54 protein-coding genes and 1 pseudogene (2 of these 55 only partly in view) are annotated in these 55,324 nt (G+C 63.8%); 25 read left to right on the top strand and 30 right to left on the bottom strand.

Annotated features, from left to right (window positions below; genetic code table 11):
- The 8 genes and pseudogenes from DCO45_RS23380 to DCO45_RS18280 form a co-directional block, all read right to left on the bottom strand.
- Nucleotides 1–389: the 5' portion of an ATP-binding protein gene (locus DCO45_RS23380; RefSeq protein ID WP_347707650.1), read on the bottom strand. Its footprint begins 247 nt before the window's first position; the window shows 389 of its 636 coding nt (coding positions 1–389); it begins with the start codon at nucleotides 387–389; its stop codon lies off the left edge, out of view.
- Between the two features lie 150 nt (nucleotides 390–539).
- Nucleotides 540–1,847: pseudogene (locus DCO45_RS23270) on the bottom strand (histidine kinase dimerization/phospho-acceptor domain-containing protein); the annotation flags it as partial.
- A gap of 151 nt (nucleotides 1,848–1,998) precedes the next feature.
- A complete protein-coding gene (locus DCO45_RS18260) occupies nucleotides 1,999–2,835 on the bottom strand; it encodes a response regulator (protein WP_116927157.1) in 837 nt (278 codons plus the stop codon).
- Between the two features lie 502 nt (nucleotides 2,836–3,337).
- Nucleotides 3,338–3,502, bottom strand: coding sequence for a hypothetical protein (locus tag DCO45_RS23035; protein WP_165841228.1), 165 nt, complete (start codon nucleotides 3,500–3,502; stop codon nucleotides 3,338–3,340).
- 61 nt (nucleotides 3,503–3,563) lie between these two features.
- Nucleotides 3,564–4,769 (bottom strand): low temperature requirement protein A, encoded by a 1,206-nt coding sequence (locus DCO45_RS18265; RefSeq protein WP_116927158.1) that lies wholly within the window; start codon nucleotides 4,767–4,769, stop codon nucleotides 3,564–3,566.
- A 27-nt stretch (nucleotides 4,770–4,796) separates the two neighbouring features.
- Nucleotides 4,797–5,066: a hypothetical protein gene (locus tag DCO45_RS18270; protein ID WP_116927159.1), complete on the bottom strand. Its 270-nt coding sequence runs from the start codon at nucleotides 5,064–5,066 to the stop codon at nucleotides 4,797–4,799.
- 238 nt (nucleotides 5,067–5,304) lie between these two features.
- Nucleotides 5,305–6,081 carry an SDR family oxidoreductase gene (locus tag DCO45_RS18275; protein WP_116927160.1) on the bottom strand — a complete coding sequence of 259 codons (777 nt, stop codon included), beginning with the start codon at nucleotides 6,079–6,081 and terminating at the stop codon, nucleotides 5,305–5,307.
- A gap of 201 nt (nucleotides 6,082–6,282) precedes the next feature.
- Entirely contained in the window at nucleotides 6,283–7,206 is a 924-nt protein-coding gene (locus tag DCO45_RS18280; protein WP_116927161.1) for a LysR family transcriptional regulator, read from the bottom strand.
- A gap of 65 nt (nucleotides 7,207–7,271) precedes the next feature.
- Between DCO45_RS18280 and DCO45_RS18285 the strand changes: the two genes are divergently transcribed.
- Nucleotides 7,272–7,889, top strand: a complete 618-nt coding sequence (locus DCO45_RS18285; protein ID WP_116927162.1) for a LysE family translocator — start codon at nucleotides 7,272–7,274, stop codon at nucleotides 7,887–7,889.
- 16 nt (nucleotides 7,890–7,905) lie between these two features.
- Here DCO45_RS18285 and DCO45_RS18290 read toward each other — a convergent pair whose 3' ends face one another.
- Both DCO45_RS18290 and DCO45_RS18295 read right to left on the bottom strand, forming a co-directional pair.
- Entirely contained in the window at nucleotides 7,906–9,387 is a 1,482-nt protein-coding gene (locus tag DCO45_RS18290) for an IPTL-CTERM sorting domain-containing protein (protein ID WP_165841229.1), read from the bottom strand.
- 278 nt (nucleotides 9,388–9,665) lie between these two features.
- Complete coding sequence (locus tag DCO45_RS18295; protein ID WP_116927164.1) at nucleotides 9,666–9,986, bottom strand: FHA domain-containing protein; 321 nt, start codon at nucleotides 9,984–9,986, stop codon at nucleotides 9,666–9,668.
- 320 nt (nucleotides 9,987–10,306) lie between these two features.
- Between DCO45_RS18295 and DCO45_RS23040 the strand changes: the two genes are divergently transcribed.
- Nucleotides 10,307–10,447 carry a hypothetical protein gene (locus DCO45_RS23040; protein WP_165841230.1) on the top strand — a complete coding sequence of 47 codons (141 nt, stop codon included), beginning with the start codon at nucleotides 10,307–10,309 and terminating at the stop codon, nucleotides 10,445–10,447.
- A 341-nt stretch (nucleotides 10,448–10,788) separates the two neighbouring features.
- Here the strand turns inward: DCO45_RS23040 and DCO45_RS18300 are convergent, their stop codons facing one another.
- The 5 genes from DCO45_RS18300 to DCO45_RS18320 form a co-directional block, all read right to left on the bottom strand.
- A complete protein-coding gene (locus DCO45_RS18300; RefSeq protein ID WP_116927165.1) occupies nucleotides 10,789–11,658 on the bottom strand; it encodes an anti-sigma factor in 870 nt (289 codons plus the stop codon).
- A 2-nt stretch (nucleotides 11,659–11,660) separates the two neighbouring features.
- Nucleotides 11,661–12,203, bottom strand: coding sequence for an RNA polymerase sigma factor (locus DCO45_RS18305; protein WP_116927166.1), 543 nt, complete (start codon nucleotides 12,201–12,203; stop codon nucleotides 11,661–11,663).
- 49 nt (nucleotides 12,204–12,252) lie between these two features.
- Nucleotides 12,253–12,627 (bottom strand): hypothetical protein, encoded by a 375-nt coding sequence (locus DCO45_RS18310; protein ID WP_116927223.1) that lies wholly within the window; start codon nucleotides 12,625–12,627, stop codon nucleotides 12,253–12,255.
- 153 nt (nucleotides 12,628–12,780) lie between these two features.
- Nucleotides 12,781–14,328: an IPTL-CTERM sorting domain-containing protein gene (locus DCO45_RS18315; RefSeq protein WP_165841231.1), complete on the bottom strand. Its 1,548-nt coding sequence runs from the start codon at nucleotides 14,326–14,328 to the stop codon at nucleotides 12,781–12,783.
- Between the two features lie 86 nt (nucleotides 14,329–14,414).
- The gene (locus tag DCO45_RS18320) at nucleotides 14,415–16,283 is read right to left on the bottom strand and encodes an IPTL-CTERM sorting domain-containing protein (protein WP_116927168.1); all 1,869 of its coding nucleotides are present in this window, start codon (nucleotides 16,281–16,283) and stop codon (nucleotides 14,415–14,417) included.
- 237 nt (nucleotides 16,284–16,520) lie between these two features.
- Between DCO45_RS18320 and DCO45_RS18325 the strand changes: the two genes are divergently transcribed.
- The 5 genes from DCO45_RS18325 to greB all read left to right on the top strand — a co-directional run bounded on the left by DCO45_RS18325 (nucleotide 16,521) and on the right by greB (nucleotide 20,614).
- Nucleotides 16,521–16,718 carry a hypothetical protein gene (locus tag DCO45_RS18325; protein ID WP_116927169.1) on the top strand — a complete coding sequence of 66 codons (198 nt, stop codon included), beginning with the start codon at nucleotides 16,521–16,523 and terminating at the stop codon, nucleotides 16,716–16,718.
- Between the two features lie 179 nt (nucleotides 16,719–16,897).
- Complete coding sequence (locus DCO45_RS18330; RefSeq protein WP_116927170.1) at nucleotides 16,898–17,497, top strand: TetR/AcrR family transcriptional regulator; 600 nt, start codon at nucleotides 16,898–16,900, stop codon at nucleotides 17,495–17,497.
- The gene (locus tag DCO45_RS18335) at nucleotides 17,494–18,447 is read left to right on the top strand and encodes a tripartite tricarboxylate transporter substrate binding protein (protein WP_243419415.1); all 954 of its coding nucleotides are present in this window, start codon (nucleotides 17,494–17,496) and stop codon (nucleotides 18,445–18,447) included. Before DCO45_RS18330 ends, DCO45_RS18335 begins: the two co-directional genes overlap by 4 nt.
- The gene (locus DCO45_RS18340) at nucleotides 18,444–19,955 is read left to right on the top strand and encodes an amidase (RefSeq protein WP_116927171.1); all 1,512 of its coding nucleotides are present in this window, start codon (nucleotides 18,444–18,446) and stop codon (nucleotides 19,953–19,955) included. The genes DCO45_RS18335 and DCO45_RS18340 overlap by 4 nt, the downstream gene beginning before the upstream one ends.
- Nucleotides 19,956–20,053: 98 nt before the next feature.
- Entirely contained in the window at nucleotides 20,054–20,614 is a 561-nt protein-coding gene (greB, locus tag DCO45_RS18345; RefSeq protein ID WP_116927172.1) for a transcription elongation factor GreB, read from the top strand.
- 81 nt (nucleotides 20,615–20,695) lie between these two features.
- Here the strand turns inward: greB and DCO45_RS18350 are convergent, their stop codons facing one another.
- The 4 genes from DCO45_RS18350 to DCO45_RS18365 all read right to left on the bottom strand — a co-directional run bounded on the left by DCO45_RS18350 (nucleotide 20,696) and on the right by DCO45_RS18365 (nucleotide 24,810).
- The gene (locus tag DCO45_RS18350) at nucleotides 20,696–22,873 is read right to left on the bottom strand and encodes a bifunctional (p)ppGpp synthetase/guanosine-3',5'-bis(diphosphate) 3'-pyrophosphohydrolase (RefSeq protein ID WP_116927225.1); all 2,178 of its coding nucleotides are present in this window, start codon (nucleotides 22,871–22,873) and stop codon (nucleotides 20,696–20,698) included.
- A 166-nt stretch (nucleotides 22,874–23,039) separates the two neighbouring features.
- Nucleotides 23,040–23,243, bottom strand: coding sequence for a DNA-directed RNA polymerase subunit omega (gene rpoZ / locus DCO45_RS18355; RefSeq protein WP_021026333.1), 204 nt, complete (start codon nucleotides 23,241–23,243; stop codon nucleotides 23,040–23,042).
- A complete protein-coding gene (gene gmk, locus DCO45_RS18360; protein ID WP_116927173.1) occupies nucleotides 23,243–23,881 on the bottom strand; it encodes a guanylate kinase in 639 nt (212 codons plus the stop codon). Before gmk ends, rpoZ begins: the two co-directional genes overlap by 1 nt.
- Nucleotides 23,882–23,898: 17 nt before the next feature.
- Nucleotides 23,899–24,810 (bottom strand): YicC/YloC family endoribonuclease, encoded by a 912-nt coding sequence (locus DCO45_RS18365; protein WP_116927174.1) that lies wholly within the window; start codon nucleotides 24,808–24,810, stop codon nucleotides 23,899–23,901.
- Between the two features lie 72 nt (nucleotides 24,811–24,882).
- Between DCO45_RS18365 and DCO45_RS18370 the strand changes: the two genes are divergently transcribed.
- The 5 genes from DCO45_RS18370 (at nucleotide 24,883) to DCO45_RS18390 (ending at nucleotide 30,166) form a co-directional block, all read left to right on the top strand.
- Nucleotides 24,883–25,875, top strand: a complete 993-nt coding sequence (locus tag DCO45_RS18370; protein WP_021026330.1) for a serine/threonine-protein kinase — start codon at nucleotides 24,883–24,885, stop codon at nucleotides 25,873–25,875.
- Complete coding sequence (locus tag DCO45_RS18375) at nucleotides 25,872–26,711, top strand: PP2C family serine/threonine-protein phosphatase (protein WP_116927175.1); 840 nt, start codon at nucleotides 25,872–25,874, stop codon at nucleotides 26,709–26,711. The genes DCO45_RS18370 and DCO45_RS18375 overlap by 4 nt, the downstream gene beginning before the upstream one ends.
- Nucleotides 26,712–26,856: 145 nt before the next feature.
- Entirely contained in the window at nucleotides 26,857–27,492 is a 636-nt protein-coding gene (locus DCO45_RS18380; RefSeq protein WP_116927176.1) for a non-canonical purine NTP pyrophosphatase, read from the top strand.
- A 1-nt stretch (nucleotide 27,493) separates the two neighbouring features.
- Nucleotides 27,494–28,735 (top strand): radical SAM family heme chaperone HemW, encoded by a 1,242-nt coding sequence (gene hemW / locus DCO45_RS18385; protein ID WP_116927177.1) that lies wholly within the window; start codon nucleotides 27,494–27,496, stop codon nucleotides 28,733–28,735.
- Nucleotides 28,736–28,912: 177 nt separating this feature from the next.
- Nucleotides 28,913–30,166, top strand: coding sequence for an MFS transporter (locus DCO45_RS18390; protein ID WP_116927178.1), 1,254 nt, complete (start codon nucleotides 28,913–28,915; stop codon nucleotides 30,164–30,166).
- Nucleotides 30,167–30,196: 30 nt separating this feature from the next.
- Here the strand turns inward: DCO45_RS18390 and DCO45_RS18395 are convergent, their stop codons facing one another.
- From DCO45_RS18395 to DCO45_RS18425, 7 genes are all read right to left on the bottom strand, one after another.
- Nucleotides 30,197–32,542: a CHASE2 domain-containing protein gene (locus tag DCO45_RS18395; protein ID WP_116927179.1), complete on the bottom strand. Its 2,346-nt coding sequence runs from the start codon at nucleotides 32,540–32,542 to the stop codon at nucleotides 30,197–30,199.
- A 62-nt stretch (nucleotides 32,543–32,604) separates the two neighbouring features.
- Nucleotides 32,605–34,308 (bottom strand): FecR domain-containing protein, encoded by a 1,704-nt coding sequence (locus tag DCO45_RS18400; RefSeq protein WP_116927180.1) that lies wholly within the window; start codon nucleotides 34,306–34,308, stop codon nucleotides 32,605–32,607.
- Nucleotides 34,309–34,428: 120 nt separating this feature from the next.
- Entirely contained in the window at nucleotides 34,429–35,136 is a 708-nt protein-coding gene (locus DCO45_RS18405) for a response regulator transcription factor (RefSeq protein WP_116927181.1), read from the bottom strand.
- Nucleotides 35,137–35,293: 157 nt separating this feature from the next.
- Nucleotides 35,294–36,586 carry a tryptophan--tRNA ligase gene (locus DCO45_RS18410; protein ID WP_116927182.1) on the bottom strand — a complete coding sequence of 431 codons (1,293 nt, stop codon included), beginning with the start codon at nucleotides 36,584–36,586 and terminating at the stop codon, nucleotides 35,294–35,296.
- A 51-nt stretch (nucleotides 36,587–36,637) separates the two neighbouring features.
- On the bottom strand, nucleotides 36,638–37,291 hold the full coding sequence (locus DCO45_RS18415; RefSeq protein ID WP_043339503.1) for a site-2 protease family protein: 654 nt from the start codon (nucleotides 37,289–37,291) through the stop codon (nucleotides 36,638–36,640).
- 173 nt (nucleotides 37,292–37,464) lie between these two features.
- Nucleotides 37,465–38,100 carry an L-threonylcarbamoyladenylate synthase gene (locus DCO45_RS18420; RefSeq protein ID WP_116927183.1) on the bottom strand — a complete coding sequence of 212 codons (636 nt, stop codon included), beginning with the start codon at nucleotides 38,098–38,100 and terminating at the stop codon, nucleotides 37,465–37,467.
- Nucleotides 38,101–38,157: 57 nt separating this feature from the next.
- Nucleotides 38,158–39,045, bottom strand: coding sequence for a 3',5'-nucleoside bisphosphate phosphatase (locus tag DCO45_RS18425; RefSeq protein WP_116927184.1), 888 nt, complete (start codon nucleotides 39,043–39,045; stop codon nucleotides 38,158–38,160).
- Between the two features lie 275 nt (nucleotides 39,046–39,320).
- On the opposite strand from DCO45_RS18425, the gene DCO45_RS18430 reads away from it, so the two are divergent.
- The 5 genes from DCO45_RS18430 to DCO45_RS18450 all read left to right on the top strand — a co-directional run bounded on the left by DCO45_RS18430 (nucleotide 39,321) and on the right by DCO45_RS18450 (nucleotide 42,876).
- The gene (locus tag DCO45_RS18430) at nucleotides 39,321–40,160 is read left to right on the top strand and encodes a transporter substrate-binding domain-containing protein (protein ID WP_243419416.1); all 840 of its coding nucleotides are present in this window, start codon (nucleotides 39,321–39,323) and stop codon (nucleotides 40,158–40,160) included.
- 94 nt (nucleotides 40,161–40,254) lie between these two features.
- On the top strand, nucleotides 40,255–40,923 hold the full coding sequence (locus DCO45_RS18435) for an amino acid ABC transporter permease (RefSeq protein ID WP_116927185.1): 669 nt from the start codon (nucleotides 40,255–40,257) through the stop codon (nucleotides 40,921–40,923).
- 1 nt (nucleotide 40,924) lies between these two features.
- Entirely contained in the window at nucleotides 40,925–41,698 is a 774-nt protein-coding gene (locus DCO45_RS18440; protein WP_116927186.1) for an amino acid ABC transporter ATP-binding protein, read from the top strand.
- 18 nt (nucleotides 41,699–41,716) lie between these two features.
- Nucleotides 41,717–42,187, top strand: coding sequence for an Lrp/AsnC family transcriptional regulator (locus DCO45_RS18445; protein WP_021026316.1), 471 nt, complete (start codon nucleotides 41,717–41,719; stop codon nucleotides 42,185–42,187).
- Nucleotides 42,188–42,195: 8 nt separating this feature from the next.
- Nucleotides 42,196–42,876 (top strand): aspartate/glutamate racemase family protein, encoded by a 681-nt coding sequence (locus DCO45_RS18450; RefSeq protein WP_116927187.1) that lies wholly within the window; start codon nucleotides 42,196–42,198, stop codon nucleotides 42,874–42,876.
- A gap of 57 nt (nucleotides 42,877–42,933) precedes the next feature.
- On the opposite strand, the gene DCO45_RS18455 is transcribed toward DCO45_RS18450, so the two are convergent.
- From DCO45_RS18455 to DCO45_RS18465, 3 genes are all read right to left on the bottom strand, one after another.
- The gene (locus DCO45_RS18455) at nucleotides 42,934–44,193 is read right to left on the bottom strand and encodes an FAD-dependent oxidoreductase (protein ID WP_116927188.1); all 1,260 of its coding nucleotides are present in this window, start codon (nucleotides 44,191–44,193) and stop codon (nucleotides 42,934–42,936) included.
- A 294-nt stretch (nucleotides 44,194–44,487) separates the two neighbouring features.
- Nucleotides 44,488–46,203 (bottom strand): single-stranded-DNA-specific exonuclease RecJ, encoded by a 1,716-nt coding sequence (gene recJ, locus DCO45_RS18460; protein WP_116927189.1) that lies wholly within the window; start codon nucleotides 46,201–46,203, stop codon nucleotides 44,488–44,490.
- Nucleotides 46,200–47,120 (bottom strand): phosphoglycerate mutase, encoded by a 921-nt coding sequence (locus tag DCO45_RS18465; protein WP_116927190.1) that lies wholly within the window; start codon nucleotides 47,118–47,120, stop codon nucleotides 46,200–46,202. Before DCO45_RS18465 ends, recJ begins: the two co-directional genes overlap by 4 nt.
- A 100-nt stretch (nucleotides 47,121–47,220) precedes the next feature.
- On the opposite strand from DCO45_RS18465, the gene DCO45_RS18470 reads away from it, so the two are divergent.
- The 4 genes from DCO45_RS18470 to DCO45_RS18485 are packed head-to-tail and all read left to right on the top strand — an operon-like array spanning nucleotide 47,221 to nucleotide 50,543.
- A complete protein-coding gene (locus DCO45_RS18470) occupies nucleotides 47,221–48,477 on the top strand; it encodes a lipoprotein-releasing ABC transporter permease subunit (RefSeq protein ID WP_116927191.1) in 1,257 nt (418 codons plus the stop codon).
- On the top strand, nucleotides 48,470–49,153 hold the full coding sequence (gene lolD, locus DCO45_RS18475; RefSeq protein WP_116927192.1) for a lipoprotein-releasing ABC transporter ATP-binding protein LolD: 684 nt from the start codon (nucleotides 48,470–48,472) through the stop codon (nucleotides 49,151–49,153). The genes DCO45_RS18470 and lolD overlap by 8 nt, the downstream gene beginning before the upstream one ends.
- 18 nt (nucleotides 49,154–49,171) lie before the next feature.
- Nucleotides 49,172–50,044 (top strand): TatD family hydrolase, encoded by an 873-nt coding sequence (locus DCO45_RS18480; protein ID WP_116927193.1) that lies wholly within the window; start codon nucleotides 49,172–49,174, stop codon nucleotides 50,042–50,044.
- Entirely contained in the window at nucleotides 50,037–50,543 is a 507-nt protein-coding gene (locus DCO45_RS18485; RefSeq protein ID WP_243419417.1) for a DNA-deoxyinosine glycosylase, read from the top strand. Before DCO45_RS18480 ends, DCO45_RS18485 begins: the two co-directional genes overlap by 8 nt.
- Here the strand turns inward: DCO45_RS18485 and DCO45_RS18490 are convergent.
- Nucleotides 50,522–50,815: a DUF2798 domain-containing protein gene (locus DCO45_RS18490; protein WP_116927195.1), complete on the bottom strand. Its 294-nt coding sequence runs from the start codon at nucleotides 50,813–50,815 to the stop codon at nucleotides 50,522–50,524. The genes DCO45_RS18485 and DCO45_RS18490 overlap by 22 nt on opposite strands.
- Nucleotides 50,816–51,041: 226 nt before the next feature.
- On the opposite strand from DCO45_RS18490, the gene DCO45_RS18495 reads away from it, so the two are divergent.
- From DCO45_RS18495 to DCO45_RS18510, 4 genes are all read left to right on the top strand, one after another.
- Nucleotides 51,042–51,827, top strand: a complete 786-nt coding sequence (locus DCO45_RS18495) for a spermidine synthase (RefSeq protein ID WP_116927196.1) — start codon at nucleotides 51,042–51,044, stop codon at nucleotides 51,825–51,827.
- A 344-nt stretch (nucleotides 51,828–52,171) separates the two neighbouring features.
- Complete coding sequence (locus DCO45_RS18500; protein WP_116927227.1) at nucleotides 52,172–53,935, top strand: GspE/PulE family protein; 1,764 nt, start codon at nucleotides 52,172–52,174, stop codon at nucleotides 53,933–53,935.
- A 255-nt stretch (nucleotides 53,936–54,190) separates the two neighbouring features.
- Nucleotides 54,191–54,679, top strand: coding sequence for a tripartite tricarboxylate transporter TctB family protein (locus DCO45_RS18505; protein WP_116927197.1), 489 nt, complete (start codon nucleotides 54,191–54,193; stop codon nucleotides 54,677–54,679).
- A gap of 14 nt (nucleotides 54,680–54,693) precedes the next feature.
- On the top strand, nucleotides 54,694–55,324 hold the start of the coding sequence (locus DCO45_RS18510) for a tripartite tricarboxylate transporter permease (protein WP_116927198.1). The gene runs 884 nt beyond the window's last position; 631 of the gene's 1,515 nt are visible here — the first part of the coding sequence; the start codon lies at nucleotides 54,694–54,696; its stop codon lies off the right edge, out of view.

A 55,324-nucleotide genomic window follows, 5' to 3' on the forward strand; every position in this document is an offset into this window, starting at 1 on the left:
GCCGGCTGCCCCGGCTGCGCCGTGGCCGCTGCGCCGCCGCCGTCGATGATCGGCACGGACAGCTCAAAGGAAAAAGTGGTGCCCTGGCCGGCGGCGCTGCTCACCTCCAGGCTGCCGCCCATCGCCATCAGAATGCGCTGCGAGATGAACAGGCCCAGGCCCGTGCTGCCGCCCTCGGCCTGGATTTGCTGGAAGGCGTCAAAGATATCGGGCTTTTGGGCCAGATCGATGCCGATGCCGGTGTCGGCCACGGCCACATGGAGCACGCAGAACTCGCCCTCCTGGCGGGCGTTGACCGACAAGGTCACGACGCCATCGCGGGTGAACTTGGCGGCGTTGGACACCAGGTTCAGCAGCACCTGCTGCAGGCGCTTGCCGTCCATCGCCATGCGCCGGGGCAGGGCGCCGCTGACATGGCTGTGGAAGTGGTTGTTCTGCTGCGAGCACAGTGAGACGGCGTAGTCGGAGATGTCGTCCAACAGCGCCTGCAAATCGAGGGGCGCGGGGCGCACGGCCAGCGGTTGCAGCTCGGACTTGGCATATTCCAGCAGCTCGTCGATCAGGTCCAACTGGTACTTGACACTGCGCTGGATGGTCTTGACCAGGCCCTGCTGCTTGTCCGGGGCCTCTGTCAGTAGCAGATCCGAATAGCCCTTGATCGTTGCGAGCGGCGCGCGCAGGTCATGGCCGATATAGCCCAGCACTTCCACCTTCTGGCGCTCCTTGGTTTGGGCATCGCTCAGCGCCGTGCTCAGGTCGGCATTCAGGGCCGACGTGACCATGGCCGCGTACTTCTCATCCTGGCGGCGCACCACCATCTGGCCCAGGATATGGCAGGACAGCAGGATCAATACCGTACCGACAGCGGCGACCAAAATGGCGGTCCACAGGTGCTGCTCGCGGATGGCCGCCAGGGGCTCCAGCGACGCCAGGGTCAGCAGCTGGTATTGCCGGTTGTTCAGCGGCTGGCGCTTCATCACATAAGGCGTGCCGTCGATCAGCCATTGACCCTCCATGCCTTTGGCCGCGATGGGCTGGATGTCCATGGCATCACCGAGTTCTTCGCCGTCCTCATCGTCCGAGGGGTGCAGCACGCCGGCGGGCAGCATGGCCGCCACATTGCGCAGCATGAAGGGCTCGGACGAGCTGGTGGTCACGCGCCCCTGGCGGTTGACGATCAGCGCAATATGCCGGCCGGTCAGGTAGTGCGCCATATCGGGCGCATCGAACTTGACGGTGACGGAGCCCTGCACGACATCCTGGGCATCGTCGATGCGGCTGGCGACAAAGTAGGATGGGGTCTTGTTGATGCGCGCAATACCAAAGGAATGGCCGCTGCCATCGCGCAAGGCATTGTTCAGGTAGATGCGGCCCGAGTAGATCATGCCGACGATGCTGTCGGGTGCAGCCCAGTTGCTGGCCGTGATCGTGTCGTCGGACAGGTTGTTCTGGTAGATGCGGGCATAGCGCAGGTCGGCCCCCAGCGCGTCCATGAAGTCGCCTACCTTGCGCACCAGCGGGTCGGTGGTGAACTGGGCCGCGCGCTGCTGGCGGGTCAGCGCTTCGAGGCCTGGCGGGTCCTCGCGGTAGCGCGTGGCCAGCTCAATCACCTGGCTTTGGCTGGCCACCATATTGGCCACGCTCACCATCTGGGTAAAAAGCCGGTCGACCACGCGCGCCGTGGTCTCGGCTTCGTAGGCGGCGCTGGAGGCCTGGCTCTGGGTCCACTGCGTGGCCACGCGCTGCGATAGCCACCAGCCCAGACCTGCCACCAGGCAGAGCCAGAAAAGCACGAGCGCAACGGTGGCGCGGCGCACCAGGGGCAGCATCTCCCGGCCGCGTTTCATCGCAGCGGGTGGATTGCTGGCAGCAGCGCTGCTTGGGTCAGCGAATGGCGAAGGCGGGGCAGGTATGTCCATGGTTTTGATGATGCGCAGAGTCAGGTAGCACAGGCCACGGGTGCAGGTCACCGATGCCGAGGTGGGTAGGGCGCAGGCCTCAACGGAACTTGGAAGCGACCAGGTTTTGCAGCACCTGGGGATCGGCCTGGCATTCGCTGCGCAATTGGGTGGGCGATTTTTGCCAGAACTTCTTGAACTCGGTGGAGAAGTTGGCCGAGTTCAGATAGCCCACTTCCAGCGCCACATCGGCAATGCTCAAGGTGCTTTGGGCCAGCATCAGCGCAGCTCGGCGCATGCGCTCCTGGCGGATGAATTCAAAGGCCGACAGGCCGTCGCTGGACTCGAACACCATGTTCAGGCGCCGCATGGACAGGCCCAGGCTGGCGGCGACGTCCGAGCTTTTCAACTCGGGGTTCTGGATATTGCCCAAAATGTATTCGGTCGCCACCTGCTTGAGCGTGAGGTTGGCCGGAGACTGGCTTGGCGGCGCGGCGGCTCCGTCTGCCTGCCCGTCCGGCCCATCCTGGCCTGGCGGCAGGTTGTGCCGGGCCAGCATCAGGTGGATGCGCACGCGCTCCTGGATCTCTTCGACGAAAAAGGGCTTGGTGATGTAGTCCACGCCACCGGCGCGCAGGCCCGAGAGCCGGTCGTCCTGCTCGATGAGGGCCGACAGAAAAATGATCGGAATGTGCTGGGTCGCCGGGTTGGTCTTGAGCAGGCGCGCGATCGTGATGCCGTTGCGCCCAGGCATGCGCACATCGAGCAAGATCAAATCGGGCAGCAGCACCGCAGCCCGCGCATAGCCTTGGTCGCCATTGAGCGCGACGCTGACCCGGTAGGAGGTATTGCGCAATGCGGCGACCAGCAAACGTAGCTGGTCTGGATCATCGTCCACGATCAACACATGTGGAGACTGGATATCTGCATTGCTCATAGCTTCTGTAGAACCTTGATACACCTTTAACGGTTGTCAATTGTCACACATGGGGTCTGGTGTCTTGCTTGTTTGTTTTAAATCAATGTTAACTCCAGCATCCATGATAGGAGCTTCACAACGCCTGCGAAAACGGGGTTTGGCTCTATGAGTACAGCTGTTTTGGTCGCTTTTCGCTGGTTTTTTTTAAATGTCTTTGGTATGTTTTAAATTTCTTGAGCTTTATAGATCAATTGGATAACAAAAAATGTTACCTATTTCCAGTCCTGAGGGGGCCGTGCCGATCTCAGCGCTGGCCGAGGCGCGGGTGGGCTGCTTGCAACGGGGCAGACGCTGCAAAACCGCTGACGAGCAGTTGGGCACGGGGCCGCATCCCACCCCCAACGCATCCTTTGCTGGCGAGCCTGTGTGCTTGGCCCAGCGAGGGCTTGCACGATCGGGCGCATGCCACTGTCGCCCGCTCCCGTGCCCAGGTCAATGCGGGGGCTTTTGCACAGGGCCCCTAGTGGTGGCCATGCTCGGCGACCGTACCAAGGCGCTGGCGACGCTTGGCCGCATGGGTGTCCCACAGCGCCACGCCCAGGATGAGCAGTGTCGTCAGCCAGCCCAGCACCAACAGATTGCAGACCTGGCCTAGAGTCACCAGCACCAGCACCAGCAGCATCAAGGCGCCCCCCAGTGCGACGCGGGGGGCGCGCTATAGACCGTCTTCTTATAGATGGCACTGCCTAGTGGTGGCCATGCTCGGTGACCGTACCAAGGCGCTGGCGACGCTTGGCCGCATGGGTGTCCCACAGCGCCACACCCAGGATGAGCAGGGTCGTCAACCAGCCCAGCACTAACAGATTGCAGACCTGGCCCAGAGGCACCAGCACCAGCAGCATCAATGCGCCCAGCCAGTGCGATGCGGGCAGCGCGCCATAGACCGTCTTCTTGTAGATCGCACTGCCCAGCAAGTAGATGGCGGGACCGGCGAGCAAGATGGCGATCTGCGGCGCCGCAGCGAGCGCATGGGGGTGTGCCAGCACCAGGTCGTTGCCCACCGCAGAGGCAATCACCCCGGCGATCAAAATGGCGTGCACATAGTGGAAGTAGGCGCCAATGCGGCCCGGATCAGCGGCGCGGGTGATGGCCTCGGTGGCATCCTGGCTGGAGGTGCCAAAGTACAGCCACCACATCGCCAAGGTGCCGATAAAGGTGGCGCCCAGCGCCATCAGCACATCCCACTGCCAGGTCTTGGTATCGGCCAGCGTGGCGCCGCTGGCCAGCAGCGTCTCGCCCAGTGCCACGATCACGAACAGCTGGCAGCGCTCGGCCATGTGGCCGCCCTCGATGGTCCAGTCCTGCGTCTGGCTGCGGCCCAGGCCCGGCAGCGCAAAGCCGAACATCGGTGACACATACTCGCACAGTACGGCCACCAACCACAAAAGCAGGCGCAGTTGCGGGTCCGCCAGCCCTCCCGCAATCCAGAACACGGCAGAAATACAGACCCAGCCGAGCATGCGGCTGAAGTTGTGTGCCAGCGGGTGCCAGGCCGGCAGCTGCGACCAGATGAACGCGGTGCGTCCCACCTGCATGGCCACATAGGCCAGCGCAAAGACCAGCCCGCGCTCGGCAAAGGCTTCGGGAATGCTGGAGGCCATCAGCAAGCCCAGCAGCATGGTGGAGAACAGCATGCCGCGGATGCGGGTTTTCTGCGGGTCGAACCAGTTGGTGACCCAGCAGGTGTACTGCCAGCCCAGCCAGACGGCAAACCAGAGCACCAAGGTCTGTGCCACGCCCATGAAGCTCAGATGGTGCAGCAGCTCATGGCTCAGCTGGGTGACGGCAAACACATAGACCAGGTCAAAGAAGAGCTCTTCATAGGTCACGCGGGCGTGGTGACCGTCACGCTGGCGCAGCAAGGGATGGGAAAAGGCGGGAGTTATCGGCATGGCAGATCTGCAGTGGCTGGCAGGCCCTCAGGCCTGCGAGAGGATGCGGGTGACAAAGGCGGCCAGCAGCACTGGCACCATCAGCACGATGAGCAGGATCAGCGCTTCGTCGCGTACGCTGTAGCCCGCCTGGGTGACGCCGACCCACATATTGGTGCAGGCAATGAGCAGCCACACCGGCATGAACAGCTTGGCCGCCACCACCATGCCTGCCGTGCTGGCCGACCACAGCCAGCCAAACAGCACAAACACGGCGAGCAGCAGCAGGCCCCCGCCCGTGACCATCAGTACATGCATATAGAAGCTCTCAAAGATTTAGGAATCATGGCGGCGCTGGTGCACAGCAAGACTGGCGCTGCAAACCCATTGCCCGTGGAGGTACAGGGATAGGCATCAGCGACACCGCGTTTTGTGGCGGGCCATAGCCCTAGCCTCAGCCCCGCAAGACCAAGCCCGCGTTGCGACCCAGGCCGGCGCCAGCGCTGCTCCCGGGCGCCTGCCATGCAGCGCGCGGCAGGCACCCAGCCAGCATCTTTTACTTCGTGGTGTAGCCGCCGTTGATCAGGATCGTCTGGCCGGTGATCCACCAGCCATCGGTGACCAGATGGCGGATAAAGGGCACGACATCCTCGATATCGGTGAGGCCCGTATTGCTGAAGCCCGACAGCGCAGCGGCTGTCTTGTGGTAGGCCACCGCATCGGCCCCTTCTGCGGGGTAGAAGAAGTTGGTGTCCATGGGGCCGGGGCCGACGGCAGTGACCGAGATCCCGCGTGCGCCAAACTCCTTGGCCGCTGCACGGGTGTAGTGCTCGACAGGTGCCTTGGTGCCGGCATAGGACGAGTAGAACGGGGTGAAGGCCCCCAGCAGCGAGGTCACCAGCGTGACGATCTTGCCGTTGTCATTGAGGTGCAGGCCCGCTTCCTTCAAAAAGAAAAACGCCGCCTTGCTGTTGGCATTGGACATCTCGTCGAACTCGGCCTCGGAGATATCGACCATCGGCTTTTTGAGCACCTTGCCGACGGTGTTGATGGCGATATCGGGGCGGCCCAGTGCCGCCACCGTGTCTGCAAACAGCTTTTGTACGGCAGCTGCACTGTTCAGGTTGCCTTGCAGTGCGATGGCCTTGGCGCCCAGCTTCTCCACCGCTGCCACGGTGGCCAGTGCTTCATCACGGCTGGCGGCGCTGTTGTAGTGGATGGCTACAGCTTTGGCGCCTTGGCCGGCCAGATCGCGGGCAATCAGGCCACCGAGGTTTTTGCCTCCCCCTGCAATCAGAACGACTTTGTCTTTGACGGTGTGGGCTTTGCGCATGCTGCATCTCCAAATGAGTGATGGGAATCGATGGGTATCACAGTGGAGATTTTTATTGCCTTATTCAATCGTCTGAATTTGCAAAACGGATGAAGCTTTTGCTAAAACAGCGATTGGTCATTGATTTTTTGTATGCAAGGACCATGGCGTTCATCCGGGGCTTGCCGGCAATGCGCGCTGGATGGCCATGGCCCGAACGGGCTAGGCCATGGATCGCAGCCACGCCAGCAGGTGGTGCTGCACACTGCCTGGCAGCAAGGCATGGGGCGAGAGCAGGCAATACTGCGAGCCGTCCTCGACAAAGCCCAGCGGGGCGACGAGCAGACCGTGGTTAATGTCGTCCTGCACCAGATGCCAGGGGCCAATGGCGACCCCGACCCCGGCAATGGCCGCTTGCAGGCTGAAGTAGAAATGCTCCAAGCTTTGCCCAGTGGCTGCGGGCAGCGGCCGGCCCGTGGCTGCGCACCAGTCCCGCCAGGCGCCAGGGCGTGTGCGGGTATGCAAGGGCACGGCCTTGGCCTGGAGTGCCGCGCTGCGCGGGCCCGTACGGAACCAGGCCGCTTGCTTGTCCGGGCGGCAAACCGGGCCGATACGTTCTGCAAACAGGGGCTCGGCATGGCAGCCTGGGGGCCAGGCAAAGTCATCCCGGCGAATAGCGAGGTCGATACCGCTGGCAAAGGAGAAGGGGCCGCCACCGGCGACCAGGTGCAGCTCCAGCCTGGGATGGCGCGCCTGGAAATCCGGCCAGCGCGGAATCAGCCAGCGCATCAGCAAGGTGGGCTCGCAGGACAGCACCCAGCGCCGCTGCTGGCGCGCGCGGGCGCGCAGACCGGCAATGCCCTGGCGCATCAGATCCAGCCCCTGGCTCACGGCCTGGGCCAGTGCCCGGCCCTCCGCCGTGAGAAAGACGCGCCGGCTGCGCCGCTCGAACAGCGCCAGGCCCAGGTCGTCTTCGAGCAGCCGCACGGCGCGGCTGACGGCGCCATGGGTGAGGTGCAGCTCGTCTGCAGCGCGGCTGAAGTTCTCCAGCCGGGCGGCGGCTTCAAAGCAGCGCAGCGCCAGCAAGGAGGGCAGGCGGCTGTCAGTGAATGGTGAGTCTGGCTCACCATGGCTGTCAGAAATCATCGTTTTTCATGGCGCAGTATTGCAGGCACCATGCGTGTAGTTGTTACTGTTGCACAGGATACGCGATGACCGAATTGTTAGCTGTTATCACCATCACCTTGCTCGCTGTCATCAGCCCGGGGCCCGATTTTGCGATGATCACGCGCAACAGCCTGCTGCTGTCGCGCCGCGCCGGCGTGCTGACCGCTGTGGGCATTGGCTTGGGCGTGCTGGTCCATGTGGCCTACACCTTGCTGGGTCTGGGCCTGCTGATCCAGCAGTCGCTGTGGCTCTTCAACGCGATCAAGCTGCTTGGCGCGGCCTATCTGGTCTACCTGGGGCTAAAGATGCTGCGCAGCCAGCCCGTAGGGGATGCACCGGAGGTGGCTGTAGCACCGCTGTCCGATGCGCAGGCGCTGCGCACCGGCTTTCTGACCAATGCGCTCAATCCCAAGACCACCGTTTTCATGGTGAGCCTGTTTTTGCAGGTGGTGCAGCCCCGGACGCCACTGGCGCTGCAGCTGGGCTATGGCCTCTTTATTTCGGTCGCGCACATGACCTGGTTCAGCCTGGTGGCGCTGTGCTTCTCGGCGGGCGCTGTGCGCAGCCGCCTATTGGCGGCGCGCCACTGGATCGACCGCGCGTTTGGTGGTTTGCTGGTCGGCTTTGGCGTGTTGCTGGCGCTGTCGCGCGGCACGCGCTGAGCGCGCGACCTTGCCATCAACGCGTGTAGCGGAGGCGGCGCTGGCGTATTCCAAACCATCCCAGCAGTACTGCCAGCAATGAGAGACTGTATGCGCCCAGCGTCGGTACTGGTGTGGGCGTTGCCGCCACGGCATTGGGCTGTGGCGCGGACACGCGCACGGTGGCCGTCGCGCAGACCGCCTGGTTGGGCGCTGCCAGGCAGATGTTGTACTGGTAGCTCACCGGGCTGGTCAGCCCACCCGCAGGCGGCACATAGGTGCAAACGCCCGCCGTGCAGCTGACGGTGCCCGTCGTGGGTGGCGTGACGAGGGTGACGGAGGCCGGGTCCACCACCCCACCGGTGCTGCTGTCGTTGGTGGCCACCGGCGTTGCAGCGCTGGCGGTGTTGCTGGTCAAGGTCACCCCATCGTCCTGCGCTGTGATGGTAGGGGGGACCAGCGAGAGATCCGCCGTGTTGTTGGTGCTGATCGGATCGGCAGGGCTGCCTGCTTGGGGCTGTGCGGTCACGGTATGCGTGCTGGCTGCCGTGATGCCCGGGCCAGTCCAGGTCACGGTATAGACGGCAGTCTCGCCAGAATTCAAAGCTTGAACCACGGCGCTGATGGGACCACTGCCCGAAGCGGTGGTGCAAGGCGCGCCAGAAGGCTGCAATGTGCAGGACCAGTTCGCGGTTGCGCCATTGGCCGTCGTTGGCAAGGGGTCCGACACGACGGCGCGGGTCGCGTCGGGGCCGTTGTTGTAGACGTTGAAGCTGTAGCTGTAGTTGTTCTGGGCGCCCGCGGGCACGGCGGCGACGGCGCTGGCACTGACGATGATTTCCGCCAAGGTCTGGCGGCTCATCGTGAACAAGGTGTCGTCCCAGGATGCGCGCCCATCGGTATTGGTTGCCGTGCGGTACAGGTAAAAGCGCAAGGCGTAGGGGGTGCCAGGTTGCAGCGTGATGCCGGAGCCAGGGCCGTCCGGGGGGCGGACCAGTTGGAAATCACCACCGGACACCGTGCTGACATCGTCTATCTGCTGCACCAGCGTGCCGACCGGACTGCCGCCAGCGTCGACGACGTAAGCGGCATAGCCAAAGGCGCGCGGGTGCGCGTTGTTGTTCAGGTTCCAGCGCTTGGCCGTGACGACCGTATTGACATAAAACAACGCCGCCGATGCTGTCGCATCCGCATACTGCATCGTGCCGGTGGTGAACGGGAACTCGATGTACTGCTGGGCGGCTATTGCCGCAGCGGCCGTATTGTTCGCAAGGCCGGAGATGACCTGAAAATCGGGGTAGATGGGGTCGGGGCTGGCGCTCAAGCCTGCGCCAAAGCGCTGCGGGCCCGTGCTCGACAGGAATGTGCTGTCATGCGTGGGGCCCGAAACCGGCGTGGCGCCCGTACTGCCTTCTGCCGAACCTGGATACCAGTCCTGGGTCAGCGTGCCTGGCGGGCGATTGCTCGTCCAGCCTGCGTCCCAGCTGTCGATGCCGGAATCGGTACTGGGGGCAAACACATACTGCTGCGCTAAGCAGGGGCCCGCTGCGCTGGCAAGCCATAAGGCGCCGATGCACGATACAGACTGGTTTTTTGCACGAGCAAACAGAGATGGCATGGTCGGATCCTTGGGGCAGCAGGGACCCTCGTTGATTTCTCAGCCTGTCGTGGAAAAATAGAACATGTGGATGGTGTTGAGAAAGGCTGCTGACCACCTGCGTTGAATCTGCCAGGCGGTGGCCTGTGCCTGCGCTGGACCCAGCCCCGTTGGCCAGTAGCAGCAATCGCTGGCGGCGATCATGCGGCATCAGGGGGCGGAGCCGCCGATCCCTTCTGGATGTAGATCTCGATCGGCCCCACTGTCACCCGGTCGCCTGTGTAGAGCACCTGGCGCTTGACCTTGGTGCCGTTGACGAAGATGCCATTGGTGCTGTCGTGGTCCTCCACCACCAATACCCCGATGTAGTAGCTGAATGCGCCATGGTCCCTGCTGACACCCTGGTCATTCAGGCGCAAACCACAGCCCTGACCACGGCCAATCAGGGTCTGACCTTTGCCCAGTCTGAGCTGGCTGGGCGATGAAGATTGGGGTGATCGAACCTGGATAAGCGCTGGCATGGAAAACCTCCCACCGTGGAAGGCCAACCTGGGAATACAGACCCTGGTGGCTATCTTGAGACCAGGGATTCTGTATGAAATTATTGAAATGGATTGTCAGCAATCTCTAACCTGGGCCGCTGCAGATCGGTGTGGCCAGTCCGTGGAATTTCTGCGTTTTGTTTGCAATTAATTACAACCATGACGGCGCCGAACCGGGCCGGTGGCTTGACTTTGCGCAAGCAAGGCTTACATTCTTAAATCATTGACTGAATCGATTGAAAAGTCTTATGTGAAAGGAGTTGGGTATGCAAAACCAGCCATCATTTCCGATGCTGACCATGCCGACTCGTCCGCTGGTGGCCCATCGCGGCGAGAAAGCGAAGCGCTATGTGCCTTCGGTCTCCACCGACATCAGCAAGACTTTCGAGAAGTACCGCCGGCTGGCTGCGATGCAGCATCCCAAGCCCCTGGGGGATTGATTCGGTTTCCAGCCGCGCGCATGTGGCTCACTCCCAGTCCCACAGACGTATTGCATGCGCCGCCTGCAAAGGCAGCGGCTTTATTACAGCAAAACGCCCCAGCCTGATCGCCCGTTGGCAGCATCACTGGCGGCGGGCTCTGAGCGCAGCATCTGCAGGCTGTGTCACTGCGCGGGCGGCAGATTTCTGCCCGCCTTATCGGCACAAAAATGGGCTGCCCAGCGGGCGACTGCGGCTCGTGCCCAAAGGCCGGGGGGGCGTGCGCATGGTTCTCGCCCTGGCGATGCAAAGGCCGGAGGCTATTTGGATGGTGTCGCAGTTGGCAGCGATGGTGCGGCCATTCAGTCCTGCTGCAGATGCTGGTAGACCGCCTGCGAAACACGCATCAGCTCGGCCCGGTCGGCATCTGACGCTAAGGCGTAACCCAGGTGGTTCTCCACCCAGTAGAAGACGTTGACAGGGCCGTCCTGGCCAAACTTGAACTGCGCATCGCTCTGGCTGCTCACCTCGCGGGTCACATACAGGGTCAGGCGCAAGCCCGCCTCGGTCTCGTACATGAATTGCGCCACCGGCCCGCTGTCGCCGGGCAGCAGGCGGCCGCCCATCAGGCGGTAGCCCAGCGCATTGAGTGGCGGTGGGCGCACCTGGGTGCCCATGCGCTTGGTCAGCCAGGTGACCAGCGCCTGCTCCTGCTCGGCGCCAACCTCCACCGGGCGCCGCACATCGGGGCTGTAGACCACATGGGCAATCGCGGCGCGCTGGGCAAAACCGCTCAGGGCGCTGCCGCTGGCAGGTGGCAGCGGGGGCTGGGCGGGTCGCGGGCTGTGGGCTGCGGGCTTGCCCGCCATCGCGAGCTGGACGGCCCTGGCATCGACTGCGCCGCGGATCGACCAGGCGGCACCGGCGCTGATGACCGCCACCAGCACGCCGGCGGCCAGGCTGCGCCAGGGCAGGCTGCTGTGTGTGGGGCGCAGCGGCAGGCCCATCGGCAAGGGCTCGTCCATCACGGGGGCCAGCATCTCGCGCAGCCGCGCATTCTGCTGCAGCCAATCCTGCACCCGGGCGCGCTCTTCCGGGTGCTCGTGCAGGTAGTGCTCGACCTGAAGGTGGCGCGCGCTGGGCAATTGCCGGTCCACATAGGCATGCAGATCGGCTTCGGTCACCGGCGGCATGGGACTGGCGTCCAGGGCTTGGAGGTTGGGCTGGTCCATGGTCACTTCACCCGTTGAATTCTTTGCGCTGCATGGCTGACTTTGTCCTGCTCCTTGCGCTGGCTGGGGCTGGCCATCTCGTCGCGCAGCCGTGCGCGCGCCCGCGACAGCCGCGACATCACCGTGCCCAGCGGCACGCCGGTGATCTGTGCCACCTCCTGGTAGCTCAGCGCCTCAACGCTGACCAGCAGCAGCACCTCGCGCTGCTCGGGCGGCAGGCGCTGCAGCAGCCGGTCGAGGTCACGCACTTCCAATGCATCGGTCTGCTGGGCCCGCTGGGGCAGCTCAGGCAGCTCGTCGCCTGCGCTGTCTTCGGGCCGGCTGCGCTGGGCGCGCAGCCGGTCGATGAAATGGTTGTGCATGATGCCGAACATCCAGGCGCGCAGCTCATTGCGCTTTTGCCACATCGACAAGCGCGACCAGGCGCGCTCCAGCGTGTCCTGCACCAGGTCATCGGCGCGGTCCGGGTCACTGACCAGCCCGCGCGCATAACGCCGCAGGCTGGGGATGCAGGCCACAATCTCCGCTTCGTCCTGTGCGCGCATGGGGGCAGTGGGGTCCGGGGTGAGGAGGGGAATCAGCAGCAGCCAGCGCTTACTTGACGACGTGCCAGACGTCCTTGAAGTTGTCGCCCGTGGCGTCGCCAGCCTTCTTGTCTGCAGTATAGGTATAGAGCGGCTTGCCCTGGTAGGCCCACTGCTTGCTGCCGTCGTCGCGGGTGACGATGCTGTAGTCGCCTTCGGGCTTGGCATCGGCCGCCGCAGCATGGGCAGGCCACAGTGCGATGCAAGGGCCGTTGCACATGCTCTTGTTGCTGCCGGCCACATCCTTGTCAAAGGTGTAGAGCGTCATCCCGCTGGCATTGACCAGCATGCCATGGGCCATCTTGGCCGCCGGCTCGGCCTGGGCCAACGGGGCCAGCAGCGCGGCCAGAGACAGAGCGATCAGGGATGCATAAGGGGTTTTCATGGTGACCATCTTTCAAGGTTGGGTGGAGGAGCACCTCTGTAGACGGATGGCCTGCCGGGATTATTCCCGGCATGCTGAGAATTTTGATGGCGCGCAGTTTGCGCTGGTCTGGAGCGCTGAGGCGACGCCCAATCTTCAGACCTTATGGACCGCTTATAGCGACCAGGCCTTGAACCGACCACGGCCCCGCGCCATGCCCAGCAGTGCCAGCAAGGCCGACAGCGCCAGAAGACCCCAGGTGCCCAGGCCAGGAACAGGCGTCGGCGTTGACGCCACGGGCGCTGCCGTGATGGTAATGCTGAAGCTCTGCGTTGCGGTATGGACAGCCGCCGCCTTATCAAAGGACTGTTGCGCGCTTACGCTGTCCGTGACCGTGATGCTGAACTCTTCCGTCTGCACCGTAGTGGGCGTTCCGCTGATCACGCCGGTATTGGTGTTGAGACTGAGGCCTGCAGGCAGGTTACCGCTGAGTGCAAAGCTGTAGGGGAGCAAGCCACCACTGACTTGTATCGGTGCGTTGTAGTTCTGGCCTATGGCGCCTTGGGGCAAAGTAATGGTGGGACCGGCGCCAGAAAAGAGCAAATCTGCGCTGGGGATGACGGCAACGCTTGCAGCTGAGGCGGCGCTGCCGCCGCCCGGATTCTTGGCCACCACCGTAAAGGTGTAGGGGGTGCCGTTGGTCAGACCGGTGATCAGGCAGCTTGTCGACACCGATGTGCAGCTGCCCTGGGGCAGACCCGTCACAACATATTCCGTGATGGCCGAACCATTGTCTGCAGGTACGGACCAGCTCAGCTCTACCTCTGCATTGCCTGCAACGGCCGAAGTGATGGTCGGGGCATCAGGAACCGGCGCTGCTGCAACAAGCGTATTGTTGGATGTGCCGACGATGCCGGGGACGACTGTATCTGTAGCTACGATAGTTTGTGTACCTGTGGTGAGGAATGTTGCCGAGAATGTGCTCTGGCCATTCACCAGTGTTGCACTGGCGGGCAGCGTCGCAGCTGCATCCGAGCTGGAAAATTGCACCGTACCGGTATAGCTCGGCACTTGGTAACCTGCGGCATCGACGGCGGTCACGCTGAAATCGAGCGCCGTGCCTTGGGTTGCGGTGGCAGGTGTTTTGACGGCAAGGCGGCTGGCGGGGCCCACGACTTCGTAGTGGATGGCACCGTTCCAGACCCGAGGTTGGTATACCGCTCCCGTGTTGTTGGTAAAGGGGTATTCCATACCGCCTCCCTCGAAAAATGACAACACACTGTCTGAAGCAAAAAGCGCTCCCACATTGCTGCCATCGCTGTAGTTCAAGCTGACTTCGGTTGATGTGGAGGTGATATAGAACGCATATGTCTGATTGGCAAGCAGGCTTAAAGGGGTGTCCAGTGCTACCGGTACACCTGTACCTGACACATTTGCCGATACCGGTCCTGTTTGCAGCAAGGTCCAGTCAGCAGGCGAATTGGCATGGCCTACCCAGGTGCCGATCCTGTAGTAGATTTCATAATCCGTATTTCCCATCGGCGACATATCAAACTGCGTAATGGCAATGGCCTGGTTGGCCATGACATCGAACATATTGCCTCGATGGTTATTGCCTGCGTTATACGTGGTCGTCAGTGTGGCTGCATGGGCAAGCGCAGTACATAAAAGTGCGATGAGAAAAAGCGATGCGCGCCGCAATATGTGAAGGGATGTGTGCATGGCAAGGGCCTGGTCAAAATGGTCGGTGGTGGTCGAAGTGGTGAAGAGATGGCAGCAAGCCACCCCGTTGGGGTGGCTTGCTGCGCTTATGCGCCAGGGCGTCTGCGAACTGCAGTGAGTCCGACAAGTGCCAGAAGGGCGGACAAACTGAGTGCGGCCCATGCGGATAGCGTAGGCACCGCCGTGGGCACTGCTGCCACAACGGATTGGACAAAGGCTTCGCTCTGGAGTGCGGGGTAGTTGGCATCGCCGCTGTAACTGGCAACGAGGCTGTGCGCTCCCGCAGTAGCAGGCAGTACGGCAGTGATGGTGGCCGTGCCATTGACGAGTGCAGCACTCCCCAGCGATGTGGAGCCGTCCAGGATCTCGACCGTTCCCGTGGGCACTGGCGCTGCTTTTGCCTGCAGAGCAGCGGTCTTGTTGGGATCAAACGTCACCGATACGGTGAACGTCACGCTCTGACCTGGCTGTGAAGGGTTTTGGCTGGAGCTGATGCTGATGCCCGATCCACCTTGAGCGACAGCGACCGTCTGTTGCACCTGGGGAGCGTCGCTGTAGTTGGCGTTGCCCAGTTGGTTCGCTTTGATGCTGCAGTTGCCGGCGCCATTGAAGGAGACCAGGTTGCCGCTGATGCTGCAGACTGACAGGCTGCCGCTGTCGATCGAGAAGCTAACGGCGTTGCCAGAGGCGCCACCATCGGCTGAAACGGTATAGCTGCCGCCTACCTTGGCATTGGCGGGGATGAACGAGCTGAAGCTGATGGTCTGCGCTGCCTTGTCAATGGTGACGTTCTGAGACTGGGACGGCGCAGCTTTGTAGTTCACATCTCCAGCTTGTTGTGCGACGAGTGTGCAGATGCCGCCACTGTTGATGAAGACATTGGTGCCTGCCACCGTACAGACCGCTGGCGTGCTGCTGTCATAGTTCACGGGCAGGAAGGAGCTTGCACTTGCCTGAGGATTGATCGAGAAGCTGCCCCCGGGTGTGTACAGCTGGCTGGCAGGGCTTTGCGATGGGAAGCTGATGGATTGCAATCCCTGTTCCACAGAGATGGAATAGGGCTGGGCTCCCGAACAACCGCTCGCATCGTTCGCCGTGACCGTGAAGTTGGCGGCTCCGGAGGCTGTGGGGGTGCCGGAAATGGCGCCGCTGCTCGACAACGTCAAACCTGGTGGCAGTGCCCCCGAGGTGACGGCGAAGTTTGGAGCGCCCAGCGCGCCACTCTGGCTGAGTGTGGCGCTGTAGCTTTGGCCCACGCTGCCTCCAGCAAGGGCGCCCGCAGGCGTCAGCACGACAGAAGGGCATACATAGGGCGTATAGCTCACAGTGTCGATGCCGATGTAGTCAGAGTTCGTTCCGGACAAACCGCCACTGGTGACGAAATAACGGAAGGCCATGCGTGAGGACGTGGGGGCTGGCAGGCCCGAAACGGTGACGGAGTACTGCGTCCAGGTGGTTGGATAGACCCCCAAGGTGAGGCCAGGGTTGACACTCATCAGCAGCGTCGTGAAATCACCTACGCCAGTGCCGCTGCCGACATTTGTGCTGGCCCCATTCGTGCTGAGGCGCACTTCCAGGCGATCGGCGTAGGTGTCCGGGGAGGGCTTTCTTGTATAAAAAGTCAGCACATCGCCGTTGCGTATGGTTCGATCAGGCATGAGCAGCCAATTGCTGATCGTTCCGACACTGCCAGTGTTGTTGTAATTGGCCCCGATGTACGCATTGGCCGCGCCGCTTTGTGCGTCAAAAGGACCACCTGCAGTGGGCGGATTGCCTTGAAACCAGCCGGTGGACCCGACACCCACGCTGGCATTGCTCATTACCCATCCGCCACTAGCCAGGGTGTTGATGTCGTTAAAAGCTTCTGTAAACGCCTGAGCATGTGCACTGTGGTGCACCCCTATGGAAACCAATGCTGCAAACGCTCCCGCACTTAAAAACTGGTTCACGGCCATTTAGTACACCTTTATAAGCTTTTTACATATGTTGACATTTAAATGTGCGATGTGTGCAAGACGGTGTCAATCCCTGAAAGTGGTGATAGAGCTCACCCTAGTGCCTTCGATGGCGATATAAAAATACTGTATATTCATACAGCATTTTCGATAAACTGGCTAGGCTTGATGTCGCCATCCGGCAGCAGCTGTAAACGAAGCTCTGCGTTGGCTGCCCACAAGAAGAGAGGAGTTCGCATGATTGAAGTAGCCCATGACAACCTGAGCGATGCCTGGGAGGAGGGAGACGGTGCTGCCGCGTTGCCGCAGCTGGCCGCCGCGTCGGTGTTTCGGCAACTGGCGCACAAGCATGGCTTGCTGGCGCCGGGTGAAGAGGCCAGCCCTCAGATGCAGGCGTTTCTGGCCGAGCTGGCGGTGCTTGCGAATCTTTTTTGAGGCCGGTTCGCTGTTGGGCAAGCGGCAATCACTGCGCATTTTGACAAGGAGGAAGAGGGGCCTCATCCCTTTGATGCAGCGCGGATAGACCGCAGACTTGGCGTCTCTCTCCTAGGCCAAACCCGGATGTCTGCCAAATTACATTACACGCATAATGTATTTCAGGAGACCCCCCTGTTGTGCCCAACCTGCATCAGATCAAAAGTGAACAGACGCGTGAGCGGCTGATGGATGCTGCGCTCGAAGTGATGCAAGCCAAGGGGCTTGCGAGCCTGTCGATGCATGAGGTGGCCCGTATCGCGGGCATGACGACCGGAGCGGTGCAGCACCATTTCCCGTCCAAGGCCGCGCTGATGCTGCAGATCATTGAGCGGTTGGTGCAGCAGATCGACACCGACGACAGTTTCTGGCCAGCGCCGCACTGGCCTCTGCAGCGGCGCGCCGACCACTTTGTGCAACAGGCCTGGCGGCGGCTGTATGGCCAGCCCCGCTTTGCGGTGGCCTGGGAGGCCTACCTGGCGGTGCGTGCCGACGCCGCGATGGTGGCGCATATCCAGGCCGCACGCGCCCCGATCAACGACAAGCTGCTGCTGCGCATGCTGCGCAGCTTTCCCGAATGGGCCGGTGGGCCCGCCGCTGAAGCGCGCTTTCAGCTGGTGCTGTCCTGCCTGCGCGGCCTGGGCGTGCTCGCGCCGTTCTCCAGCCCGGCTGCGATTGAGCAGCAACTGCAGCAGCTGTCTGTCCTTCTTCAATCTTTTTCCAGCGAGGTGACCCCTTGATCAGAGCAACCCTTCTTGCCTGTGGCCTGTCGGCCTGGGCCCTTGGCGCCGCCGCCCAGACCCCGCTGCAGGTGATCGCGCAGCAACCGCCAGGCAGCGGATCGGACGCGATGACCCGCGCCTGGGGCGAATGCACCGGGCGGCTGATGGGGCGGCCGGTGGTTGTGCAGAACAAGCCCGGCGCCAACGGTATCCTGGCCATCAACTACCTCAAGGGCCAGCCGGCCGATGGCGCGTTTGCCATGACCATCGGCATGTCGCAGATGACGATCACGCCCTATGTGCACCAGCAGATGCCCTATGACCCGCTCAAGGACTTTGCCGGTGTCGCGATGATTGGCTCATCGCCGCTGGTGCTGGTGGTGCCGGCGGGCGCGGGCATCCACAAACTCGCCGACCTGGAGAAGGTCGCCAAGTCCCAGGCCGGCGGGCTGAACTTTGGCTCGCCCGGCAAGGGCAGCCCCGCGCATTTGCTGACCACGGCGCTGACCGATGCGATGCACTGGCCCGCCACCCATGTGCCCTTTGTCGGCGAGAGCGCGGGCCTGACGGCCTTGATGGGCCAGCAGATCCAGGCGATGACTCTGGTGTTGAACACTGCCGCGCCCCAGGTCAAGGCCGGCAAGCTCGTGCCGCTGGCGATTTTCGCCGGCCAGCGCTCGGCGGTGCTGCCCGATGTGCCGACCATTGCCGAGGCCGGTGGGCCGGCCGTGCTGGCGCGGCCGTCATGGATTGCGGTCGTGGCCAAAAAGGGCACGCCGCTGGAGGTGGTCAAGGCCTTGAACGACGCGACCAACCAGTGCTACAGCGACCCGGTCTATGCCAACAGCATGGACAAGATGGGTGTGACCTTGATGCGCAGCCAACCTGCCGATGTGCTGGGCTTTGCCGAGCGCGACATCGCTGTCTGGAAGCCTTTGATCGACAAACTGGGATTGGCCACACAATGAGTTTGGTAGAACACAGCGCCGTCGAGCTGCGCAGCCTGATCCAGAGCCGACAGATCTCGCCGGTCGAACTGCTCGATGACTGCATCGCCCGCATGCAGGCGCTCAACCCGGCGGTCAATGCGCTCTGCGCCACCGACTTTGAGCGTGCCCGCACTACCGCCCAGCTGGCCGAAGCGCAGGTGGGGCGGCGCAGCCAGCTGCCGCTCTTGCATGGCCTGCCCTTGGGCGTGAAGGACTTGCAGGCCACCGAAGGCCTGCTGACCACCAGCGGCAATGTGCGGCTGCGCGGCCATGTGCCGGGCAAGGACAATGCCTTCGTGGCCCGGCTGCGCGGCCAGGGCGCGATCGTGACGGCCAAGACCAATACGCCCGACATGGGCGCAGGTGCCAACAGCCGCAACCCGGTCTGGGGTGCTACGGGCAACCCCTTCAACCCGGATCTGAATGCCGGGGGCTCATCGGGTGGCTCGGCCGCGGCGCTGGCCACCGACATGTTTCCGCTGTGCACCGGCTCGGACACCGGCGGCTCGCTGCGCATTCCGGCGGCGCTGTGCGGCGTGGTCGGCCTGCGCCCCTCGCCGGGCCTGATCGCCAATGACGACCGGCCGCTGGGCTGGTCGGCCATCTCGGTGCTCGGCCCCATGGGCCGCGATGTGGCCGATACCGCGCTGATGATGCAGGCCAGCATGGGCCCGCACCCGATGGATCCGCTGAGCATGGGGGTGAGCCATGCGCCCGTCTGGCCCGTGCCCGAGATGGACCTGCGCGGCCTGCGCGTGGCCTATACCGAGGACTTTGGCACCTGCGCGGTCGACCCGGTGGTGCGCCGTGCCTTTGCAAAGCGCGTGCAGGCCTTGGCCGGTGAGGTGGCCTGCATGGACGCCTTGCCCTGGAACCTGGAAGAAGCGCACCGCTGCTTTGACATCATCCGCGCCGAGAGCTTTGTCGCCGCCTTTGCCGATATCTACCGCACCGCCCCCGAGACCCTGGGCCCGAATGTGCGGGCCAATGTCGAGATGGCTGCGAGCATCAGCCTGGGCGACCGGGCCTGGGCGCATCTGGCGCAGACGCGCATCCAGCGCATGTTCCAGCGCACATTCGAGCAATACGACCTGGTGCTGGCACCGGTGACTCCCCTGTCGCCCTTCCCCTGGCAGCAGCTCTATGCGCAGGAGGTGGAGGGCAAGACCCAGCGCAACTACTACGAATGGCTGAGCCTGACCTATGTGGTGACCTTGGCGACCAACCCTGCGCTGTCGCTGCCCTGCGGCCGTGACGAGGCGGGCATGCCTTTTGGCCTGCAGATGATTGGCCCGTTGCACCAGGACGGGCGCCTGCTGGCGATGGCGGCGGCAGTCGAAAAGCTGGGCCTGCACAACAGCGACTTTGCCCGCCCCCGCCCCGACCTGGCAGCACTGGCCCAGCCCCGGCCCGCGCTGCGCAGCATCGTCACCCACCCGCCAGAGCTGGGTGGTGCTGCGCAGGCCAACGTGGGCCAGGCGGTGTAAGCAAAGCGGCCTCCCCTGAGACGGCAAGCCTGCCACGGCAGTGGCAGGCTTTTTTCTTTCTGGTGGGAGCCTTCGCCAATCTTTGTTTAAATAGCAGGATGAACAAGGCCTTTACCAAAGAGACAGACAACGACGACGATGATGACCTGCCGCAGCTGCCCAAGATTGCTGGCGGCAAGAACTACATCACGCCCGGGGGCTACCGCGCGCTCGAGCAGGAGCTGCTGCAACTGATCGATGATGAGCGGCCCAAGGTGGTGGAGGTGGTGCACTGGGCGGCGAGCAATGGCGACCGCTCGGAAAACGGCGACTACCTGTATGGCAAGAAGCGCTTGCGCGAGATTGACCGGCGTATCCGCTTTCTGACCAAGCGCATGGAGGCGGCCGAGGTGGTGGACCCGGGGGTGCACCACGGCAGCGACCAGGTGTATTTTGGGGCGACGGTGCACTACTGCGACCAGCATGGCAGCGAGGAGTCGATCACCATCATGGGCATCGACGAGGCCGATGCCAGCCGGGGCCAGGTCAGCTGGGTGGCCCCGATTGCGCGGGCGCTGCTCAAGGCCCGCATTGGCGATGAGGTGCAGCTGCCCACGCCCGGCGGGATGCGGGTTTTGGAGGTGCTGGGTGTGCAGTACCCGGAGCCGGGGACCTCTTGAAATAGCCCGTTCTCAAAATACAAGCGCGCCTTTAAGGCGCGCTGTTGTTGGGGGGCTGTCCCGATCGCTATCGGGAGGAGCTCAGGCGACGGGCAGCACCCGGTGCGCACGCAGCACATAGGGCAGCTTGACCAGCTGGCGCAGCAGCAGCTCAACCTGGGCACGGTCCTTGACGGTCAGCACAAAGCGCAGCGCCATCGTGTCCATCGCCACTTCGTCATCCATCGTGATGTGGGTGATGTCCGAGCCCATGGCGGCAATCTCGGCGGCAATCTTGCCCAACACTCCCTTGCCATTGTTGATGGTGACGACGACGCCGGTGTCGAACTCGCTGGCGGGCTCATCGGCCCATTCCACATCGACAAAATGCTCGGCATCCTTGGCCAGCAGTCGCTTGCAGACGGCGCACTGGGCGTTGTGCACCACGAGGCCGGCATTGCGGTCCAGGTGGGCGGCAATCGGGTCGCCCGGCACGGGGCGGCAGCATTTGGCGTATTTGACAGCGGCATTGGGTGAGCCATCAAGCACCAGCGCTGAGGTGGCGGTGCTGGCGCCGGTCTTGAAGCGCTCCTGGCTCAGCAGCACAGCGTCCGGCCGCTGGCCTTGCTCGGCCAGCAGGTCCACCACCTGCTTGGCGGCAAACACGGCAATGCGCTTGCCCTGGCCGATGTCGTTGAACAGCTCCACCTTGTTGCGCGCTTCAAGGCGGGTGAGCAGGCTGTCCCAGACGGCCTTGTCTTCGGGCAACTGCGAGATGCCTTCGGCCCGCATCGCCTGCAAGAGCAGGCGCTCGCCCAGCGCAGCGGTCTCGTTCTGGCCCTGGGTCTTGAGGTAGTAGCGGATCTTGGACTTGGCGCGGCCCGTGCGCACAATCGTGAGCCAGGAGGGATGGGGCGCGGCATCGGGCGAGGTCGAGATCTCGATCACATCGCCGCTCTTGAGCACGGTGCTCAGCGGCACCTGCTCGTTGTTGATGCGCGCGCCTTGCGTGCGCTCGCCCACATTGGAGTGGATCGCGTAGGCAAAGTCCAGCACGGTCGCGCCCCGGGGCAAGGTGAGCATCTGGTTCTTGGGCGTGAACACATAGACCGAGTCGGGGAACAGGTCCACGCGCACGTTGTCCCAGAATTCATGGGCGTCGTGTGTCTCATCCTGGATGTCGAGCAGCGACTGCACCCATTTGTTGCCCAGCTGCTCGCCGTTGGGCATGGCCCGCGCCTGGATCATCCAGTGTGTGAGCACGCCGTACTCATCGACCAGGTTCATGTCTTCGGTGCGGATCTGGAAATCCATGCTCACGCCCGAGGGGCCGACCAACGTGGTGTGCAGCGACTGGTAGCCGTTCGACTTGGGGTTGGCGATGTAGTCGCGGAATTTGGAGGGCACGGGGCGGAACACCTGGTGCAGCACGCCCAGCGCAGTGTAGCAGTCGATCAGGTTGGGCACGATGACGCGCACCGCGTAGGAGTCGGTCACCTGGGCAAACGACAGGCGCTTGCCATCCATCTTCTTGTAGATGGCGTAGAGTGTTTTTTCCTGGTTGCCCAGGCGGATCTTGATGCCAGATTTGGCAAAGGCCGAATCGACCTCGGCATGGATCTTCTGGACCACGTCCTTGCGCCGGTTGCGCGAGCGGCCCAGCGCCTTGACCAGCGTGTCATGGCGCCAGGGGTAGAGGTGCTTGAAGGCCAAGTCCTGCAGCTCGCGGTAGACCCGGTTGATGCCCAGCCGGTTGGCAATGGGCACATGGATCTCCATGGTCTCGGTCGAGATGCGTCCCCATTTGCTGCGCGGCATGTCGGACATGGTGCGCATGTTGTGGGTGCGGTCAGCCAGCTTGACGAGGATGACGCGCACATCGCGCGCCATCGCCAGCAGCATCTTGCGGAACGACTCGGCCTGGTTCTCTTCGCGCGAGTTGAACTGCAGCTTGTCCAGCTTGGTGAGGCCATCGACCAGCTCGGCCACCGTGTCGCCAAACTGGCGCGCAATGTCATCACGGGTGACGCCGCAGTCCTCCATCGCGTCATGCATCAGCGCGGCCATCAGCGCCTGGGCGTCGAGCTTCCAGCTCGCGCAGATCTCGGCGACCGCAATGGGGTGGGTGATGTAGGGGTCACCACTGCTGCGGAACTGGCCGGTGTGGGCCTTGGCTGCGAAATCAAAAGCTTCTTCGACCAGGGCCAGATCTGCTTCACCGAGGTAGTCGAGCTTCTCCAGAAATTCGGCGTAGGCACTCACCACTACCGGATACGACATGGCAGGCTTGGCTGCGGCGGTAGCGATGACGCCAGAGACTTGGGCGGGTGCGGAGGGGATGGACACGGACTTCACGCCTTAACTGTAGCGTGCGATGACAAATTTGTGTGAATACCAAGAAAAATGGCACCGCCATTCGGTGCCATTTTGTTGCATAAGCAGGGGCTTAGCCGGGTACTTTTTTCAGCATTTCCAGGCCTACCTTGCCTGCAGCGATTTCGCGCAGCGCGGTCACGGCCGGCTTGTTGCGGCTTTCGATTTTGGGCGTGTGGCCTTGGCTCAGCATGCGGGCGCGGTAGGTAGCGGCCAGAACCAGTTGGAAGCGGTTAGGGATTTTGTCGAGGCAGTCTTCAACGGTGATGCGGGCCATCAGGAGTTCTCCAGGGTAACAGGGATGTCGAGTGACGAGAATATTTCGCTGCGAACACGCTTTTGGGCCGAATAGCGCAAGCGTTGTGAATGTACAACGGCCTTCAAATCGAACAAAGCGCGCTCGAACAATTCGTTAATTATAACGAAGTCGAATTTGTGGACCTGCGCCATCTCCTCGCGCGCGTTCGTGAGGCGCTTTTCGATGACGTCGGAGGCGTCCTCGCCGCGGTTCTCCAGGCGCGAGCGCAGCTCTTCCCAGCTGGGTGGCAGGATGAAGATCAGCACGGCGTGGGGGAAGCTTTGCTTGATCTGCAAAGCGCCCTGGTAGTCGATCTCCAGCACGATATCGGTGCCCTTGGCCAGGCGCTCCTCGATGGCCTTCTTGGAGGTGCCGTAGAGGTTGCCATGCACATTGGCCCATTCGACAAACGCATTGGAGGCAATCATGCGCTCGAAGTCATCGCGCGAGGCGAAGTAGTATTCGCGCCCATGCTTTTCCTGGCCACGCGGCGAGCGCGTGGTGTGGGAGATGGAGCGAAAGACTTGCGAGTCGAGCTCGAGGAGGGCCTTGACGAGGGACGACTTGCCCGCGCCGCTGGGGGCTGAGACGACAAAGAGGTTTCCGGGGTATTCCATAGAGAGACTCTGGCTTCTTATTCGATGTTTTGCACTTGTTCGCGCATCTGCTCGATCAGGACCTTCATGTCCACGCTGATGCGGGTCAGATCCAGCGCAGCGGACTTGGAGCCCAAGGTGTTGGCCTCGCGGTGCAGCTCCTGGATCAGAAAGTCCAGGCGCTTGCCGATATCGCCACCCTTGGTCAGCAGGCGGCTGATTTCTTCCAGGTGCGAGCGCATGCGGGTGAGTTCTTCGGCCACATCGATGCGGATCGCAAAGGAGGTCGCTTCGGTCAGCGCACGGTCCTGGGCCGCTTCGGGCGAGACGCTGCCGGCGCTCAGCGCCATCGCTTCTTGCCAGCGCTCCAAAAAGCGCTGCTTTTGCTGTTTGACCAGCTCGGGGATCAGGGGCTCGGCCTGTTCGGCCAGTTGGCGCAGCTGCTTGATGCGGTCTTGCAGCATGTCGGCCAGGCGCTTGCCTTCGCGTTGGCGGGCGTCGAGCAGGGTCTTGAGGGCTTGCTGGCACAGCGCGGCCACATTGTCGGCCCAGTTCTCGGGCAGCTCGATGCTGCCGCTGCCGCTCAGGCGTAGTACTTCTGCCACAGTGAAGGGCTGGGCCGTTGGCATCCAGGCCTTGACGGTGTCCTGGAAGCTGCCCAGCTGCTGGAGCAGGCGGGGCGAGGCGACGGGCACGCTGGAAGCCTGTTCACTGTTGATCAGTACACGTACTTCCACCTTGCCACGCTTGAGACTATTATCTACCAGAGAGCGTAACTGTGGTTCGCAGCTTCTGAGATCTTCCGGAAGCTTGAAAGATAAATCGAGAAAACGGCTGTTAACCGAGCGAATTTCCAGTCCGACGCGCCAGAGGGAGGGAGCATTGTTGTCACCGTCAGGTGGGATGCTTTGCTGGACAGAGGCATAGCCTGTCATGCTGTAAACTGGCATAGGACTGTATGAGGTTGCTTGCAATCGCGCTCATTATCAGGCTTCTCATATACCTGCGTTGTTCATCAAACTATGTCAAAAGTAAAGCCTGCGCCGCTACCAGCCAATACCGTCATCGGTGGCTACCGGATCGTGCGGCGCATATCGGCGGGGGGGTTCGGGGTGGTCTATCTGGCGCTGGCGCCCGATGGCCAGCAAGTCGCCATCAAGGAGTATTTGCCGTCCAGCCTGGCCACCCGTGCGCCGGGGTCGCTGTCGCCGAGCATCGAGCCCGACAAGCTGTCGCTGTACCGCCTGGGCCTCAAGAGTTTCTTTGAAGAGGGCCGCGCGCTCGCCCAGATCTCGCACTCCTCGGTCGTCAGCGTCTACAACTTCTTCCGCGAGAACGACACCGTCTACATGGTGATGAACTACCTGCAAGGGGCCACCTTGCAGGATTTTGTCGTCACCGCCCGCGATCTCAAGGAAGCCAAGGTCTTCCGCGAGTCCACGATCCGCTCGCTGTTCGACGAGGTGCTGCGCGGTCTGCGCATCGTGCACCAGCACAAGATGCTTCACCTCGATATCAAGCCGGCCAACATCTTCATCACCGACGATAACAAGGCGGTGATGATCGACTTTGGCGCTGCCCGCGAGGTGCTGAGCAAGGAGGGCAACTTTGTCCGCCCCATGTACACGCCCGGTTTTGCCGCGCCCGAGATGTACCGCCGCGATATGTCGCTGGGCCCCTGGACCGACATCTATGCGATCGGTGCCTGCATCTATGCCTGCATGCAGGGTATTCCGCCCAACGATGCGCCCAAGCGCCAGGAAAAGGACCGCCTGAGCCTGGCCATGTCCAAGGTGCGCGGCGTGTACTCGGACAACCTGATCGAGCTGGTGGAGTGGTGCATGGCGCTTGACCCCCAGGCCCGGCCCCAATCGGTGTTCCTATTACAAAAAGAGCTGGCGCGCGAAGACGAGCGCCGCTATACCAAACTGAGCGTCTCCGAGAAGGTTCGTATGTCGATTGATTCGCTGGTCAGCGATACCAAAAAGCGCGTGGGCGGAGGCCAAACCAAATGAAGTTCTCGGTCTTCCAGCTCAGCCGCAAGGGCGGGCGGGAAAAAAACGAAGACAGGATGGGGTATAGCTATACCAAGGAAGCCTGTCTGTTTGTCGTGGCCGATGGCATGGGAGGGCATCCGGAAGGGGAAGTGGCCGCGCAACTGGCCTTGCAGACGGTGTCGCTGGACTTTCAGCGCCTGGCGCGCCCCAAGCTGGAAGACCCGGCCGAGTTCCTCGAGAACGCGCTGCTCTCGGCGCACCACAACATCCTCAAGTACGCGATTGCCAACAATATGGATGACCCGCCACGCACCACCTTGGTGGCCTCGGTGGTGCAGGATGGCAATATCTGGTGGGTGCATTGCGGCGACTCGCGCCTCTACCTGGTGCGCAGCGGCAAGGTGCTGGCGCGCACGCGCGACCACTCCTATATGGAGCTGCGCGGCTCGGGCGTGACCAGCATCAACCCCGACCGCTTCAACCGCAATGTGCTGTTCACCTGCCTGGGCAGCCCCTCGCGTCCGTTCTTCGATGTGGCCGGCCCCACCGAGATGCACCGCAGCGACCGCATCATGCTGTGCTCCGACGGCCTCTGGAGCAGCGTCTCCGAGACCGTGATTGCCCGCGAGCTGGCCAACAAGTCGGTCTCGCGCGCCATTCCCGACCTGATCGATGCCGCGCTGCGCAAGGCGGGGGCGACCAGCGACAACGTCACGGCCGTGGCGATGGAGTGGGAGATGCCCGGTGCCGAGCGCTTTGAATCCGAAGACCCGGTGAGCGACACCTTGCCGCCAGCGCCTGACCCTGAGGCTGGTGACCAGGCACCGCCCAAGCCCGACGCCCCGGCCGCATAAGCCCGGCACGCACTGCGTTTTGTCGCTGGTCCGATAATTCAGCCTGTCCTGGCATGGCGGCGCAAGGCCGCCAGGCCTGTTTTTACCGTTCTCAAAAAAGCAGCGGGCTGCCCGGGGATCCCGTCGCAGCCGCTGGTGCCGACCCATGAAAATCGTTCTTGCTTCCAACAACCAGGGCAAACTCGCCGAGCTGCAGGCCATGTTCGAGCCCCTGGGCGTGAGCCTGGTGCCCCAAGGCGCGTTGATGGAGGGCGAGGCGCCCGAGCCTTATGGCACCTTCCTGGAAAACGCCTTGAGCAAGGCCCGCTTTGCCGCCGAGCGCACCGGACTGCCCGCGATTGCCGATGATGCCGGCCTGTGCGTGGCAGCCTTTGGCGGCCTGCCCGGGGTGGATACCGCCTACTACTGCACGCAGTTTGGCTACGACAAAAGCGATGCCAACAATGTGCGCGCGCTGCTCGAGCAAATGCAGGGCGTCACCGACCGCCGCGCGGCCATGGTGAGCACGCTGGTGGCGGTGCGCCACCCCAAGGACCCGGAGCCGCTGGTGGCCGTCGGCCGCGTGGCCGCCGAGATCACGACCGAGCCGCTGGGCGAGGGCGGCTTTGGCTTTGACCCGGTGCTGCTGATTCCCGCACTGGGAATGACCTTTGCGCAGATGGCCACCGAGGTCAAGCATGCGCACAGCCACCGGGGCCGCTCCTCGCGCCAGATGATGGCACTGCTGCGGGACAGCTGGCTGGCCGGCGCGCCGATGGTGGCCGCTGCCCCCAAGGACTGAGATGGCGGTGCATATTCCGCTGCAAGCGGCGCAGCCTTCTGAGCAGGTGGTGCAGCGCGACATCCAGCATTACATGCGCCCGGGCACCTTGCAGCTGCCCAGCCTGCCGCCGCTGTCGCTCTATGTGCACCTGCCCTGGTGCATCAAGAAATGCCCGTACTGCGATTTCAATTCGCACGAAGCGCGGGACGGCCGCCATGCGGTGCCCGAGGAGCGCTACATCGATGCGCTGATCGCCGACCTGGAGCAGGCCCTGCCGCTCATCTGGGGGCGCAGCATCCACAGCATTTTTCTGGGCGGCGGCACGCCCAGCCTGTTTTCGCCCGAGTCGATTGACCGGCTGATCTCGGCCATTCGCGCCCGCCTGCGCGTGGACGCGGGTTGCGAGATCACGATGGAGGCCAACCCCGGCACCTTCGAGAAGGACCGCTTTCGGGCCTTTCGCGGCGCGGGCATCACCCGGCTGTCGATTGGCGTGCAGAGCTTTGATGACCGCTTTCTGGAGGCCATTGGCCGCGTGCACAATGGCGCGCAGGCGATGGCTGCCGTCGAAGAGGCCGCCAGCAGCTTCGAGACCTTCAACATAGACATCATGTATGCCCTGCCAGGCCAGACCGCCCAGGACCTGGCGCGGGACCTGGACAAGGCGCTGGGCTTTGCGCCGCCGCACATCTCGATCTACCACCTGACCATCGAGCCCAACACCTTTTTTGCGAAGTACCCGCCCGCCGTGCCCGAGGACGATGTGGCCTATGCCATGCTTGACCAGATCACCGCGCGCACGGCGCAGGCCGGCATGCAGCGCTACGAGGTCTCGGCCTATGCCAAGCCCGGCCATGCCTGCGTGCACAACAGCAACTACTGGCTGTTTGGCGACTACCTGGGCATTGGCGCGGGCGCCCACAGCAAGCTGAGCTTTGCCCACCGCGTGGTGCGCCAGGTGCGGCTGCGCGACCCGGCCCGTTACATGACCCAGGCTTTGCAGGGCAATGCACTGGCGCAGGACGACGAGGTCAAGCGCGCCGATCTGCCGTTTGAGTTCATGCTCAATGCGCTGCGCCTGCGCGAGGGCTTTGCGCTACAGGACTACCTGGACCGCACCGGTCTGCCGCTCAGCTCCATTGCCAAGGCCTTGCACGAGGCCGAGGCCAAGGGCCTCGTGAAGCTGGACTTTCAGAAGGTCACCCCCACAGAGCGTGGTTTTGACTTTCTGAGCGACCTGCAGGAGCTGTTTCTGGCTTGAATCTTCCACAGGAGGCGGTCATTTTTTACCGACTAGTCAATATGTGGACTGCGCTGCCCCTACGCAGAGCGTATAGATATCGCGCACAATAGCGCCCGCTGCTGAGCAACCATGCCGCCGTCTGTGCGGCATTTTTGTGCGCGCAGCTGTCATAACACCTACTACAAAGCGCTTGTCATGTCTTCTTCCGCCGCCGGGTCTGCCGCTTCAGGCACTGCCTCTCCCTCGTCCGATACCGTCAACCGCTATGGCTGGAAGGCCCTGGCCGGCTCGGCCGTGGGCTACGCCATGGACGGCTTTGACCTGCTGATCCTGGGCTTCATGCTCAGCGCCATCCGCGAGGACCTGGGGCTGACCACGGCCCAGGCCGGCTCCCTGGTCACCTGGACCCTGATCGGCGCAGTGCTGGGCGGCATTGTGTTTGGCATGCTCAGCGACCGCTATGGCCGCATCCGCGTGCTGACCTGGACCATCGTGCTGTTTGCGGTGTTCACCGGGCTGTGCGCGTTTGCGCAGGGCTACTGGGACCTGCTGATCTACCGCACCATTGCCGGCATTGGCCTGGGCGGCGAGTTCGGCATCGGCATGGCGCTGGCGGCCGAGGCCTGGCCTGCGCGCTACCGGGCGCGGGTGTCGTCCTATGTGGCGCTGGGCTGGCAGGTGGGGGTGCTGGGCGCGGCCTTGCTCACCCCCTTGCTGCTGCCCCACATCGGCTGGCGCGGCATGTTCCTGGTGGGGGTGATCCCCGCCTTTGTGGCCTGGTTCATCCGCAACCGCCTGCATGAGCCCGAGGTGTTTGTGCGCAGCCAGGAGAAAAAGCAGTCGGTGCTGCAGTGCTTCAAGCTGCTGGTCAAGGACCGCGCCACCACCCGCATCAGCGTTGGCATTGCCGTACTCACCTCGGTGCAGAACTTTGGCTACTACGGCATCATGATCTGGATGCCAGCCTTTCTGGCCAACAAGCTGGGCTTCAACCTGACCAAGTCCGCGCTGTGGACGGCGGTCACCATCCTGGGCATGATGGCCGGCATCTGGATCTTTGGCCAGCTCGCCGACCGCATCGGCCGCAAGCCCAGCTTTTTGCTGTTCCAGGCCGGTGCGGCGCTGATGGTGCTGTTCTACTCGCAGCTCAATGATCCCCTCACCATGCTCTGGGCGGGTGCGGTGATGGGCATGTTCGTCAACGGCATGATGGGCGGCTTTGGCGCGCTGATGAGCGAGGCCTACCCGACAGAAGCACGCGCCACCGCGCAGAATGTGCTGTTCAACATTGGCCGCGCTGTGGGCGGGGCAGGCCCCGTGGTGATTGGCGCGATTGCGGCGCAGTACTCTTTCCAGATGGCCATTGGGCTGTTGGCCGCCATCTATGTGCTCGATGCGTTGGCGACGGTGTGGTTGATTCCCGAACTCAAAGGCAAAGAGCTGCACTGAGCGCTGCCGCCCAGCCTGTGACAGCGCCAGCTAGCGCGGCTCCTGCTGCGTGCCCGGCGCCTTGGGCAAATGCAGGCTGAAGCACGAGCCCTCGTTGACGCCGCTGGTCACATGGACAAAACCCTGGTGGCGCAGCACCACGGTTTGCACAAAGCTCAGGCCCAGGCCAATGCCCGAGATCTGCGGCTGGCTGTTGTGGTGAAAGCGCTGGAAGGGCTGGAAGAGCTGGTTCAACTGCTCCTGCGTCATGCCAAAGCCCTGGTCGCGCACCTCCACCCGCCAGTACGCGCCATCATCGGCAATGCTGGCCTCCACCGCCGTGCCGCTGGGGCTGTACTTGATGGCGTTGCTGAGCAGGTTGACAAAGCAGCGCTGCAGCAAGGAGCGGTCGCCAAAGCAGGCGATATCGGTTTCGGCCGCCTCCAGGGCCCCGGGCAGGTAGCGCACCTGGATCTTTTTCTCCGAGGCCTTGGCCCAGCAGTCGTCCACCGCCTCCTGCAGCAGCACATCGAGGCTGAGCAACTGGGGCTGCATGGCCTGCGACTGGGCCGAGGCCAACTGCACAAAGCTCTCGGCCATCTCCAGCGATTGGTGGGCCAGGCGGTTGATCTTCTGGTGCAGCTCGGCCTCGCTCATCTGGCCGGGGAACTCCTTGTACATCTCCAGCAAGGTGATGATCGAGGACTGGGGCGAGCGGAAATCATGCGAGATAAAGCGCAGCGCCTGGTCGCGCTGCTGCTGGGCCTTGTGCAGCTCGGTCAGGTCCACCAGCATCAGCAGCCAGCCCGCAGGCGCTGGCGCGCGAAAGGCCTCGGCCAGCAGCAGCCAGGCATGTTCTTCGCGGTCCAGCACCTCGCATTCGGCCGGCAGCGCGCGCAGCTGCTCGGCATTGGCAAAGGACAGCACCTGGCCCGAATCCTTGATGCGCATGCCGCTCAGCGCCGACTGGATCGCGATCAAGCCCTGGCTGGGCATGCCCAGGTTTTGCAGGTAGCGCACCGCTGCAGCATTGTGCAGGCTGACCATGCCCAGCGGATCGACCACAAAGGTGGGCGAGGGGATCTGGCGCAGCGTATCGCGCACAAAGCCATGCATCTGGCGCAAGGTGTCGGTAGCGGTCTCCACGGCCTTGATGCGCCGCTCCAGAAAGTCATCCATCAGCATGCCGCTGCGCTGCGGGGCGCTGGTGGTATCGAGCGCGGCGCGCAGGTTGTGCATCTCCTGCTGCAAAAACCGGGCCGCTGCACTCAGGCGCCGCCAGCTCCAGATGGGGTAGATGACCAACAGGCCCACCAGGGCCGCGCCGGGCGCCAGTTGCAGGCCGGCAAAGCTGCGCAGCGCCAGGCACAGCAGCAGCAGCAGCGCTGCCGCGGCAATCTGGGCGATCAAACCTGCCATGGGGCCCAGCAGCGCAATCGCCATCAGGGCCAGCACGATCGCTCCCAGATTGACTGCCAGATTGGCGCCGGTCGACAGCGCATGCACATGCTGGTCCGACAGCTGCGAGTCCAGCGCATGGGCAATCAGCTCCACCCCTGCAATATGCCGGGATGCGGGCCGGGCGGGGCTGGCAAAGTAGTCGCCCAGGCCCGAGGCCGTAGCCCCCAGCAGCACATACTTGCCGCGAAAGCTGTCTTCGGGGATACGCCCGGCCAGCACATCTTCGGCCGAATACAGCGTGTAGGGCCGGTCACCGCGGGCAAAGTTGAACATCTCCGGCGAGCGCTGCTCCCACTGCTCGCCGGGCTCGGGCGGGCGGGTGCCCTGGCACAGCGGGTGGCTCTGGCCGCTGGCGCAGAGCATCGCAATGCTGAAGTGGGGCCAGGGCCCGGTGTTCTCACCCTGCGCACCAAAGTAGCGGCGTATCACGCCGTCATCGTCGACAGTCACATTCACATGGCCCAGCTGGCGCGCGGCTTGGCGCAGGCTGGCCAGCGGCAGCTCGGCGCCAATGTCCACATTGGCCATGCGCCAGTCCACCGGCAGCACGACATTGCCGGCCTGGGCAATCGCCTGGGCCAGTTGGGCATCGTCGTCGGGGTGCTGCCTGTCGGGCTCGCTGAACAGCACGTCCACGCCCAAGGCTTTGGGGTGCTGGGCGGCAATGCGTGCGATCAGCTGCGCATGCACGGCGCGGCTCCAGGGCCAGCGCCCCACGCTTTGCAGGCTGGCATCATCAATGGCGACGATGACGATGTCATCGCGCGGCTCCGGTGCGCTGAGCCAGCCGGTGATGTCCTGCACAAAGGTGTTGATGACGCGGGGCTGCTCGCGCAGGCTGGCCCAGGCCACCAGGCCCAGCAGCAGGGCCGACAGCGCCAGCCATTCCAGCCAGCGCAGTTGCGTTCGGCTCAGCGAAAAGGAAGGGGCAGCCATGCGCTAGGGAATGGACGGGGGGTCAACGCGGTCATGCGCATGGGCAGGGGCCGCCGTGCCCGTTACCTCGGGCTGAGCACCGATTTGCCGTCACCGGTTTTGAGCACGCCACCAGCACCGGTCAGAATCGCCGGCTCGACGGGCAGCTTGCGCGGGGCCGAGTAGCGGCTCTTGAGGCCGGACGGGTCCAGCACCTGGATGCGCACATAGTAGTCACCCGGGGGCAGGCTGTCCGATGCCCATTGCGGGGTATCGAGCGCGAAGGTGCGGGCATCGGTGAAGCTGTCATCAGAGGCCAGCTGCAGGTTGAAGCGCTGACCGGCTTCAGCAGGCCAGGACAACTGCAGCTGGTTGGGGTTGTTGGACTCGGCAGGGCTTAAGGCGTCGGCGCCCAGGGTCGGCGGGTTGCTGCCGGTCTTGAAAGCCTGGGGCTGTGCAAACGGGCCCTGGTCCAGGCTGCCATCGGCGAGCCTGCGCACACTGGCCACGCGCCAGAAATAGGAACCCACGCCCAAGCCGGACGCACTGGCCTGGCAGTTATCGACGACGCCGCTGTCTTGTAGCGGGGTGCTGAAGTCCTGGCTGGCAGCGACCTGGATGCGGTAGCCCACAATGCCCGGGCCGCCTTCGGTGCACAGCAGCTCGCCGTCCGCCAGGCCAATGAGGCCGCCGGGGGCCGGGTTGGCGTAGAGCGGAGGCACCGGTGTAGCCTTGACCTTGATGGTCTGGACTGCCGGTGTGCCCGGGATGTCCTGGCCATCGATGGCCCGGGCGCTCATGTAGTAGGTGCCATCGGCAATGGCGTCGAACTTGAACGTGGGGCTGGAATGGCTTTGCTGAAGCACCACGCGCGCGAGCTCTGGATCCAGGGCCAGAATCACACCGTATTTCTGGGCCTGTGGCACCTCGCCCACCTGCAAAGTCAGAAAATTAGCGTCCTCAAACACTGGCGGATTGGCCTGCAGGCTGGGCGCTGGCAGCAGTGCCACCGTGGGCCCGACCTGGCCGCTGCGGGCCACGGCCACCCCTTGGCCAGCCTGTACGCGCGCCTGCTGCGCCGCCTGGCGGCCCTGGACCTCGACCACCCCTTTGTCGACAGCGGTGATGGCCTTGCCGGAGTCGGAAATGCTGACGGAGAACACGGTGCCGCGCACGCTGGTGGTGGCCATCGGGGTCTTGATCTCGAACTTGCGTTTGCGGCGCTGGTCCATCACCGGCGTGACATGCGACTCCAGCCCGCCGCGGCTCAGGTCCAGCACCGACTGCTGCTCCTCGGTGCGGCTGTTCTTGCGCAATTCGCTCAGTTTGAGTTCGGAGTTTTCGTTGATGCGCACCGAGCTGCCATCGGCAAAGCGCAAGGTCACAAAGCTGCCAGCCGGCACCTGCAGCTCGTCGCCCTCGGTCAAGATGGTGCCCGAAGCTGCACTTTGCCAGTCGCCACCGGCCAGCGGCGAGCGCACGCGCGCCACGCCCTTGACGTGGCTGATCGTCACCTCCTGGTAGCCCACCATGTGCGCGGGGATGACGATCACCGAGCCAATGGGCAGGCGCAAAGGGTCCTTGACGCCATTGAGCGTGCCCACGGCGCGCCACTGCTGCGGGTCCTTCAGGTAGCGCTTGGCCACGGCCTCGAGCGTGTCACCGCTGATCACCGTGTGGCGGATGTCGGGCAACTGGTCTGCCGATGCCGCCAGCGCGAGACCAGGGGCGGCCACGCCAAAGGCCAGCAAAACGGCAGCAGAAAACGGCAGACGAGAAAGATACAAAATGGCTCTCCTTACAGCCAGGCCATGGTGCCTGGCAGGGCCGCTGCATGCGGCAGAGTAAATACGGCCAACACGTGTGGCGTGTTGGCCGTAAACCGCGCTGCATGCAACAGCAGAAATTTATTCAGGCTGCGTCTCGGACAGCGGTTTGACGGCCTCAAACCGGTAGCCGACGCCATAGACTGCCGTGATGATGAAACCGTTCTCCGGTCGCAGATCGAGCAGCGTGCGCAGCCGCGATACATGGGTATCGAGCGAGCGCGAGATGACATCGGAGTTCTGGCCCCAGATGATTTCGCGCAAATGGTCGCGCGACAGCAGGCGGCCCATGTTCTGAAACAGGAACAGCGCAAGGTCGTACTCGCGGTTCTTCAGCTCGACCAGCTTGCCATCGACCTCCAGGGCCCGCGAATCGGAGAGGAACTTGTAGCGGCCAAACTCCAATACGCCCTTGGTGGCAGCCGGGTAGGCGCGGCGCAGCAACGCGCGCACGCGCGCCACCAACTCGGCCACCCGCAGCGGCTTGATCATGAAATCGTCCGCGCCAGACTCCAACCCCTCAACAATGTCGGCCTCACCATGGCGGCTGGTGATGAAGAGCACCGGCAACTCCTGGTTGACGTTCTCTCGTATCCAGCGCACCACCTGCGGACCCGTGGTGTCTGGCAGCTGCCAGTCCAGGATCAGCAGGTCATAGGTCTCGCGGCGCATGTCCTTGATCAGAGAGGCGCCAGAGGAATGGGTTGTACAGGCGTGGCCCTCCGCCTCCATGGTTTTGGAGAGCATATCCAACACCACCAGATCATCATCCAGTGCCACAATTCTCATAACAGCTCACTCCCACTAAGCTCAATAGCTTGCTTTTATTTGATAGCTCAATAATAAAAGCAAATTGAATCACCGGCTCCACACTGCGTTAAACGGGGAAATTGCCACGACGGTGACAGCTTCAACAATTGGTTGCAAATGCAGTATAGGCAGTCTCTTAACTCTCGGCTATCTCTTTCAACGCCAACTGCACATCCGACAGCGAAAAGCCGTCGCCCAATTGCAGGTTGTCCATGGCGTCTTGTAGATTCTGCGGCGCAGCCTGCAAATGGGCAATCATGGCGCCCGCATCCCGGGGGGCATCAAAGCCCTGGCTTTGCAGCAGCAGCCCGCCATCGGCGCGCACCAGTTTGAAATAGAACTTGCCGTCCTTGTCGCGGTACTGCTTGAAAGCAGCGCCGCCTTGCTTGGCCGCAGCCTTGGGCGTAGCGGCCGTGCTGGCTGGCGTCAGTGGCCGCAGGCCAACAGCCGCACGTAACTTGTGTAGTAAAGGGCCCGAATATGCACGCGCCTTTTGTGCGCCGCTTTGCAAAATAGCTTCCACTTCCTGGGGATGGGCCATCAGGTAGTTGTAGCGTTCACGCAACGGGGCGAGCTCCCGGTCAATGCATTCGAACAGCAGGGTCTTGGCCTCGCCCCAGCCAATGCCATCGGCATAGGCCTGGCGCAGGGCTGCGGTTTCCTCTGCGCTGGCAAAGGCCTGGTAGATCTGGAACAGCGCCGAGCCTTCCACGTCCTTGGGCTCGCCCGGTGCACGCGAGTCGGTGACGATGCTGCCGATCAGCTTCTTGAGCTGGGCCTGGGTGGAGAACAGCGGGATCGTGTTGTCGTAGCTCTTGCTCATCTTGCGGCCGTCAAGGCCGGCCAAGGTCGCCACGTTGTCGTCCACCGCCGCCTCGGGCAGCACGAAATGCTCGCCATACAGGTGGTTGAAGCTCGATGCCATGTCGCGCGCCATCTCGATGTGCTGGATCTGGTCGCGGCCCACCGGCACCTTGTTGGCGTTGAAGGCCAGGATGTCAGCGCCCATCAGCACCGGGTACATGAACAGGCCCGCAGTCACGCCGTCATCGCCGTCCTTGCCGGTTTCGGCATTCTTGTCCTGCGCGGCCTTGTAGGCGTGAGCCCGGTTGAGCACGCCCTTGCCGGTAACGCAGGTCAGAAACCAGGTCAGCTCGGGAATCTCGGGGATGTCCGACTGGCGGTAGAAGGTGACGTGCTCGGGGTTCAGGCCTGCGGCCAGCCAGCTGGCGGCAATCTCCAGCGTCGAGCGGTTGACGCGCTCGGGATCCTGGCACTTGATCAGCGCGTGGTAGTCGGCCAGAAAGTAGAAGTTCTCCACATCGCCTGCGCGGCTGGCAGCGATGGCCGGGCGCATCATGCCAGCGTAGTTGCCCAGGTGGGGCGTTCCCGAAGGGGTGATACCAGTGAGATAACGTGTCTTAGTCATAACTATCCATCAATATGCTTTGCGGTGCTGCACGGCAGTGGGGCCGGGCGATCAGCTAAAGGGCATCAGCACCACGCTGACCACAGCGTAGCCCAGGCTCATCAGGGGGCGCATCCAGAAGGTGCTGACGACGCCGGCAATCACCAGACCCATGACGATGAAAAAGCCATAGGGCTCGATCTTGGAGACGGCCACCGCCTGCTTGTAGGGCAGCAGGCCCACCAGTACCCGGCCGCCATCGAGCGGGGGCAGCGGAAACAGGTTGAAGGCCCACATCACGAGGTTGACCAGCACCCCCGCCTGCGCCATCTTGAGGAAAAAGCGCTCATCGACGCCGGAGGCGACCAAGATGCCGTAGACCAGCGCCCACAGAAGGGCCTGCACAAAATTGGTGGCCGGGCCGGCCAGTGCCACCCAGATCATGTCGCGCTTGGGGTTGCGCAGGTTGCCGAAGGCCACGGGCACGGGCTTGGCATAGCCAAACACAAACGCGCCCGAGGTCATGAAATACAGCATCAGCGGCATCAGGATGGTGCCAATAGGGTCGATGTGCTTGAGCGGGTTGAGCGTGAGGCGGCCCAGCATGGCGGCGGTGTTGTCACCAAAATGGCGCGCAGCATAGCCATGCGCTGCCTCGTGCACAGTGATGGAAAACAGCACAGGCAGGGCGTAGATCAGAACGGTTTGTATCAGGTCAGCGTTCACGGAATGGGCAGTGGTCAAAGGGGAGGAGGGCACGCCGCAGCGCACCAGGCAGAGGCGAGCCTATCAGATTTGCCAGTGGCCGCTGCCAGGCCATGGCAATGGCCGTGGCAAACGATTGCGCGACCCGGGCAGGCAGCCCTGGTGCGGCGCTGCTGCCACCAGCCAGTATGGGGCTACAGGCCCAGCTGCGCCAGCGGGCCGCGGCCCTCGCGCACCACCACCGGCGCGCCACTGGTGCCCATCGGCGTCAGGTCGACAATCGTCGTGGGCTCGAGCGGGCAGGGGCCGGCGTTGACGACCAGCTCGATCTGCGATTCAAAGCGCTCGCGGATCTCCTCGGGGTCGTTGAGCGGCTCGGTCTCGCCCGGCGGGATGAGGGTGGTGGACAGCAGCGGCTCGCCATGCAGCTCCAGCAGCATCAGCAAGCCCTTGTTGTCGGGCACGCGCAGGCCGATGGTCTTGCGCGAAGGGTGGCTGATGCGGCGGGGCACTTCCTTGGTGGCATCGAGAATAAAGGTGAAGGGCCCGGGCGTGCCCAGCTTGAGCATGCGGAACTGGTGGTTGTCCACCATCGCATAGCTCGACAGTTGTGACAGATCGCAGCACAGCAAGGTCAGCATGCGCTTGTCGTCGATCTGACGAATGCGGCGCAGGCGGTCGACCACCTGCTTGTTGTCCAGCGCGCAAACAAAGGCGTAGCTCGAATCGGTGGGCACGGCCAGGATGCCGCCGTCCTTGAGCATGGCGGCGGCCTGCTTGAGCAGGCGCGGCTGGGGATTGTCTGGGTGAACCTCGAAATATTGGGCCATGGTGTTGCTGTTGCTTTTGTTATCGTGAGGCTGCCGTGCGGCTGCAGGGCGCCTGGATCAATGGGCAAGGCCCTGCGGCGGTGGGCGGGGGTGCACAATGCGCCCCTCCAGCGCCTGCCAGACGGGTTGCACCCCGCTGGGCAGCGGGGGCAGGGCACCAAAATCGGTACCCGATTCCCCCGGGCTGTGAAAATCGCAGCCACGCGAGGCATAAAAGCCAAAGCTCTTGGCCATGTCCGCGTAGGTGGTGTATTCATGCGGAAAGTGGCTGCCGGTGACCACTTCCACGCCTTGGCCGCCATAGTCCTTGAAGGACGAGAACAGCGCATGCTCTTCGCCGCCATTCAAGTGGTAGCGCGCCGGGTGGGCAATGACGGCCATACCGCCCGCTTGCACGATCCACTGCACCGCATCCTGCAGCCGGGCCCAGCGGTGGGGCACAAAGCCGGGTTTGCCTTCGACCAGGTAGTGGCGAAACACCTCGGCCGGATCGCGGCAGACCCGCGTATCCACCAAAAAGCGCGCAAAGTGCGTGCGCGAGATCAGATCGGGGTTGCCCACATAGCGCAGCGCGCCCTCATATGCGCCACCGATACCCACTTTTTCCAGGCCAGCGGCCATGTCGCGGGCGCGTTGTTCGCGGCCACCGCGTGTGCGGGCCAGCCCGGCGCGCAAGCCGGGGTGCTGCCAGTCAAAGCCCAGCCCTACGATGTGCACCGTGGTTTCGCCAAAGCTGACCGAGATCTCCACGCCGCTCAAAAATGCCAGCTGCTGCTGGGCGGCAGCGGCGCTCGCCCGGTCCAGGCCGCTGACCTCGTCATGGTCGGTGAGCGCCCACAGCTGCACACCGCGCTCGCGCGCACGCTGCGCCAGCGCTTCCGGGCTCAGGGTGCCGTCGGAAAACGTGGAGTGGCAGTGCAGATCGGCGTTCAGCATGTCTGGCATGAATTTGGCTAGGGGAATAGCGAACCATTGTAGGCCGCGAGCCGCGCCCAGCGTGTCAGACCCGGCGCAGCATCCTGGGGAATGCGCGGTTTTCCGGCGTCTGCTGTCTCTGAAATGTCAGTATTAACCCTTAAATTGTCATTGTTTCGCCGATTTGACGAAAATAACAATGCATCTCGACGTTTTGTGTTTTTTACTAGGGTTTTTAACAGGAATACACTGTCGGTTTTTCACGGTCGCGCAGCCCGTTTTCGCTGCGTCTAGAGGATACGTAGATGTTTTCTGTCAAAAAGTGGATGGGTGCAGCCGCCTTGGTGGTCGCAGGTGTATCGGTGGCTGGCGCGGCCCTGGCGCAAAGCGGTGAGTCCACGATGGACCGCGTCAAGCGCACCAAAGAGCTGCGCGTGGGCACCGTTGCGGGTGCGATCCCCTACTTCAGCAAGGACCTGGTGACGCAGAAGTGGGAAGGCTTTGGCCCTGACTTTGGCGAGAGCCTGGCCAAGAAGCTCGGCGTGAACGTCAAGTTCGTCGAGACCACCTGGGGCAATGCCGTGCTGGACCTGCAGGCCAACAAGATCGACCTGATGTTCGCGATGGCCCCGACCCCCCAGCGCATGGAAGTGGTCAACTTCTCCAAGCCCTTGCTCAACAACACCTTCACGGCCGTCTGCAAAAAGGGCCATGCCCCGGTGCAGACCTGGGAGCAGCTGAACAACCCCGATGCCAAGGTGGTGGTGGATATCGGCTCCAACCAGGACCAGTTCGCCACCCGCGCGCTGCCCAAGGCCAATATTTCGCGTCTGGAGAGCTCGGGCGCGGCGACGATGTCGGTGCAAACCGGCCGCTCCGACTGCCAGGTGCTGGTGGTGCTGCTGTCGCAGCCACTGGTGGCCAAGCGCCCCGATGTGGGCACAGTCTATGTGCCAACGCCGGTCGAGACGGCCAACACCAACGTGGGCCTGCGCAAGGAGCCGAACAAGGACTTCGAGAACGCCGTCAATGCCTGGCTGGATGAAGCCCGCTCCAAGGGCGAGATCCAGTCCGTGGTGCTCAAGAACATGGAAAAGCTCGCTGGCGTCAAGGCCGATTCCTTCCCCAAGGAAGTCAAGTTCTGATGGTTGGTCCACATGGGCGTGGTGCCCATGTGAAACACCCCGGTTGCAGCCGCGTGCTGCCTCCGGGGTGTATGCGTTAAAGGTAGATTGATTTATGTACGAGTGGGACTTTAGTTTCCTGTGGAAGTACCGCATGCTGCTGGTCGGCGGCGTGGGCTACACCTTGCTGTTCACGGTGATCTGTATCCTGGGGGGCCTTGCGGTCGGGCTGGTTGCTGGCCTGGGGCGCCTGTCGAGCAACAAGATCGTCACGGCGCCGCTGCGCGCCTTTGTCGAGGTCTTCCGCTGCACGCCGGTGCTGGTGCAGCTGGTGTGGTTCTACTACGCGCTGCCCGTGCTCACCGGCATCGAGATGAGCGCGCCCGTGGCCGCTGCGCTGTGCCTGTCGCTGTACGGCGGCGCCTTCTATTCCGAAATCATCCGCGGCGGCATCATCTCCACCGATATCGGCCAGACCGAAGCGGGCCAGGCCATTGGCATGACGCGCGGCCAGGTGATGCGCCGCGTGATCCTGCCCCAGGCTTTCCGCAAGATGATTCCGCCGCTGGTCAACCAGTCGATCCTGCAGCTCAAGAACACCTCGCTGCTGATGGTGCTGGCCGTGCCCGATCTGCTCTACCAGGGCCAGGTGATCGCGCATGACACCTACCGCCCGCTGGAGGTCTACACCTTCATCGCCATCACCTATTTCGTGATTCTTTTCCCTGTGACCTTGTGGGCCAAGCGCCTGGAGCACGGCACATCGGCCGGCAAGGAGGCCTGAGATGCAAGACCAACCGCTCATTTGTATTCGTGGCCTCAAGAAATCCTTTGGCAAGCTCGATGTTCTCAAGGACATCTGCCTGGATGTGAACCGGGGCCAGGTGGTGGCGCTTATCGGGCCGTCGGGCTCGGGCAAGTCCACCTTGCTGCGCTGCATCAACCTGCTGACCGTGCCCGATGGCGGCGACATCCGCGTCGATGCGCAGTCGCTGGCCTTCAGCGGCAAGCAGACCCAGCTGCCCAAGGACAAGGTGCTGGCGGGCTTTCGTGCACGCACCGGCATGGTGTTCCAGCATTTCAACCTGTTCCCGCACATGACGGTGCTGCAAAACGTCATGGAAGGCCCGCTCACGGTGCTGCGCATCAGCAAGCCCGAAGCCCAGGCCCGCGCTACGGCCCTGCTGCAAAAGGTGGGTCTGGCCGAGCGCGCGCAGATGATGCCCGACCAGCTCTCGGGCGGCCAAAAGCAGCGCGTGGCCATTGCCCGCGCGCTGGCCATGCAGCCCAGCGTGATGCTGTTTGACGAGGCCACCTCCGCGCTCGACCCCGAGCTGGTCGGCGAGGTGCTCCAGGTCATCCAGTCGCTGGCGCGCGACGGCATGACCATGATCCTGGTGACCCACGAGATCGCCTTTGCCCGCGAGGTGGCCGACAAGGTCGTCTTCATGCGCGATGGTGTGGTGGTTGAGGAGGGCCCGCCCGCGCAGGTGATCGACAACCCGCAGCACGAGGCCACGCGCAGCTTTCTGGGCCGCATCATCGGCCACACCGCCTAACCAGCAGGGAGGAGAACCATGGATTTTCGACTCGACGATATTGACCGCAAGCTGCTGGCACTGTTGCAGGCTGACGCCCGCGAGTCCACGGCCAAGCTGGCGCGCAAGCTCAACCTGGCGCGCACGACGGTGGTTGCCCGCATTGCGCGCCTCGAAAAAGAAGGCGTCATTGCCGGCTACGGCGTGCGCCTGGGCTCCAAGCTCGAGCAGTCGGCCGTGCGCGCCTACTGCGGCATCAGCGTGATGCCCAAGACCGCCCAGGCGGTCATGCAGGTGCTCGAGAGCATCCCCGAGGTCGAAGAGGTCTCGGCCGTCTCCGGCCAGCATGACTACATGATCTTTTTGCGCTGCGACTCCAACGAAAAGCTCGATGCCTTGCTCGACCGCATCGGCCTGATCGAAGGCATTCGCCAGACCTACACCTCGGTGGTGCTGAGCCGCAAGATCGACCGCCGTGGCGCACTGCCGGCGCTGCCCCTGCTCGACTGAACCTGCCCATGTTGCCCGCCACTGCCTCTGTGCCTTTCCTCGGCATCCTGATGCTCGACACCCAGTTCCCGCGCCCGCCCGGGGACATCGGCAACCTGCAGACCTGGGCAGCGCTGGGCATCCCCGTGCAGATGCACAAGGTGCAAGGCGCCTCGCCCGCCAAGATCGTGCGCGAGGCCGATCCCCGCTTTGTGCAGCCCTTTGTCGATGCGGCCCGCGCAATGCAGGCGCAAGGCGCGGCGCTGATCACCACCAGCTGCGGCTTTCTGGCCGCCTACCAGGAGCTGCTGGCCAGCAGCGTCGATGTGCCCGTGGTCAGCTCCAGCCTGCTGCAGTGCGCGCAGCTGCCCCGGCCCGGTGTGGTCACGATTGCCGCTGCCAGCCTCACGCCGCGCATTCTGGCTGCTGCAGGCGTGCCCGAAGGCACCCCCGTGCAAGGCGTGGCGCCGGAGGGGGAATTTGCCAGGCGCATTCTCGGCAATGAATTGGAGATGGACATCGCCCAGGCCGAGCGCGATGTGGTGGCCGCTGCCGTTGCACTGTGCCAGGCCCATCCGCAGCTGGGATCGATCGTGCTGGAGTGCACGAATATGCCTGTCTACCGCGATGCCGTGGCGCGCGCCACCGGGCTGCCAGTGCATGATGTGGTGAGCCTGCTGGCGCAGCGCTGGGCGGCGCTGCCCGCCTGATTCTGGCCAGGCCTGAAGCGCCCGGCCATGCGGCCCGGGCGTAATTGCAGAAGTTCTTTAGCCCTTGAGAAAACGCTCGGCGCGGAACGGGCGCACATCGACCGGTGCATCGTCGCCGCGCATCAGCGCCGCCAAAATCGCGCCCGTGCCCGGCCCGGTGCTAAAGCCGATGTGCTGGTGGCCAAAGGCCAGCCAGAGGTTGCGCTGGCCCGGCATCGCGCCAATGATGGGGCGGCTGTCGGGCAGGGTGGGGCGGCTGCCCATCCAGGGCGCGGGCTCCAGCGCCTGGCCCATGTCGATCGCCTCGCGGGCAGCGGCTTCGGCCAGGCCCAGCTGCACCGGGTTGGCGGGGGCGTCGATATCGGTCAGCTCCACGCCACTGGTCAGGCGCAGGCCTTGCTCCATCGGGCTGAGCACATAGGCGCCGGCGGTGTCATAGACCGGGCGCGAGATATTGCAGGACGCGGGCGGCGCAAAGTGCATGTGGTAGCCGCGCTCATAGGCCATCGGCACCTTCACGCCCAGGGTCGCCATGAACTGTCGGCTCCAGGGGCCCAGCGCGACCACCACGCGGTCGGCCTCCAGGCCATCGTGCGCACCATCGGCGCGGATGCGCCAGCGGCTGCCGGCCAGCGGCTCGACGGTCTTGATGCGCGCCTGCGCATACTGGCCGCCCTGCTTGCGGAACAGCTCGGCATAGGCCTTGACGACGTCGCCAGGGCTGTCGACCGACCAGCTGTCCTTGATCCACAGCGCGCGCTCAAAAATCGGGTTCAGGGCCGGCTCCAGCTGGCGGATGTGGTCGCGCTCGAGCACCTCGGTGGCCACGCCGAAGTGCGCCATGCGCTCGCGCGCCAGCGCGCCGCCGGCAAAGGCACTGGACTGGCGGTAGAGAAACATCCAGCCGTTGTCGCGCATGCGGTGGGCCGCGCCGCTGGCGCGCAGCAGCTGGGCATGCTCGTTCATCGACAGGCGGATGAGGCTGTCGAGCGCGGTGGTGGTTTCCTCAAACACCTGGGTGCGGGCCTGGGCGACAAAGCGCGCGGCCCAGCCCAGGTTCTGCAGCAGAAAGCGGGCCTGGTAGCGAAAGCCGGCGCTCTGGTTTTTCAGCAGCACCGGCAGGTTGCCCCAGAGGCTGGGGTTGTTGAAGGGCATCAGCGAGCTGCGCGCGATCACCCCGGCGTTACCGTACGAGGTCTCTTCGCCAGGGGCCAGCCGGTCCAGCAAGGTGACGCGAAAACCCTTTTTCTGCAGCGCCAATGCGCTGGCAACGCCCACCATGCCGGCGCCCAGCACGGCCACGGAAATATTGCTCATGGAATGTCTTGGTGCTTCACAGCCATCTAGAAAGTATCTAGCCTATGACTGATATTAAATTAACAATCAAACCCATGGGGTGGCCGAGTACTGGCGCCCGGGCCCGTGCCGGACTGGAAGGCCAGCCCGTCCCGCCGTGCACCCCATGGTCAGAATGCCAGTGCAACACGGATCTTGTGCACGGGCGACTGCGGCGCGTATTTTAGAAAATTACGGTGACCCAGGTCTTCCGCATTCGCGCTATTTCCTTAACTTTTAGTAAAGTCTTGCGGCCCCTCAAATCCCCGGCCCCGCTCAGCTGGGCAGCTGCGCGCCTTCGACCAGGAACTGCAGCTTGCGCTGGCCCTGCCATTCATTGATGTCCAGCCGGTAGGCCAGCAGCACCTTGGCCGGCAGTGGCTCGGTATGGCCAAACCAGATGCCGTCCACCATCTCGCCATGGTGGCGCAGCTTCAGCGACAAATGTTTTTCCCCCACCAGGCGCTGGCTGACGATCTCCAGCTCTTCGCTGAAGGTGGGCGGCGCAAAGCCCTGGCCCCAGACCTGGCTGTTGAGCGTGTCCACGGTCTCGGCATGGCGAAACTGCACCGGCAGCGGGCCATCGGTCTCCAGCTGGCGGGTGAGCGTGCGCTCATCGAGCCATTCCTGCGCAACCTGGGCGAGGGCCTGCTCAAACACCTCGAAATCGTCCAGCGCAATCGTGCAGCCCGCCGCCATCGCATGGCCGCCGAACTTGATCAGCACGCCTGGGTGGCGCTTGGCCACCAGGTCCAGCGCATCGCGCAGATGGAAGCCGGGGATCGAGCGGCCCGAGCCCTTGAGCTCATGCTCATGGCCCGGTGCGCTGCTGGCGGCAAACACAAAGCTTGGGCGGTGCAGCTTGTCCTTGATGCGCGAGGCAACGATGCCCACCACGCCTTCGTGGAAGTCCGGGTCAAACACGCTCACAGCCGGTGGCGGCTCGGTGCCTTCTTCAAACAAGGCCTCTGCCAGCAGCATCGCGTGCTCGCGCATGCCCGTCTCGATATCGCGGCGCTCGCGGTTGATGGCGTCGAGCTGGCGCGCCAAGGTGTCGGCCAGCAAGGTGTCGTCGGTCAGCAGGCATTCAATACCGATGGTCATGTCGGCCAGGCGCCCGGCGGCATTGATGCGCGGGCCCAGCGCAAAACCAAAGTCAAAGGTGCTGGCGGTGGCCGCGCGCCGGCTGGCGGCCGAGAAGAGTGCGCCCAGGCCCGGGGGCATATGGCCGGCGCGGATGCGGCGCAGGCCCTGGGCCACCAGGCGGCGGTTGTTGGCATCGAGCTTGACCACATCAGCGACGGTGCCCAGCGCCACCAGCGGCAGCAGGCTGTCCAGGCGCGGCTGGGCCATGTCGGCAAAGGCACCGCGATCGCGCAACTCGGCGCGCAAGGCCATCAGCACATAGAACATCACGCCGACACCGGCCATGGCCTTGCTGGCAAAGCTGCAGCCGGGCTGGTTGGGATTGACGATGGCATCGGCCGCCGGCAGGGTGGCTGCCGGCAGGTGGTGGTCGGTGACGATCACCGTCATGCCCAGCGCCTTGGCACGCGCCACGCCGTCCACGCTGGCAATGCCGTTGTCCACGGTCACCAGCACCTGCGCGCCTTGCTGGTGCACGCGCTCGGCAATCGCTGCCGTCAGGCCATAGCCATCGACCACGCGGTCGGGCACCAGGTAGCTGACCTGCTGGGCGCCCAACATGCGCAGGCCGCGCAGGGCCACGGCGCAGGCGGTGGCGCCGTCGCAGTCGTAATCGGCCACGACGCAGATGCGCTGCTGGCGGCCAATCGCATCGGCCAGCAGCAGCGCCGCCTCGCGCGTGCCCAGCAGGCCAGCGGGCGGCAGCAGCTGCGCCAGGCCATCGTCCAGCTCAGCAGCGGCCTGCACACCGCGCGCGGCAAACAGGCGGGCGAGCAGCGGGTGCACGCCTGCCTGCTCCAGCGCCCAGACGGTGCGCGGGGGAATATCTCGGGCCAGAATTTTCATAAAGAACTTAGAAGCGCCATGGGCTTGGTCGGAGCCAGCCATTGCTTGATTTGGGGTAGCCAGCCGGGGGCCGGGGGCGCCAGCGTGATGGCATTTTTCTCGCCGCACAGGCTGATCTGGCTCCACGCGGTGGAGGCCAGTGTCGCATCCAGCTGCTGCCACTGCTGCTGCCAGCTGCGCCAATCCCCCACCAGGGCGCTGTCGCGCAGCGTGGTGTTCAGCACCGGCGTCTGGGCGGGCAGTTGGTAGCCGGCGGGCAGGGCGCCAGCGCCATGCACCCAGAACGAATTGATGGGCGCGCGGCCACTGGCCTCGCGTGCGTCGCTGAAGGCATGGGTGTAGAGCAGCATCTGCATCTCGGTCTGCAGGCGCTGGAGTACCGCCGCTTGGGCCTTGTCGGGCAGCCAGGGCCGCACATCGCGCAGCGCAATGCGGTCGAGCGCCGCAGTATCGAGCTGCGCAAACACGGGGCCACGCGCCAGCCAGCGGTCGGGCCGGTCGTAGACCAGCGCAATGCCGTCTTCGCTGAACCAGGGCGCCATGATGGCCAGCAGGCTGCGCGATTCGTCCTCGCTCATCTGCGCGGCAGAAAGGTCGCTCATGCGCACCTGGTCGGGCGAGATCTGCCAGTGGCAGGGCGAGAGAAAGGCCCAGGCGGCATCGCCCGGCGCCTGGCCGTTTTGCAGTTGCTGCAGCGCAGCCCAGGGTGTGGCCTTGGGCGGCAGGCCCAAAGCCTTGGCCAGCACACGTTCATGGGGCGGGGCAAAATCTTCCAGCGCGCCGTTGTCGCTGGCGCTGACAGACCACCGCTTGAGCAGGCGTTGCAGGTTCGGCAGGGGGAGCGCCTGCAAGGCTTGCTGGCAGCCCGGCTCGTCCGTGGCTGCGTAGGAGATGATCAAATGCTGGTTTTCCGACATGGGTCTATTGTCGGCGATGCCACAATGCGGTTTGCGGTGCAGTGGATTAAGGTGCTGTATTTGCCGAGCGGATGCACCAAATATATTTTTAGAACGATTTATGCAGATTCCCTATGAATTGGCGCTGGGTTGGCGCTACACCCGTGCGGGCCGTGCAACCCGGCGCAACGGGTTTATTTCGTTCATCTCGGGCGTGTCCATGCTGGGCATTGCGCTGGGGGTGGCGGCCTTGATCATTGTGCTGTCGGTGATGAACGGTTTTCAAAAAGAGGTGCGCGACCGCATGCTCAGCGTGGTCTCGCATATCGAGATCTTCACGCCCGGGGGCGACGCCTTGCCCGATCCGGCCCGCACCATTGCCGAGGCCAAGGCCAACCCGAACGTGATTGGCGCGGCGCCCTTTGTCTCGGCCCAGGCGCTGGTCGCACGCGGCGAGGACATGCGCGGCGCCTTGCTGCGCGGCATTGACCCGGCGCTCGAGCCCGAGGTCACCGACATGACCACCGGCATCGACCAAAGCAGTTTGCAGGCGCTCACACCGGGCAGCTTCCATGTCGTGCTGGGCTCGGAGCTGGCGCGCATTCTGGGCGTGGGCCAGGGCGACCAGGTCACCTTGATCGTGCCCAGCGGCCAGGTCACACCAGCGGGCACCGTGCCGCGCCTCAAGCAGATGCAGGTGGTGGGCACCTTCAATTCCGGCCACTACGAGTACGACTCCACCCTGGTGCTGATGCACCATGAGGATGCCGAGCGCCTGTTCCGCCTCGAAGGCCCGACCGGCGTGCGCCTCAAGCTCAAGGACCTGCACCAGGCCCCCGAGGTGACCCAGCAGCTGGCCCATAGCCTGAGCGGCAACCTGCTGATCCGCGACTGGACGCAGCAGAACAAGACCTGGTTTGCCGCCGTTCAGGTTGAAAAACGCATGATGTTCATCATCCTGACGCTGATCGTTGCCGTGGCCGCGTTCAACCTGGTGACCACCTTGGTGATGACGGTCACCGACAAGCGCGCCGATATCGCGATCCTGCGCACCCTGGGCGCGAGCCCGCGCAGCATCATGGGCGTGTTTGTCGTGCAGGGCGCGCTCGTTGGTGTCATCGGCACCCTGGCCGGCCTGGGCCTGGGCCTCTTGGTGGCCTGCAATATCGATGTGATCGTGCCCGCCATCGAGCGCGCACTGCACACCAGCTTCCTGCCCAAGGACATTTACCTCATCAGCCAGATGCCCAGCGAGCCCCAGCGCAGCGATATCGTGCCGATTACCGTCATTTCCCTGATCCTGGCCTTTGTGGCCACCCTGTATCCCAGCTGGCGCGCCAGCCGCGTGAACCCCGCCGAGGCGCTGCGTTATGAATGATTCGTCCATCGTCCTGGAGGCCTCGGGCCTGACCAAGCGCTTTACCGAAGGCCTGCTCGATGTGCAGGTGCTCCATGGCATCGATCTGCAGGTGCGCGCCGGCGAAACCCTGGCCATTGTCGGCGCCTCGGGCTCGGGCAAATCGACCCTGCTGCACTTGCTCGGCGGGCTGGATGCGCCCAGCAGCGGCACGGTCAGCCTGCACGGCCAGCGGCTCGATACGCTCAGCGCCAGCCGCCAGGGCGAGCTGCGCAACCAGCACCTGGGCTTTATCTACCAGTTCCACCATCTGCTGCCCGAGTTCAGCGCGCTGGACAACGTCGCGATGCCGCTGCGCATCCGCCGCCTGCCCTATGCCGAATGCGCCGAGCGCGCGCGCGACGTGCTGGCCTCGGTGGGCCTCAAGGACCGCGTGCTGCACCGCCCCGCCGAGCTCTCGGGCGGCGAGCGCCAGCGGGTGGCCATTGCGCGCGCGCTGGTCACGCAGCCCGCCTGCGTGCTGGCCGATGAGCCCACCGGCAACCTGGACCGCGCCACCGCCGACACCGTGTTTGCGCTGATGCTGCAGCTGGCGCGCGAGCGCGGCACGGCCTTTGTCATGGTCACCCATGATGGCGAGCTGGCCCAGCGCTGCGACCGTGCGGTGCGCATGGTCAACGGGCGTTTTGAAGCCTGAGAGCGCTGCTGAGGCCGCATGCCTTTCTGGATTGACACCCACTGCCACTGGGATGCGCCCGAGTTCGATGCCGACCGCGATGCACTGCGCGCCGCTGCGCAAGTGGCCGGGGTGGCGCATTGCGTGATCCCGGCGGTGGAGCGCAGCAACTGGGCCACCGTGCGCGAGCTGGCCCAGCGCTGGGGCGACAGCTATGCGCTGGGCATCCACCCGCTCTACACTGGCCGCGCGGCCGAAGCCGACATTGACGCCTTGGCCACCATGCTCGAAGACTGCCAGGCTGACCCGCGCCTGGTCGCGATTGGCGAGATCGGCCTGGATTTTTTTGTGCCTGGGCTCGATGCCGAGCGCCAGACCTGGTTTTACGAGCAGCAGCTGCAGCTGGCGCGCCGCTTTGACTTGCCCGTGATCTTGCATGTGCGCCGTTCGTCGGACCAGCTGCTGCGGGCGCTGCGCCGCTGGCCGGTGCAGGGCGGCATTGCGCATGCCTTCAACGGCAGCCTGCAGCAGGCGCAGCAATTTATCGAGCGCGGCTTTGCGCTGGGCTTTGGCGGCGCCGTCACCTATGAGCGCGCGCTGCACCTGCGCCGCCTGCTGCAGCAGCTGCCTATGGAGGCCATCGTTGTCGAGACCGATGCACCCGATATTCCGCCGCACTGGCTCTATACCACCGCCGAGCAGCGTGCCGCCGGCCAGGCCCAGAGCCGCAACCAGCCGGCCGAGATTCCGCGCATTGCGCAGGTGATGCGGGCGCTGCGGGCCGAAGTCCATGCCGATGAGGCCCTGACAGCGACGGACTGGCAGCTGGCCACCAGCGCCAATGCCGCAAGGGTGCTGCCAAGGCTGCAGCCTTTGCTGCCCGGCGCCGATGGGGGATCGCCGCATGGCTGATGCGCTGCTGTGTGGGCTGGCCCCGGTTGTGGGGCCGGGCACCAAGGTCGTGATTCTGGGCAGCTTCCCCGGTGTGCAGTCCTTGCAGCTGCAGCAGTACTACGCCCATCCGCGCAACCAGATGTGGCCGCTGCTGGCGGCGCTGTGGCCCGCGCACCCGCAGCCCGCCGCCTATGCCCAGCGCTGCGCCTGGCTGCTGGCGCGGGGCCTGGGCCTGTGGGATGTCTATGCCGCCTGCGAGCGCGAAGGCAGTCTGGACACCAGCATCCGCCATGCCCAGCTCAATGACTTTGTGGCGCTCCAGCAGAAGTGCCCGCAGCTGGTGGCTGCCGCCCACAACGGCGGCGAGAGCTTTCGCCATGCGCCCCGGGTGCAGGCCGTGCTGGGCCTGCCCAGCTACCGGCTGCCCTCCAGCAGCCCGGCCAACGCCTCATGGAGCTTTGAGCGCAAACTGGCCGGCTGGCGCGAGGTGATGCATCACTGTGGACTGCTGGCCTGAGCGCTTGCAGCAGCAACGCTTGCGCGCGCAGGGCTTGGAGAGACGGGGCTGCCGCCGACCATGCGCCATGACAGGCGCTGCACTGCAGGCGCCAGCAGCACCACGATCGTGAATGCCGCTGGCCAGGACAGCAGGTAGGCATGCAGCCAGCGCGAGAGAAAATCCCCGACAAAGCCCAGATTCAACCAGGTGACCCAGGCGGTCATCAGGCCCGAGAGCAGCATGGACATGATGACGGAGGACAGAAAGCGTTGTTTGAGAGCGTTGGACATCAGCGAGCCAGAAAAAACAATGCCGCAGTCTAAAGCGATGCATCGCCTGCCAAGTGCCTCACCGTGGTCTGCAAGCGACATTGCCTATCTATGGCAATCGTTTATTTCGAAATAACTATGAATGGCTTTCAAGGAGCGCATGCTGCCTTGTCCCGATCCGCTCCCAGGCTGGCGGGCCAGGGTTATGCACTGAGCCGGGCAGGACAACGGCTGATAATCCCACCCCATGACGACGAAAAGAAAATCTCCGCAGGCGGCCCAGCCGCTGCCCGAGGTCACGATCTCCGACTTTGACGGAGCCCGCTACCTGCACCTGGGCACCCCTTGGGTGCAGGGCTCGATGCGCATCAAGAAGCCTTTTGATATCGACCTGGAATATGTGCAGCGCATGATGGCCTGGCTGCTGCTGGTGGACTGGCCCACAGTGCCCGAGCGCCGTGCGATGCAGCTGGGTCTGGGGGCTGCGGCTGCGACCAAGTTCTGCGCGCAAAAGCTGGGCATGGCCAGCACCACCGCCATTGAGCTCAATCCCCAAGTGATCACCGTCTGCCGCCAGTGGTTCAAACTGCCGCCCGACAGCGACAAGCTCCAGGTTGTGCTGGGCGATGCGGGCGTGGAAATCCAGAAGCCCCAGTACCTGCAGACTGTTGATGCGCTGCAGGTCGATCTGTATGACCACGAGGCCGCAGCGCCCGTGCTCGACAGCCCCGACTTCTACCTGCACTGCCGCAACCTGCTGACCGAGGACGGCTGCATGACCGTCAACCTGTTTGGCCGCACCAACAGCTTTGCCCGCAGCCTCGCCCATATCCAGGAGGCCTTTGGCCCCGACGCGGCCTGGCGCTTTGCGGCGACCAAGGAGGGCAACACCGTGGTGCTGGCCCAGCGCACGGCCAGCCGCCCCAGCCGCGAGCTGCTCAGCCAGCGCGCCGACCAGGTGCAGCAGCAGACGGGCTTGCCGGCGCTCAAGTGGTTAAAGGTTTTTAAACCTGTGCAGCCGGTCGCCGCCTGACTTTACGCAGCGAGTCTCGGTCATTCAGGTATAAAGCCAGAAGACAAAAAATACCGAGGGAATAAACCATGGCAGCGCCTGACCAGCCAAGCAAACACCACAAGAGCCGGGGCGATGCCTTGCCCGGCGATACCGCCGTCAAAAGCCGCTCGTCCAGTGGTGCGGGGGGCAGTGGTTCGTCCGGTGCTGCGGCGCCGATCCGGCGCTCGGCGGTCTTTGTGCCTGGCAAGGTGGACGAGGGCCCTGCGCCGTCCCAATCCACGGGGCCGGCCTCGGTGCCGTCCACACCCAACGGGTCGGGCCCGGCCTCGGCGCCACCAGCGCGCAGCGGCCTGCCTGCGCTGATGCAGCGCGGGCTCGAGCTGACCCAGATCATCAACTGGCTGCAGGCCGATGGCTGGATCAGCTCCGAGCTGGCCCAGGCCACCATCAACCGCTGCAGCCACGCGGCCAGCAGCCAGCACCCGATCGTGCGCCTGGCCAGCGTGGTGGTGCCGCGCCAGCAGGACGGCAAGGCGCTCGATGTAGAACTGCTCACCGAGTTTGTCGCCAAGCACTGCGGCCTGCCTTATTACAAGATCGATCCGCTCAAGGTCGATGCCGCCAAGGTGGCTGAAACCATGGGCGCGCCCTATGCGCAGCGCCACGGCATCCTGCCAGTGCAGGTCACCGCCCACGAGGTGGTGATTGCGGTCAAGGAGCCCTGGATTGACGAGTGGGTCAGTGAGGTGGAGCGCCAGGCGCGGCGCAAGGTGCGCCGGGTGCTGGCCAACCCCAAGGACATCGACCGCTACCGCAGCGAATTCTTTGCGCTGGCCAAATCGGTCAAGGCCGCCAGCAAGCTGGGCGGCTCGCTGAGCTCACTGGGCAACTTCGAGCAGCTGGTCGATCTCAGCAACACCAACCAGCAGTTCGATGCCAATGACCAGGGCATCATCCGCCTGGTGGACTGGCTGTGGCAGTTCGCGTTTGCGCAGCGCGCCAGCGATATCCACCTGGAGCCGCGCCGCGACCAGTCGGTGATCCGTTTTCGCATTGACGGGGTGCTGCACAAGGTCTACCAGATGCCGCTGGGCGTGCACAACGCCATCGTCTCGCGCGTCAAGCTGCTCGGCCGCATCGACGTGGTGGAAAAGCGCCGCCCGCAGGATGGCCGCATCAAGACCCGCAACACCTTGGGCGACGAGGTGGAAATGCGTCTGTCCACCTTGCCCACCGCCTTTGGCGAGAAGATGGTGATGCGGATCTTTGACCCGGAAAACACCGTCAAGGACCTGTCGGCCCTGGGCTTTACCGCCCATGATGCGCAGCGCTGGGAGCAGCTGGTTGAGCGCCCCCACGGCATCATTTTGGTCACCGGCCCGACCGGCTCGGGCAAGACCACCACCTTGTATTCCACGTTGAAGCGCCTGGCCACCGAAGAGGTCAATGTCTCGACCGTGGAGGACCCGATCGAAATGATCGAGCCGGCATTCAACCAGACCCAGGTGCAGCCAGCGCTCGATTTCAGCTTTGTCGAAGGCCTGCGCGCGCTGATGCGCCAGGACCCGGACATCATCATGGTCGGCGAAATCCGCGATCTGGAAACCGCTGAAATGGCGGTGCAGTCTGCGCTGACCGGCCACCTGGTGTTCTCGACCCTGCACACCAACGATGCCCCCAGCGCCATCAGCCGCTTGATGGAGCTGGGCGTGCCGCCCTACCTGATCAATGCCACCTTGCTGGGCGTGCTGGCCCAGCGCCTGGTGCGCACGCTGTGCCCGCAGTGCAAGCAGCCTGACGAAGCAGCATCGACCGACGCACTGACCGCCGCCATCCAGCCCTGGAAAATCAAGCGCGACTACCGGCCCTACAAGCCGGTGGGCTGCGAAGAGTGCCGCGACACCGGCTTTCGCGGCCGCATGGGCCTGTACGAGCTGCTCACGGTCTCTGAAGCGCTCAAGGACCAGGTGCATGCCTCGCCGTCGATGTCGGTACTGCGCCGCCAGGCGGTGAAGGACGGCATGCACCCGCTGCGCCTGGCCGGCGCCCTGCGCGTGTCCGAGGGCCTGACCACCATCGAAGAGGTGATGGCCAACACCCCCCCCATCGAGATGGGCGACCGCTAAAAAACCGGCTGCATCGACCACCACCAGCGGACATGGTGGCGTTGCGCCGGCAGGGACTTACCCTTGTCACTGCACGCGCTTGGGCAGCTCTTCATACTGCGAAAACCCGCGCCCAGCTTGGGTTTCGGCGCTGTACGCACTGGTGTCACCCTAGGGGTTTTCCTGTGTGGAATCGTAAGTGGAATCCACATGCGTCAGCTGGCCGTCAGCGTTGACAATGCGCTGCATCCCTAAAATTGTTTGGAGACAAAGGTAATGAAGCTCAAAAGCCAGAAAGACTTCTGGGCGGGCATCATGTACATGGCAGTGGGTATTGGGTTCGCCGTCGGCGCCCAGAACTACTCGATTGGTACAGGTGCTCGCATGGGTCCGGGGTACTTCCCGTTGATTCTCGGCGTCCTGCTGACGCTGATCGGTGCGGCCGTGGCCTTCAAGGGCCTCACTGCCGGCCCCGCTGGCGGAGACCCGATCGGCAAATGGGCATGGCGACAAGTGTTCTTCATCTTGCTGGCCAACTTTGCCTTCGGCATCTTGCTGGTAGGCGTGCCCAGCATCGGCATCCCCGCGATGGGCCTGATCGTCGCCATCTACGCACTGGTCTTCATCGCCAGCATGGCTGGTTCCGAGTTCCGTGCCAAGTCGGTCTTCATTCTGGCCACCATCCTGGCCATTGGCAGTTACGTCGCTTTCGTGTGGGCACTGAACCTTCAGTTCCCCGTGTGGCCTAGCTTTATTACCGGTTAAAAGGGGCCAGGACCATGGAATTGTTTGACAACCTGGCCACCGGTTTCGGTGTTGCCTTTACCTTTCAAAACCTGATTTACTGCTTTGTCGGCTGTCTGTTGGGTACCCTGATTGGCGTGTTGCCTGGTATCGGCCCGGTGGCCACCATCGCGATGCTGCTGCCTGCCACCTACGCACTGCCTCCCGTGGCAGCGCTGATCATGCTGGCCGGTATTTACTACGGCGCCCAGTACGGCGGCTCCACAACGGCGATCTTGGTGAATCTCCCGGGAGAGTCATCGTCCGTCGTGACCGTGATTGATGGCTACCAGATGGCCCGCAAGGGACGCGCCGGTCCGGCACTGGCGGCAGCGGGCATTGGCTCGTTCTTCGCCGGCTGCGTGGGCACCGTGATTCTGGCTGCCTTCGCGCCTCCACTGACCGAAGTGGCCTTCATGTTCGGCCCTGCCGAGTACTTCTCGCTGATGACCCTGGGCCTGATTGGCGCCGTGGTGCTGGCTTCGGGCTCGCTGCTCAAGGCCGTGGGCATGATTGTGCTGGGTCTGCTGCTGGGCCTGGTGGGTACCGACGTGAACTCCGGCGTGGCCCGTTACTCCTTTGACATTCCTGAGCTGACCGATGGCATCGACTTCGTCGTGATCGCCA

Source organism: Comamonas sp. JNW, from assembly GCF_003105075.1.
GTDB lineage: Bacteria > Pseudomonadota > Gammaproteobacteria > Burkholderiales > Burkholderiaceae_C > Comamonas > Comamonas squillarum.

Excerpts from the sequence above, each read along its gene's own strand:
- DCO45_RS18480 (WP_116927193.1), top strand. The coding sequence starts at position 49,172 with ATGCCTTTCTGGATTGACACCCACTGCCACTGGGATGCGCCCGAGTTC.
- DCO45_RS18350 (WP_116927225.1), bottom strand. The coding sequence starts at position 22,873 with ATGTCGTATCCGGTAGTGGTGAGTGCCTACGCCGAATTTCTGGAGAAG.
- DCO45_RS18505 (WP_116927197.1), top strand. The coding sequence starts at position 54,191 with ATGAAGCTCAAAAGCCAGAAAGACTTCTGGGCGGGCATCATGTACATG.
- DCO45_RS23040 (WP_165841230.1), top strand. The coding sequence starts at position 10,307 with ATGCCGACTCGTCCGCTGGTGGCCCATCGCGGCGAGAAAGCGAAGCGC.
- DCO45_RS18325 (WP_116927169.1), top strand. The coding sequence starts at position 16,521 with ATGATTGAAGTAGCCCATGACAACCTGAGCGATGCCTGGGAGGAGGGA.
- DCO45_RS18435 (WP_116927185.1), top strand. The coding sequence starts at position 40,255 with ATGTACGAGTGGGACTTTAGTTTCCTGTGGAAGTACCGCATGCTGCTG.
- DCO45_RS18490 (WP_116927195.1), bottom strand. The coding sequence starts at position 50,815 with ATGTCCAACGCTCTCAAACAACGCTTTCTGTCCTCCGTCATCATGTCC.
- DCO45_RS18285 (WP_116927162.1), top strand. The coding sequence starts at position 7,272 with ATGACCGAATTGTTAGCTGTTATCACCATCACCTTGCTCGCTGTCATC.
- DCO45_RS18320 (WP_116927168.1), bottom strand. The coding sequence starts at position 16,283 with ATGGCCGTGAACCAGTTTTTAAGTGCGGGAGCGTTTGCAGCATTGGTT.
- DCO45_RS18380 (WP_116927176.1), top strand. The coding sequence starts at position 26,857 with ATGAAAATCGTTCTTGCTTCCAACAACCAGGGCAAACTCGCCGAGCTG.
- DCO45_RS18425 (WP_116927184.1), bottom strand. The coding sequence starts at position 39,045 with ATGCCAGACATGCTGAACGCCGATCTGCACTGCCACTCCACGTTTTCC.
- DCO45_RS18420 (WP_116927183.1), bottom strand. The coding sequence starts at position 38,100 with ATGGCCCAATATTTCGAGGTTCACCCAGACAATCCCCAGCCGCGCCTG.
- DCO45_RS18450 (WP_116927187.1), top strand. The coding sequence starts at position 42,196 with ATGTTGCCCGCCACTGCCTCTGTGCCTTTCCTCGGCATCCTGATGCTC.
- DCO45_RS18500 (WP_116927227.1), top strand. The coding sequence starts at position 52,172 with ATGCAGCGCGGGCTCGAGCTGACCCAGATCATCAACTGGCTGCAGGCC.
- DCO45_RS18410 (WP_116927182.1), bottom strand. The coding sequence starts at position 36,586 with ATGACTAAGACACGTTATCTCACTGGTATCACCCCTTCGGGAACGCCC.
- rpoZ (WP_021026333.1), bottom strand. The coding sequence starts at position 23,243 with ATGGCCCGCATCACCGTTGAAGACTGCCTCGACAAAATCCCTAACCGC.
- DCO45_RS18370 (WP_021026330.1), top strand. The coding sequence starts at position 24,883 with ATGTCAAAAGTAAAGCCTGCGCCGCTACCAGCCAATACCGTCATCGGT.
- DCO45_RS18295 (WP_116927164.1), bottom strand. The coding sequence starts at position 9,986 with ATGCCAGCGCTTATCCAGGTTCGATCACCCCAATCTTCATCGCCCAGC.
- DCO45_RS18430 (WP_243419416.1), top strand. The coding sequence starts at position 39,321 with ATGTTTTCTGTCAAAAAGTGGATGGGTGCAGCCGCCTTGGTGGTCGCA.
- DCO45_RS18265 (WP_116927158.1), bottom strand. The coding sequence starts at position 4,769 with ATGCCGATAACTCCCGCCTTTTCCCATCCCTTGCTGCGCCAGCGTGAC.
- DCO45_RS18305 (WP_116927166.1), bottom strand. The coding sequence starts at position 12,203 with ATGCGCGCACAGGACGAAGCGGAGATTGTGGCCTGCATCCCCAGCCTG.
- DCO45_RS18465 (WP_116927190.1), bottom strand. The coding sequence starts at position 47,120 with ATGTCGGAAAACCAGCATTTGATCATCTCCTACGCAGCCACGGACGAG.
- DCO45_RS18455 (WP_116927188.1), bottom strand. The coding sequence starts at position 44,193 with ATGAGCAATATTTCCGTGGCCGTGCTGGGCGCCGGCATGGTGGGCGTT.
- DCO45_RS18275 (WP_116927160.1), bottom strand. The coding sequence starts at position 6,081 with ATGCGCAAAGCCCACACCGTCAAAGACAAAGTCGTTCTGATTGCAGGG.
- DCO45_RS18470 (WP_116927191.1), top strand. The coding sequence starts at position 47,221 with ATGCAGATTCCCTATGAATTGGCGCTGGGTTGGCGCTACACCCGTGCG.
- DCO45_RS18310 (WP_116927223.1), bottom strand. The coding sequence starts at position 12,627 with ATGAAAACCCCTTATGCATCCCTGATCGCTCTGTCTCTGGCCGCGCTG.
- lolD (WP_116927192.1), top strand. The coding sequence starts at position 48,470 with ATGAATGATTCGTCCATCGTCCTGGAGGCCTCGGGCCTGACCAAGCGC.
- DCO45_RS18300 (WP_116927165.1), bottom strand. The coding sequence starts at position 11,658 with ATGGACCAGCCCAACCTCCAAGCCCTGGACGCCAGTCCCATGCCGCCG.
- DCO45_RS18445 (WP_021026316.1), top strand. The coding sequence starts at position 41,717 with ATGGATTTTCGACTCGACGATATTGACCGCAAGCTGCTGGCACTGTTG.
- greB (WP_116927172.1), top strand. The coding sequence starts at position 20,054 with ATGAACAAGGCCTTTACCAAAGAGACAGACAACGACGACGATGATGAC.
- DCO45_RS18495 (WP_116927196.1), top strand. The coding sequence starts at position 51,042 with ATGACGACGAAAAGAAAATCTCCGCAGGCGGCCCAGCCGCTGCCCGAG.
- DCO45_RS18340 (WP_116927171.1), top strand. The coding sequence starts at position 18,444 with ATGAGTTTGGTAGAACACAGCGCCGTCGAGCTGCGCAGCCTGATCCAG.
- DCO45_RS18280 (WP_116927161.1), bottom strand. The coding sequence starts at position 7,206 with ATGATTTCTGACAGCCATGGTGAGCCAGACTCACCATTCACTGACAGC.
- recJ (WP_116927189.1), bottom strand. The coding sequence starts at position 46,203 with ATGAAAATTCTGGCCCGAGATATTCCCCCGCGCACCGTCTGGGCGCTG.
- gmk (WP_116927173.1), bottom strand. The coding sequence starts at position 23,881 with ATGGAATACCCCGGAAACCTCTTTGTCGTCTCAGCCCCCAGCGGCGCG.
- DCO45_RS18440 (WP_116927186.1), top strand. The coding sequence starts at position 40,925 with ATGCAAGACCAACCGCTCATTTGTATTCGTGGCCTCAAGAAATCCTTT.
- DCO45_RS18365 (WP_116927174.1), bottom strand. The coding sequence starts at position 24,810 with ATGCCAGTTTACAGCATGACAGGCTATGCCTCTGTCCAGCAAAGCATC.
- DCO45_RS18395 (WP_116927179.1), bottom strand. The coding sequence starts at position 32,542 with ATGGCTGCCCCTTCCTTTTCGCTGAGCCGAACGCAACTGCGCTGGCTG.
- DCO45_RS18390 (WP_116927178.1), top strand. The coding sequence starts at position 28,913 with ATGTCTTCTTCCGCCGCCGGGTCTGCCGCTTCAGGCACTGCCTCTCCC.
- hemW (WP_116927177.1), top strand. The coding sequence starts at position 27,494 with ATGGCGGTGCATATTCCGCTGCAAGCGGCGCAGCCTTCTGAGCAGGTG.
- DCO45_RS18315 (WP_165841231.1), bottom strand. The coding sequence starts at position 14,328 with ATGCACACATCCCTTCACATATTGCGGCGCGCATCGCTTTTTCTCATC.
- DCO45_RS18405 (WP_116927181.1), bottom strand. The coding sequence starts at position 35,136 with ATGAGAATTGTGGCACTGGATGATGATCTGGTGGTGTTGGATATGCTC.
- DCO45_RS18260 (WP_116927157.1), bottom strand. The coding sequence starts at position 2,835 with ATGAGCAATGCAGATATCCAGTCTCCACATGTGTTGATCGTGGACGAT.
- DCO45_RS18270 (WP_116927159.1), bottom strand. The coding sequence starts at position 5,066 with ATGCATGTACTGATGGTCACGGGCGGGGGCCTGCTGCTGCTCGCCGTG.
- DCO45_RS18485 (WP_243419417.1), top strand. The coding sequence starts at position 50,037 with ATGGCTGATGCGCTGCTGTGTGGGCTGGCCCCGGTTGTGGGGCCGGGC.
- DCO45_RS18375 (WP_116927175.1), top strand. The coding sequence starts at position 25,872 with ATGAAGTTCTCGGTCTTCCAGCTCAGCCGCAAGGGCGGGCGGGAAAAA.